The following is a 45,078-nucleotide window of genomic DNA, read 5'->3' on the forward strand; positions in this document are numbered from 1 at the left end:
GTTTCAATCCGCGCCCCCGCACGGGGAGCGACGATAGAGGCCCGCCTGACGGATAGCCTCGATCATGGTTTCAATCCGCGCCCCCGCACGGGGAGCGACCCTGCGCGACGCGCTTGCCAGCCTCCCGGAGCATGTTTCAATCCGCGCCCCCGCACGGGGAGCGACCGCGATGAAGGCAGAGCTGGTGACCTTCGTCGAGTTTCAATCCGCGCCCCCGCACGGGGAGCGACTTTGCGCCCGGCAGTACGTTGTTGATGTTGCGCGTGTTTCAATCCGCGCCCCCGCACGGGGAGCGACAGGCGGCGCCAAAGCCTGATGCCGGAGCAGAGCAGGTTTCAATCCGCGCCCCCGCACGGGGAGCGACTCCAGATGGCGATGTCGGTTTTCATGACACCCTCAGTTTCAATCCGCGCCCCCGCACGGGGAGCGACATGCATCGAAAGCCCGTTCGGTTCGCCAAGCTTCTCGTTTCAATCCGCGCCCCCGCACGGGGAGCGACCGGTCCGCCAGATCCACTCACCGTCCTTGCCGATGTTTCAATCCGCGCCCCCGCACGGGGAGCGACCGCCTCTTCTTAGCCGATTGCAGGAACAAGCAAAATAGAGCCGGAAGCGCGAACCGCGTCGTGCCGCTGCCCAGGAGAGCGAAGCGTTTTCTGCGTGACGATGATGTTTCAACGATGTCAAGGAGCCAGGGAGTGCGCGAACAGGGCCGGTTTTTTCGGCATGCTTGGGGTTCGCGCTTCCGACGCGCAGTTGGTCGTGCTGCGGTTGCGGGTGGCGTCTCGGCCGGGCCAACGCGGCACTGTCGGCCGGTCATCGGCCCTGCCCCCGCCTGCACCCGACGCAGACGCACGCCATGTTATGATCGCGCAAGCCGCCGGCCGGGGTTGAGATCGGGCGGCCGCCATTCGCGCCGTGGGTTCTATCCGTCCGATCGCGCTGCGGGCTATCGCCGCGTGCCGCCACCGTCAAACAGGTGGGGCAGGGCTGCGATCTGGTGTTCCTGCGCCGGGTCCGAACCCGCCCGCGTTTCCGGCCGCGCCCCCCGCCTCGCCCTCGCATGCCTCACGAGAGCAAGGCCAAGAGCGCTTGTCAGGCCACCGCAGAAGGCGAGGTACATGGCCACGGCTTCGGCGCCCGAGACAGTCGAGGTGAGCCATGCCGCGCAGGCCGCAAGGCCGGCGAGGCCGCTCGTGACGATCCAGGCGGGAGCACAGGTGAAGATACCGGTCAAGAAGCCGCCACAAGCGGCCAGTGCGGCAAGAAGAATGAACATCGGCTATCCTGGCAAGGCAATGAGCAATTAGAAACGATTGATCTCAAAATCCGTCCCCCAACGGGGATGGTCCGGGTGAACATGCCTCCTCGTTTACCTGAGCGGTGGCGCGTACTGGATTCCCCCCAGGCTCCAGAGCTGGTTGATGCCGCGCGGGATGCCGAGCTTCGAGCCGACGCCGACGTTGCGCTCGTAGACCTCACCGTAGTTGCCCACAGCGCGGACGATGCGGACCACCCAGTCGTTGGTGAGGCCGAGCTTCTCACCGAAGCCGCCTTCCGTGCCGACGAGACGCCGCACGTCGGGTTTGCTCGAACGGAGCGCTTCGTCGATGCGCGTCGACGACACGCCAAGCTCCTCGGCGTTGAGCATGGCGAAGCTCACCCATTTCACAATGGTGAACCAGACCATGTCGTCACTGCGGACGGCGGGCGCGAGCGGCTCCTTCGAGATGATGTCCGGCAGGACGGAGTGGTCGGACGGGTTCTCGAGCGCCAGTCGCTCGGCGTGCAGCTGCGACACATCGCTCGAGATGGCCGTGCAGCCCCCCTCGCTGTAGGTCCTCACGGCCTCCTCGGGCGAGGAGACGACCACGGTCTCGAGCGTCATGCCGTTGGCATCGGAAAAGTCGCGCAGGTTGACCTCGCTCGTCGTGCCCGCCTGCACGCAGACCTTCATCCCGTTCATTTCCAGCGCCGAGCCGATGGCGCGCGCCTTGGGCACGAGGAAACCCTGGCCGTCGTAATAATTCACGGCGGTGAAGACGATGCCGTGGTCCACCTCGCGTCCCAGCGTCCAGGTGGAATTGCGCGAGAGAACGTCCACCTTGCCGCTCTTCAGCGCCTCGAAGCGCTCCGCCGCCGAGAGGGGGACGAACTCCACCTTGGCAGGGTCGTCGAAGATCGCCGCCGCGATGGCGCGGCAGAAGTCGACGTCGAAGCCGCTCCATTGCTCCTTGCCGTCCCGGGCGGAGAAACCCATGAGGCCCTGGCTGACGCCGCAGACAAGCTTGCCGCGCTGCTTGACCGTGTCGAGCGTACCGGCTGCCGCCGGTGCCGCGAGCGCTGCTGCCGCCACAAAACCGGCGGCCGCGGCCGCATTTGCGATGACGCGCATTCCCTTCCCCCTGCCCTGCCCCGTCACAGCTTCGCGGCGTGGCGGACGATGACCTTGGTGCCCACCGGCACCCGTTCATAAAGATCGACGATGTCGTTGTTGACGAGACGGAAGCAGCCGGATGACACGGCATGGCCGATCGTCTGCGGCTGGTTGGTGCCGTGGATGCGATAGACGGTGGCGCCGAGATAGAGTGCCCGGGCACCCATGGGATTGCCGGGGCCGCCGGCCATGAAGCGCGGCAGATAGGGCTGGCGCTGGATCATCTCCGGCGGCGGGCGCCAGTCCGGCCATTCCTGCTTGCGCGAGATCTGCAGCAGGCCCGACCACTGGAAGCCCTCGCGGCCGACCCCAATGCCGTAACGCATGGCGCGGTTGTTACCCTCTACGAGATAGAGGAAGCGTTCCGACGTGTGGATGATGATGGTGCCGGGCGCCTCCGTCGTGCGGAAGAAGACGAGCTGGCGCTCGAAGGGCCCGGAGAGGATCTCGTCGGCCTCGTCGGGCACGAAGCCCGGTTGATCCTCAATCTCCATGACGCCCCGTTGCACCTGCGCCACCGCCGGCATCGCGACCATCACCGCCAGGACAAGTCCCGCGAGCACCCCAAACAGCCGCTGGAGGAGAACGTCCGTTTCCGGCATCGCCATCACCTCGCTTGTTCGTGGCGCGCGCAGCCGCGCCGCTGTTGCTCTCACCCCGCCGTCGTTCTTGCGCTCCGCGGCGCGCAATTGACATAGACCATCGTGCCGTAGCGGGACGAGACGTCCGGATCGACCCACTGCACGGTGAAGCTCGTATCGTCGACGGCGATGAGCTCCATGTCCGTCAGGTCACCGGCCGGCCGCTCGCCCGGGCCGATGAAGGTGCGGCCCTCGCGCGTCGTCTTGACGAGGAGTTCGCGCGGCTCCTTCTCGTCGGCGAGGTTCATGATCACGCCGCCGTCGGCCCCCGCCTTGATGACATAGGGATTGCGGCACTGGGCGCGCGCTTCCTTGACCGTGCGGTCGCGGTCGGTGTCGCGGTGATAGGAACCGAGGCCCCAGCGGCCCACCAATTGCTCCGCCGTCACCGGTGGCAGGGCCGGCGTGGTCACGGCGGGCGAGACGACGTCATCGCCCGCGCAGCCGGCAAGCAGCGCCGCGCCGGTAATCCAGAAAGCCGTTGACAGATACGCCCGACGCTCGATCGCAAAACCCATGGCATTCCCCCCTTTGCCAGGTTGCGCAGCCGCGGGCCGAGCCGGCGGCGGCAAGAGCATCACGACGAAAGGACGGTGGGTCAAGCCGCTTTGCGTGCAAGGGGTGGATCAGAACGGCCAGAGATGCGTGAAGAAGGCGACGGCGGCAGCAACGAGCGCCGTCGAGATGGCGGCCAGCACGGCAAGGCTCGCGAGCTTGCCCAGCCAGCCGACGGCGACCGCGATGCCGTCGCGCTCCATGAGCCCGATAGCGAAGGCCGAGATGGCGAAGGCCGGCAGCATGTTGCCGAAGGGGATCGGCAGGAAGAGGATGATCGCGAGGATGAGGCAGGCGCCGCCGATGATGCGGTCGTGCATCGGGTTGAAGAGGCCGGTCAGGCGCGGCTGCAGCATGCGCTCGAACCGCGTCAGATGCGGCAGCAGCTTGTCGGCCATGGCGGCGAAATCGTTGCGCGCCAGCGAGCGCTCCGTGATGAACTGCGGCAGCCACAGCACCGGCCGGCCGAGCATGAGCTGCGCCGCGATGAACAGAAGCGGAGCGCCGAGCACGGACGAGGTGCCGGGCGGCAGCGGCAGCACATTCGGCACCGCGAAGATGAGCATCAATGCGCCAAAGGCCCGGTCGCCGAAGGCATCGAGAATGTCGGCGACGCGGACCCGCTCGGATGGGAAGGCCGCGAGATCCCGCAGCACCTCCGAGAAACGGCGGCGCGGGCGCGCCACCCCAAACACGACCGGCATACGATTCGTATCGTCCAGCATGCGAATTCCGGCAACGAGGCCCGGCATGCGGGCGCTACGAAGGACAGATGGGGTCCACGTCGTCAACGACAACGGCACGCCACATCTGGACGAACATCAAGGACGAATCATGACAGCGTGCGTATCGTGCGGCCTGCGGCTGCGCGCTGCGCCATGCACGCGCCGGGACATTGATGCATCGGCACGGCTCGCCCTATGCTGTCGACCATGAGGCGCGTCACGGCTCGCGCATTCGGAAGGGGGACGCTTCCATGAAGAAGACGGTCCTGGCCGCCGTCGCGGTCATTGCCATGGCAACGGGCACAGCGCGCGCCGACGTCGTCGTCGCATCGAAGATCGACACGGAGGGCAGCTTGCTCGGCGCGATGATCCGCCTCGTGCTGCAGGAGAACGGCATCCCTGTCGTCGACCGGGTCTCGCTCGGGGCGACGCCCGTGGTGCGCGCCGCGATCAGGGCAGGCGAGATCGACATCTACCCGGAGTACACCGGTAATGCCGGCTTCTTCTACAACATGGCCGACAGCGACGTCTGGAAGGACGCAGCCAAGGGCTATGCCGAGGCGAAGAAGCGCGACTATGACGCCGAAAAGATCGTCTGGCTGACGCCGGCCCCGGCCAACAACACCTGGGCGATCGCCGTGCGTGGCGACCTCGCGGCGGCAGAGAAGCTCGCGACGATGTCGGACTTCGGTGCCTATGTGGCGAAGGGCGGCACGGTGAAGCTCGCCGCCTCGGCCGAGTTCGTCAACTCGGCCGCGGCCCTGCCCGCCTTCCAGAAGGCCTATGGCTTTACCCTGAAATCCGACCAGTTGCTGACGCTCGCCGGCGGCGACACGGCCGCCACGATCAAGGCGGCGGCCGAGGGGACGGACGGCACCAATGCCGCCATGGTCTATGGCACGGACGGCGCCATCGCCGAGGTCGGCCTCGTCGTCATGACGGACGACAAGGGCGTGCAGCCGGTCTATCAACCGGCGCCGATCATCCGCGAGGCGGTGCTGAAGCAATATCCGCAGATCGAGGAGTTGCTTGAACCGGTGTTCGCCTCGCTCGACCTCGAGACGCTGCAGAAGCTCAACGGGCGCATCGCCGTCGGCGGCGAGAACGCCGGTGCTGTGGCGAAGGACTACCTGACGAGCAAGGGCCTCCTGAAGTAGCGGGCCGCCCTCGCGTGACGGAAGAGCCGACAGCGCGCCCGGTGCCGACGGGAGCCGCCGCGGAGGGACGCGGCCTTGCGCGGCTGTGCGCCGTCGCGGCGCTCCTCGCCGTCGCGTTTGCGCCCTTCCTCGCGCTGCAGCCCAACCGGATCGTCTCGGGCGAGGGCTTCTCCCTGCCCGCACTGCCAGCCGCATGGCTCGGACTGCCGCTTGCCGCCGTCCTCACGGCCTGCGCCCTCGTCGCGGCGCTCGCGCATCATGCCGCCGTGCAGGCCTTGGCCGGAGCGGCCGGCGCGCTCGCCGCCCTCCTCGGCGCCGGCCTTGCGGCGACGGCCCTGCTGCCGGCGGGCGCGACGCTGGCGCGCGTCTCCCTCGGCTCCGGCTTCTGGCTCACCACCGGCGCCTTCGGACTGATCCTCGCCGATGCGCTCGTCAAGCTGCGCGGCGGGCCGCTGGCGCGCATCACGCTCGCCTTCGCCGCCGTCGGGGCGGTGCTCGCCGTGCTGGCGGCGGGGCTGTGGAACGACCTGTCGATCATGCGCGAATACGCGGCCAACCGCGACAGCTTCTGGCAGCAAGGGGCGCGCCATCTCGTGCTCGTTGGCGGCAGCCTCGCGCCGGCGCTGCTGCTCGGCATCCCGCTCGGCTATCTATGCCATCGCCTTGCCGCGGCGCGGGGAGCCGTGCTCGCGGTGCTGTCGGTCATCCAGACCGTGCCGAGCATCGCCATGTTCGGCCTGATGATGGCCCCGCTCGCCGCGCTCGCCGCCGCCTATCCCGCGCTCGGCGCTGCCGGCATCCGCGGCATCGGCCTGACGCCCGCCCTCCTTGCGCTGTTCCTCTATTCGCTGCTGCCTGTCGTCGCCAATACGGTGGCGGGCTTCGCGGCCGTTCCGCCGGCGGTGGTGGAAGCGGCGCGCGGCATGGGCATGGGGCCCTTGCGGCGCCTCGCCGGCGTCGAATGGCCGCTCGCCTTCCCCGTCATCGTCACGGGCGTGCGCATCGTGCTGGTGCAGAACATCGGCCTTGCGGCGGTCGCGGCGCTGATCGGCGCCGGCGGCTTCGGCACCTTCGTCTTCCGCGGCATGGGGCAGACCGCCATGGACCTCGTGCTGCTCGGCGCTGTGCCCATCGTCATTCTCGCCTTCCTTGCCGCCGTCGTGCTCGATGCGGTCGCGGGCCGTGCGCGAGGGAGGGCGGCATGATCACGGTCGAGGGACTGACGAAGAGCTTCGGGCCGGTCCGAGCGGTTGACGGCATCTCCTTCGAGCTCGCCGAGGGCGAGGCGCTGGCGCTCATCGGCCCGTCCGGCTGCGGCAAGTCGACGACGCTGCGCATGATCAATCGCCTCATCGAGCCGAGCGCCGGGCGTGTCCTGATCGATGGCGTCGACACGACGGGCATTCCACCGGCGACGCTCAGGCTGCGCATGGGCTACGCCATCCAGGGCATCGGCCTCTTCCCCCACCGTACCGTCGCCCAGAACATTGCCACCGTGCCGCGTCTGCTCGGCTGGCCGCGCCCACGCATCGCGGCCCGCGTCGCGGAACTGCTCGAGCTCTTCGGCCTACCGCCTGCCATCTTCGCACGCAAATATCCGCACGAACTGTCGGGCGGCCAGCAGCAGCGCGTCGGCGTGGCACGGGCCATGGCGGGCAAGCCCGCCGTGCTGCTGATGGATGAGCCCTTCGGCGCGCTCGATCCCATCACCCGCACGCGCCTGCAGGACGAGTTCCTCGCCATCCGCCGGCGCATGGGCACGACCGTGCTGCTCGTCACACACGACATGGATGAGGCCTTCAAACTCGCCGACCGGCTGGCGGTGATGGAGAGGGGGCGCATCGTGCAGCTCGACGCGCCGGAGAGCCTTCTGCGCCGGCCGGCGAGCGCCTTCGTCGAGTCGCTGATCGGTAGCGAGGATCGTGGGCTGAAGCTGCTCTCCCTCGCCGGCGTCACCGCTTTGATGGGGCCTGCGATGGACTGGATGCCGATAGGCGACGGCACCTTCCGCAAGGCGGGCGCAAACGTATCCCTCGCCCCCCTCTCCGCCTCGGCGAGCCTGCGCGAGGCGGCGTCGCGCCTCGTCTTCGCCGGCGTCGACGAGTTGCCCGTCATCGACGAGGGCGGAGCGATCGTCGGCGTGATCGACATGGAGCGGATCATCGCCTTCGGCGGAGGCAGCCGGTGATGGCGCAGCGGCGGGGCCTCCTGCGGATCGTGGCGGCCGGGATCGCCGTCGCGCTCTTTTCCATCATGGTACTCGTCCCGCGGGCCTTCGAGCGGCCGCTCGCGGCGCTGGCGAAATTCGGCCAGCCGGCGATCTACGACCGCGACAGCATCCTGGCGCTGACCCTCTCGCATATCGGCCTCGTCATCGCGGCGAGCCTTGCGGCGCTCGTCATCGCGCTCGCCATCGGCATCTTCGTGACCCGCCCGGCCGGCGCGCAATATCTGCCGCTCGCCCGCGCCGTCGCCAATCTCGGGCAGACCTTTCCGCCCATCGCCATGCTCGCGGTCGCCGTGCCGCTTACCGGCTTCGGCGCGCGGCCGACGCTCGTCGCGCTCTTCGCCTACGGGCTCCTGCCGATCTTCGAGAATACCATCGCCGGGCTGAAGGGCGTCTCGCCGCAGGTGGTCGAGGCGGCGCGCGGCATGGGCATGACGGGCCGGCGCATCCTCAGGGAGATCGAGCTGCCGCTGGCGCTGCCGGTGATCATCGCGGGCTTCCGCGTCTCGATCATCGTCAGCATCGGCACGGCGACGATCGGCTCCACGGTCGGCGCACGGGGCCTCGGCGAGATCATCATCGCCGGGCTGCAGGCGGACAACCTCGCCTATGTGCTGCAGGGCGGCGTGCTCGTCGCCATGCTCGCCATCCTCGTCGACCTCGGCCTCGGCTTCCTCGAGCGGCGGGCGCGTCAGCCGAGGAGCGCGTAGGGATAGACGTCGACCCTGTCGCCTTCGGCAAGGTCTGTCATGTCCTCGGGCAGTGCCGCGAGGCCGTCCGTCTTGGTGAGCGAGGTCAGGACGCCGGCACCGTCGCGCGGGTATTTCACCGCCTCGTATGTGCCGTCTCCTCCCCGCCGCAGGCTGACGCGCACGAACTCGCGCCGCCCGGCCTTCTTGCGATAGGCGAAGGCGGCCCGTGCCGGGATGGCGAGCGGGCGCGGTAGCTCCGCGCCCATCAGCCGGGCGAGAAGCGGGCACACCACGAAGGTGAAGGTGACATAGACGGCAACGGGATTGCCCGGCAGGCCGACGAAGGGCGTGCCGGCGATGACGCCCATGGCGACCGGCCGGCCCGGCTTGATGGCGAGGCGCCAGAAGACGAGCCGGCCCGCCGCCTCCACCGCCGCCCGGACATGGTCCTCCTCCCCCGTCGAGACACCGCCCGAGGTGAGGATCAGGTCATGCTCCCCGCTCGCAGCCGCGAGCGCCTCGCGCAGGCGCTCCGGCTCGTCGCGCAGCACGCCGAGGTCCGACACCGCGACGCCCAGCCGGCCGAGCAAGGCGATGAGGGCGAAGCGGTTCGAATCGTAGATGCCGGCCGTGGGCAGCGGCTCGCCCGGTTCCACCAACTCGTTGCCCGTGGAGAAGACGGCAACCCGCAGCGGCCGACGTACCGGCAGGCTCGCATGGCCGACGGCCGCCGCGAGCGCGAGGTCCTGCGGCCTGAGGAGCCGGCCCGCCGCCAGCGCCACCGCGCCGCGCGCAATGTCCTCGCCCGCCTTCCGGCAATTGGCGCCGCGCTTCAGCCCCGACGGCAGGACGACCGTCCCGCCATCGAGCGTCACGTCCTCCTGCATGAAGACGGTGTCTGCCCCGGCGGGCATCGGCGCGCCCGTGAAGATGCGCACGGCATGGCCGGGGGGTATGGCGGCCGCGGCACTGCCGGCGATCACCCGCCCGGCGGCCGGCAGGCGCGTCTCGCCCTCGCGCGCAAGGTCGTCATAGCGCACGGCCCAGCCGTCGACGGCGGAATTGTCGAAAGGTGGTAGATCGACGAGCGCCGGCACATCGCGCGCCAGCACGCGGCCCTCGGCGCTGCGCACCAGCACATCCTCGATGCCGTCGACGGGCGCGATGCGCTCGCCGATCAGCGCCAGCGCCTCCTCGACGGACATCAGCGGCCCGCCGAAGGCGAAGCAGTCGTCACTCAGCTGGGCCATGCGCGGAAAGCCTCTCCATCAGCCGCTCCACGGGCTCGGCATGGGCCAAGACGACATCGGCGATCGTTTCGATGTCGTCGATGTCGATGACCGGGCGCCCTGCATCGGGCAGGGCAACGTCGCTCGCCACGGCGACGATGCGGCCGTCGTCGGGATGGAGCGGCGGCTTGCCGTTGGCCTTGCGGTAGACCTCCACCTTGACGTGCTCCTCGCGCTTGAAGCCCTCGACGAGGAGGATATCGCAATCGTCGATCAGCGCCACGAGCTCGGCGAGCCGCGGCTCGCGCTCGTCCCTCAATTCGCGCATCAGTGCCCAGCGCCGGCGCGAGGCCACCAGCACCTCGCGCGCGCCGGCCTGCCGGTGCAGGAAGGAATCCTTGCCCGGCCTGTCGACATCGAAGGCGTGATGCGCATGTTTGATGGTCGAGACGCTGAGCCCGCGGGCGACGAGAACCGGGATGAGGCGGGTGAGAAGGGTCGTCTTGCCGGAGCCGCTCCAGCCGGCGAGGCCAATGACACGCATTGAGAAATCGATCCGGACACGAGAAAGCCGGATGCCCCTTGCGAAGCATCCGGCCCGACTGTGCACAAGGCGACGGGGTGCGTCGAGCCCTTCTTCCCCCTCCCCGCCACCCCGTGGGGGAGGGAGAGAGGCCTCGGTCGTTAGCCCTATTCCGCCGGCACGGCCGTCGGCGGCACGCCGTGCTTGCCGTCGGCCGTGGCCTTGCGCTCCTCCTCGGCGACCCAGAGGCTGTGATGCTGACGCGCCCAGTTGAGGTCGACCTCGCCGTTGCCCATGGCGTCAAAGGCGCCCTCCATGCCGAGCGTGCCGATATAGATGTGGCCAAGAATTACGGCCGTAAGGAGCACGCCAAGGAGGCCGTGCACCACCTGCGCCGTCTGCATGCCGGCGATCGTCGTGCCGTAGAACGGGAACAGCAGGATATAGCCGCTGACCGCGATGGCGGCGCCGACGAGGATGACGAGCCAGAACAGCATCTTCTGGCCGGCGTTGAACTTGCCGGCCGGCGGATGCGCCTTGCCGACGATGCCGCCGCCCTGCGCGAACCACGTCACGTCGACGCGGCTCGGGATATTGCGCAGCGCCCAGATGAAGAACATCAGCACCAGCCCCAGCGTGAAGGGGAAGCTGAGATAGTTGTGGGCGTATTTCGCGGCCATCGAGAAGGTGGAGAAGGCCTCCGGCCCGATGAGCGGCAGCAGCAGCGACTTGCCGAAGGCGACGTTGAGGCCGGACAGCGCGAGGATGACGAAGCAGCTCGCCGTCAGCCAGTGCACGAAGCGCTCGAACCACCTGAAGCGCACGATGGTGCGGCCTGACGGCCCGGCCTCCGTGCGGATGCGCCCGCGCACCAGAAAGAAGACCGCGAGCACCGCGAGCATGCCGAGGATGGCGATGCCGCCGATCCAGGCCAGCGTGCGCTCGTGATAGGCCCGCCATTCCTGCCCCTCGACCTGGATCAGCGTCGCCGCCTTCCGGTCGGGGATCGACACGCGGCCGGTGACCCGGTCGAGTGCCTGCATGAGCTGCTCTTCCCTCACCGCCTCGGTCGTCGGATTGACCTGGGCGAAAGCGGAGCCCGTCGCCGCGGGCAGCGCGAGGAGCAGCGCCAGCAGCATCGTCAGTGCGGCGGCGATGCCGCGGGCCGACCAGCGCCGATCGTGTCCTGTGCGGGTCATGGCTCGTTCCTCCCCTCCCGTCGGCCGCTCGGCCCGATCAAACGTCGATCGTCTCGCGATAGGCCGTCTTCCAGCCCCACGCACCGGAGCCGTAGCCGCGCTTGAGCACGCGTTCCTTGTAGATGGCGGCGATGATCTCGCCGTCGCCGGCGAGCAGCGACTTCGTCGAGCACATCTCGGCGCAGAGCGGCAGCTTGCCTTCGGCGATGCGGTTCGCGCCATATTTCTGGTACTCGGCGGCGGTCAGGTCCGGCTCGGGCCCGCCGGCGCAGTAGGTGCACTTGTCCATCTTGCCGCGCGAGCCGAAATTGCCGACGCGCGGATATTGCGGCGCGCCGAACGGGCAGGCGTAGAAGCAATAACCGCAGCCGATGCACAGATCCTTCGAATGCAGCACGATGCCGTCGGCCGTGTTGTAGAAGCAGTCGACCGGACAGACGGCCTTGCAGGGCGCGTCCGTGCAATGCATGCAGGCCATGGAGATCGACCTCTCGCCCGGCTTGCCATCGTTGATGGTGACGACGCGCCGGCGGTTGATGCCCCAGGGCACCTCGTTCTCGTTCTTGCAGGCGGTCACGCAGGCGTTGCACTCGATGCAACGGTCGGCGTCGCAGAGGAATTTCAAACGGGCCATTTCATCCTCCCTCAGGCCGCCCTGATCTGGCACAGCGTCACCTTGCCCTCGTGCATGCCCGTCACCGGGTCATAGCCATAGGTGGTGATGGTATTGGCGCTTTCGCCGAGGACGATGGGATCCGCGCCCGGCGGGTAGTTCTTGCGCTGGTCCTCGCCCATGAACCAGCCGGAGAAGTGGAAGGGCATGAAGGCGACGCCCTTGCCGACACGCTCCGTGACGAGCGCCTTGACACGGGCCTTGGACTGGTTCTCCGGCCCCGTCACCCACACCCAGCCGCCGTCGCTGATGCCGCGCTCGGCCGCGTCCGCCGGATTGATCTCGACGAACATGTCCTGCTGCAGCTCGGCGAGCCACTTGTTGGAGCGCGTCTCCTCGCCGCCGCCCTCGTATTCGACGAGGCGTCCGGAGGTCAGGATGATGGGGAAGTCCTTCGCGATGCCCTTGTCCACCGCCGCCTTCTGGACGGTGAAGCCGATGTTGGGCACGCGGAAGCTCTTGAAATCCTCCCGCGTCGGATATTTCGCCACAAGGTCGGCGCGCGGCGAATAGATCGGCTCGCGGTGCACCGGCACCGGATCGGGCAGGTTCCACGCCACCGCGCGGGCCTTGCCGTTGCCGTAGGGGATGCAGCCGTGCTCCAGCGCCACGCGCTGGATGCCGCCGGACAGGTCTGTCGACCAGGAGACGGCGTCGGGATTGTTGCCGCCGATGCCCTCGATGGTGGCGCGCTCCGCCTCCGTGAGGTCGGCATCCCAGCCGAGCTTCTTGAGGACGCCATAAGTGAATTCGGGATAGCCGTCCGTGATCTCGGAACCCTGCGAGTAGGAGCCCTCCGACAGAAGCGTCACGCCCTCGCGCTCCACGCCGAAACGGGCGCGGAAGGTGCCGCCGCCGTCCTTCACGTGGATGTTGGTGTTGTAGAGCGTATGCGTGCCCGGATGCCGGTATTCGGGCGTGCCCCAGCACGGCCAGGGCAGGCCGTAGTAGTCGCCGCCGACCTCCGGCACGTCCTTCGCCGCGCGCAACGTGACGATGTCGAACTTGTCCTGGTTCGCCATATGCGCCTTGAGGCGCTCGGGCGACTGGCCGCAATAGCCGGTGGACCAGCCGCCGCGGTTGATCTCGCGCAGGATGTCCTCAGGCTCGGGCCTGCCGTTCTCGACCTTGATGTTCTTGAACATCTCGTCGGCGAAGCCGAGCTTCGTCGCCAAGCGATACATGACCTCGTAATCGTCTTTCGATTCGAAGATCGGCTTGACGATCTGCTCGCCCCACTGGAGCGAGCGGTTGGAGGCCGTGCGCGAGCCCGACGTCTCGAGCTGTGTACAGATGGGCAGGAGATAGGTGCCGTCCTTGCGCTGCGAGATTGCGGCGTAGGTCGTCGGATGCGGATCGCCGACGACGAGGAGGTCGAGCTTCTCGAGGCCCTTCACCATTTCCGGCATGCGGGGAATGGTGTTGCCGCCGTGGCCGAAGACCATCATGGCGCGGACATTGTCCGGTTGATCCACTTGGTCCTTGGGCAGGAGCACGGCATCAAACCACCGCGTCGAGGGGATGCCGGGCGCCTCCATCATCTTCTTGTCGACGAAGCGCGAGAGCATCCAGTCGTAATCGACCTCCCACACCCGGCACCAGTGCTTCCACGCGCCTTCGGTGAGGCCGTAGTAGAGCGGCAGCGACGTGATATCGAGGCCGAGGTCGGTCGCTCCCTGCACGTTGCAATGGCCGCGGAAGATGTTGGCGCCGTTGCCGAAGCCGCCGACGTTGCCGGTGGCGAGCAGCAGGTTGCAATAGGCGCGCACGTTGGCCGTGCCGACCGAGTGCTGCGTACCGCCCATGCACCAGATAAAGGTGGACGGCCGCTCCTTGGCGAAGGTTTCGGCGACGCGCTTCAACTGCTCTCCGGGCACGCCCGTCACGTCTTCGACGGTGGCGGGATCCCACTTCTTCACCTCGGCGCGCACCTGATCCATGCCGTAGACGCGCTGGGCGATGAACTGCTTGTCCTCCCAGCCGTTCTCGAAGATGTGCCAGAGCATGCCCCAGATCACGGCAATGTCGGTGCCGGAACGGATGCGCACATATTCCGTCGAATGCGCCGCCGTGCGGGTGAAGCGCGGATCGATGACGAAGACGTTGGCGCGGTTGATCTCCTTGCCTGTCAGGATGTGCTGCAGCGACACCGGGTGGGCCTCGGCCGCATTGGAACCCATGAAGACAATCGTCTTCGAGTTGCGGATGTCGTTGTAGCTATTCGTCATGGCGCCATAGCCCCACGTGTTCGCGACGCCCGCGACCGTGGTGGAATGGCAAATGCGTGCCTGGTGGTCGACCGAGTTGGTGCCCCAGAAGGCGGCGAACTTGCGCAGGAGATAGGCGCCTTCGTTGGAATATTTGGCCGAACCAAGCCAGTAGACGGACTCCGGGCCCGACGTGTTGCGGATCTCCATGAGCTTGTCGCCGATCTCGTTGATGGCGTCGTCCCAGGAGATGCGCTGCCAGGCGCCGTTCACCAGCTTCATCGGATATTTCAGGCGCCGGTCGCCATGCACCAGCTCGCGGATGGCCGCGCCCTTGGCGCAATGGGAGCCCCGGTTGATCGGGCTGTCCCATGACGGTTCCTGGCCCACCCACACGCCGTTCTGCACCTCGGCGGTCACCGTGCAGCCGACGGAGCAGTGGGTGCAGATGTTCTTCTTGCGCTCGACGGGCTGCTGGAAATCGGTGGGGCCGGCTTGCGCGCGGCGCACGGCGCCCACCTCGATCGTGCCGACCGCGGCGAGGGCACCGGCCGCGAAGCCGGCCCGCTTCAGGAAGGCGCGCCGGTCGACAAGGGATGCGCCCCCGAAGCCGGCGGCGACGGCCTGCAGCCGTCCCTGCGCGGCCGCAGCGAACTTGCGCTTGATGAGCATGTCGGCCTCCCCCTCAGTACCGGTTGACCCGGTAGAAGTCCTGGACGTGTTCGGTTTCGCGATAGCGCGTCTGGTCGTTGCCGGGAGGCTCGGCCATGGCTTCGGCCTTGTCGGCGACGACCGGTGCGAGCGCTGTCATGGCGGCGCCCGCACCGGCAGCGCCGAGGAAGCTGCGTCGATCGAGGACCTTTTTCTTCTTGTCGTCCTGCATGGCTTCCTCCCCTCGTTCCTTCATGTCAGGCGGGCAGCGCGAAGGCTTCCGCCTCGATCTCCATCATGACGCGCCCGAGCGTGCCCACAGCCCGGTAGAACCGGCCGGCGCGCGAGGTCTCGAGATCCGCGAAGAAGCGCCCGGCCCACGGTTCCACGTGGCGGGCGAAGAACTCCCGTTCGCCGAGGCCGGCGATACCGAAATCGCAGCGGATGAGCCCGGCCATCGTCTCGCAGAGGATGGCGATGTGGTCCTCCGGCTCGGCCACCCGCTCGGCACGCTCGATGCCAAGCCGCGCGAGGTCGCCGCGTAGCACGGCGAGCGGACGCTCGTGCAGGAAGCCGGTGAGGTAATAGGAGGCGTAGGGCAGGATCTCGCCGCGGCCGAGACCGATGAAAAGGTCGAAGAACTCGCGGCTCACGGCTTCGGCGTCCATGCCGGCGGCGGCATCGGCGAGCGCCAGATGCGCCATGCCGATCTCGCTCGCGTCGCCGCGCAGTTGCGCCAGCCGGTCGATGAGGTCCTGCCCCGGCGCGCGCCAGAGCAGCGCCGCGAGCAGCGCATATTCCTCGGCACGGGCCAGATCGATGGGATCGACGTCGGCTGCGGCGGCAGCATCCCGCGGCGGATACATGTCCGGGCGGAGCACGGCACGGTCAACGCCGGTCAGCGCTTCGACGGCAAGGACCCGGTCGGCGGGCACGCGGCGCCAGCCTGAAATTGTCGGCTGGGACACCCCGAGCTGACGGGCGAGCGCACGCACACCCCCCGCTGCTTCGATGGCCTGACTGAGCCCCGCCTCGCGCATTCCCGACCCGTTGCCTCCGTGTCTGAAACGGCAATAGGGCGAGCCTATCACCCCGTTTCCACATTGCAACCATTCCAATGAAATGCTGCAGTGCACCCGCTATGGCTGTAACGGCAGGCGTACGGCGGCGCGTGCCGTCCCCCGCCGCCGAGTCCGCGAAACCCTTGTGACGCCTCGCTCAGACCGGCGTCGCCGAACCCGAACGGCGGCGGGCAGAGGGTGACGGTTTCCCTAAATCTCTATTCAAATCTGTGTGATCTTTGCCCGTCGGCGCGATGGTGGACGGTGCTGGCGAAGGTCCGGGGGGCAACCGGACGGCAGCCGGCGCCTCATCCGGTTCCGGCGCCGGGCCGGGCGCCCGCTCGTCGGCCGGAGGTTCGATTGAGGCGCCGTTCTGCTGCACCCTCTCATCGGCGGGCGGCGGGGCCCCCTCGACGGCGGCGAGGAGGCGCTTGCGCACGGCCTCGCCAATCTCGAGCGGCCCGTAGCCCGGCATGCCGTCGGGAGTGTTCCAGTCCCAGTCGTAGTCCGCGAGACCGACGAAATCGCGGATGCCGGGGTCGCTCACCCACAGGCGGCGCAGCGCCGCCTGGCGCCAAGCCGGCGGCACGTTGCGCTTCAGCCATGGCGTCAGATCCGTCTCCGGGCCGATGCTCTCGATCGGCGGCAGTTCCTCGAGCGGGACAGGCGCATCGTCTACCGGGGAAGCGCTGACCTGCGCCCCTGCCTCGGCCGTCGGTGCGGCAATCTCGTCCGGCGCCTCGGCGGGCACATTCACGGGCACCGTTGCGTCTTCGCTCCGCCGCGCGGCCTCCTTGCGGCGCGACCAGCGGGTGAGGAAGCCTTCGTCGCTGCTCACGGCTCGCCTCCCTCCTTGTCGCGGCCCGGCCGCAGGGCCAAGGCGTCGGGATCGGCCCGATCGCGGCGGCGCTTGATGAAGGCGCGCTCCACATGGTGGTCGGCGACGAAGCGGGCGACGACGCCGGCAACCTCGTCCGGCATCGGCACCACTTCGACAATGTTGTCGCCCGCCTCCGTATAGGCGGCCCCCTCGTTGGGGTCGGCCGTAACGACGAGGATGTCGAGCGGCGGCGTGACGCCTGTGGCATGGGCGGCGATCCACAGCTTCGGCGCCCCGCTTTCGAGATTGTCGCGGTACCCGGCCGTCTCCGCACGATAGAGATCGACGTCGAAGGCGCCGGCGTAGAAGCGCTGCACGCCGGCTTCCTCGCCGAGCAAGGTCCACGGGGCCGCCTCCGGCACGCCGGCGATGACGGCGACCGGCAGCCAGGCATGATCCACCCAGCGGCTCTTCAACGGGCGGCGTTCGACGACGACGCCGACGCTGAATCTCTCATGCGCCATGATCCGGCCTCCTCAATGCACCGGCTGGTCCGCCACGAGCGGCAGGCCGGCAATGAGGTTCTGCGGCTTGAAGCGTAGCAGATTGCTCCGGTCCATCGCCATGATGAGATAGACGGGATGGCCGCGCACTTCCGGCCGCACCGGCACGGACGGGTCGACCGTCAGGCGGAAGAGGGCGAGAACGCGCGACGAAGCCTCCCCCTCCACCGCCTCTCCCCGCCACAGGGCGTTGCCGATGGCGGTGGCCTCGGCATCGAGCCCGATGAACCAGCGCCAGTCTCTGTCCTCGATGCGCTGCACAGGCTCGACCGCTACCGCGTGCCCCAGCGTCTCGCGCAGGAAGGCTTCGATGCAGCGGGCGATGGCCGCGCGGCCCCCGGCTTCGCCGCCAAGGTCGAGCACCATGTCGAAGGCATCGCTACGCTCCTGGTAGCCCGTCTCGCCCGGCTGCAGCACGTCAAGCTCGGTCACCGCCGGCCCGCCGAGCATGGCGAGCAGCGGCGAGGCCTGGCGGTTCTCCTCATGCATCGCGATGGTCTCGGCATCGGCGAGGAGGAGGTGGCCCTCGTGCACGGTCACCTTCTGCGGGCGGAAGAAGATCTCGCCCGCGCGCAGCACCTCGGCATCCTCGCAGCCGTCGAGCGCGGCACGCATCAGCACGTGGACGAGCTGGTTGAGGAAGAGCGGCGGAATGCCGGCGACGCCCTCCCCGATCATGCGCACATAGGCCGCCTGCAGCGTCGGCGCGGCCAGAAGCCGGTCGCGGAAGGAGAGAAACGCCCGCCAGTTGTCGCGCGCATCGGCATCGGCAAGCTGCGCCAGCGTCACGGGCGAGATGGCGGCGAAGGGATCGTCCATCAGCAGGGCATGAAGCGCCCGCTCGGCGGGGCAGGCCTCCTCCGGCGGCATGAGCTCCGGCCGGGCGAGATAGGCCTTCAGGAAGGCATCCGTCACCACGAGGCCGCCGTCCTCGCGCCGGTCGAGCAGCACGTGGCCGCTCGACAGCCAGAAGTCGCGGGTGGCGGCGTCGGTCATGGCTTGTCCTTCATCAGGGCGAGGAGGTCGACCTCCTCTGTCGGCTCGTCGTCGGTCTCGAAGAAGTCGAAGGCGCGGAAGCCCGCGCGCGGCCGGTCGCCACGCGGGGTGAGCGTGCGGTAGCGCTCGCGGATCTCGCCGTTCTCCATCACGCGCTGCAGGGCAAGGAGCGTGCCGACGGCATGGTCGCAGAGCGAGGCGGCGAAGGCGATCTCCTCCCGCGCTGCCGGCAGGGCGGTGGCGACGTCGGGGGCGCCGAGCCGCTCGACGAAGCGTTGTGCCAGAAGTGCCGTGGCCGCCTCGATCTCGTCTTCGCTCGCCTCGCTCACCACCGTGAGGGTGGAAAAGCCGAAGCTGTCGATGCCGAGAAAGCCGGAGCGGAAGGCGACACGCTCCTTCGTCGGCAGCGAGGCGACATCGCTATCGGTGAAGAGAAAGGTGCCGGTCACCGCCCATTCGCCCGGTGCAGCGGCACGGGCGAAGACGAAGGTGTCGGAGGCGTCGAGCCGGATGGTACGCGGCAGCTTCATGACGGACGCCTCCCCTCGGCATCGCGCTCGCCAAGACGCGCGAGCGCTTCGACGAAGAGACGCCGGCGGCGGCCGCGGCCCGTCGTGACGAGCAGATCGCCGTTCACGTCGATGGCAAAAGACGAATCGCCGGAATCGCTTGGCGCCAGACGTTCAACATAATGTAAAATCTGAGAAGCGCCGTGGTCGTCCGAGAAGCCATGCAGATTCGCCATCAAGTGGCGCGCGAAGCTCTCGACGAGGCTTTCGGCATCCCCCTCGAGCCCGCCGACCATATCGATGCCGAGGCTCCCGCTGGTCGCTTCCGGACCGTCGAGCGTCGCGATACGCAGTCGCGCGCCGAAGACGAGCCAGTCCGGCACCGCCGCATCGCGCGCGCCCGCCGGCCAGGCAAGTTGCCCGTCGCCGACGAGCACGCCGTCGAGGCGGATGCCGCCCGGCCAGTCGAAGGTCAGCGGATGCTCCGGCGCGCAATGGGCCGCGACGGCATCGGCGAGCGCATTTATCGCCGGGTAGAAGGCGAGGCGTGCGAGAGCGAGCGGCTCGGCCGGCTCCAGCACCACGGCGCAGTCGACGAGATCGAAGCGGCGCGCCCACACGAGTGTGCCCGCCCCTGCCTCGCTCGCGATCGCCCGGGCGTGGGCGAATGCATCCCTTGCCTCGCGCAGGGTGATGAGCGTGAACGGGGGCGGCAGCACGAGCTCGCGGCGGCCGATTGACGTGATCTTGACCGGAATGGCTTCCTCCCCTTCGCCATTCGATTGGAATTCATCCAATTCGATATAAGCTGACGCGAAATGGTGCGAATGCAAGCGCTGTCGGTATCGGTATCGCGGAGGTGAACGCAATGGCTGAAGGCCCCGGTCGCGGCAAGCGCCCCATCGCCAACGGCCCGGTGGTCGAGGCAAGGCCCGTCGCCTTCGTCTGCTCCTGCGAGGGCACGATGCCGCTGGACGAAAAGCTGCTGACGCGGGCCTGCCCGGGCCATGACATGCGCTTCGCCGACCAGCTGTGCCGGCGCGAGCTGGAGCGGCTCAAGGCCGCGCTCGGCCCGGAGGCGGACATCCTCGTCGGCTGCACCCAGGAGGCGCCGCTTTTCGAGGAGGTAGCGGGCGAGAACGCCCCGGAAGCTAATCTCACCTTCGTCAATCTGCGCGAGAACGCCGGCTGGTCGGCCGAGGCGGATGCGGCAGGCCCCAAGATGGCGGCGCTGATCGCCGCGGCGCGGATCGCGCCGTCGCAGGCGCCGCTGGTGCCCCTGAAGAGCGAGGGCGTCGCCCTCGTCTATGGCCGCGACGAGACGGCGATCGCCCTCGCCGAGCGGCTCAAGGACGTGCTGGACGTCACCGTGCTGCTGACGCGCCCCGGTGATGTGCCGGCGCCGCGCCGGAGCGACTTTCCCGTGCTCAAGGGCACTATCGCCCAGGCGACCGGCTGGCTCGGCGCCTTCGAGCTGACGGTCAACGACTTCGCGCATCCGGCCCCGTCCTCGCGCGCCAGGCTCGCCTTCGGCGCGCCACGCGACGGCGCCCTGTCGCGCTGCGACATCGTCCTCGATGTCAGCGGTGGCGTGCCGCTCTTCCCGGCGGGGGAACTGCGCGCCGGCTACCTGCGCGCCGACCCCGGCGACCCGGCGGCCGTGGCGCGCCTTGCCTTCGAGGCGTCGCAGCTCGTCGGCGAGTTCGACAAGCCGCGCTACGTCACCTTCGATGCGGCGCTGTGCGCCCACTCGCGCTCGAAGAAGACCGGCTGCACGCGCTGCCTCGACCTGTGCCCCACCGGCGCCATCACGCCGGACGGCGACCATGTCGCCATCTCGGCCGAGATCTGCGCCGGTTGCGGCGCCTGCGCCGCCGTCTGCCCGACCGGCGCGGCGACCTATGCCCTGCCGGCGAGCGACACCTTGATGGCACGGCTGCGCGCCCTGCTCCACACCTATGCCGAGGCCGGCGGCGAGCGGGCGGTGGTGCTCTTCCACGACGAGACCCATGGAGCGGAGCTGATCGATGCGCTTGCCCGTTACGGCGAGGGCCTGCCAGCCCATGTCCTGCCGGTTGCCGTAAACGAGGCGACGCAACTCGGGCTCGATGCCTTCGCTGCGGCCCTCGCCTATGGCGCGACGGCGATCCGCGTGCTGACGCGCGCCAAGCCCAAGCACGACACGGGCGGCCTCGTGCGCAACCTTGCCTATATGGACGCCATCGCGGCGCCGCTTGGCTTCGGCGAAGGCTGCGTGGCGACGATCGAGACGGACGACCCCGACCAGCTCGCGGCGGCACTCGCCGGTGTGCCGGTGGCGGGCGTGCCGGAGCGGCGGGCGGCGAAGTTCCTGCCGCTCGGCCAGGGGCGCGAGCTCACCGTGATGGCGCTCAAGGAACTGCGCAATGTCGCGCCGCTTGCCGTCGACGTCCTGCCCCTGCCCGAGCGCGCGCCCTTCGGTACCGTGCATGTCGAGACGGAGGGCTGCACGCTGTGTCATGCCTGTGTCGCCGCCTGTCCGACGGGGGCGCTCGGCGACAATCCCGACAAGCCGATGCTGACCTTCGCCGAGGACCGCTGCGTGCAGTGCGGGCTATGCGCCGCCACCTGCCCGGAGAAGGTCATCACGCTCGAGCCGCGCATCGACTTCGCCGCCTGGGCCGCCCCGCCGGTGACGAAGAAGGAGGAGGAGCCCTTCCACTGCGTCGCCTGCGGCAAGCCCTTCGGCACCCGCTCCACCATCGAGCGGATCGTCTCGCGGCTCGAGGGCCGGCACTGGATGTTCTCGGGCGAGCACGCCCGGCGCATCGCCGTCATCAAGATGTGCGAGGACTGCCGCGTCGAGGCCGTGGTCAACGAGAGCTTCGACCCGCACGATGCTCCCGCCCGGCCGGCGCCGCGCACGAGCGAGGACTACCTGCGCGCGCGGGAGAAGAAGCACCACTGACCGGCGTCAGCGCGGGTCCTGCGCCGCGGCGGCGATGAGCTCGAAGGACCTGAGCCGCGCCGCATGGTCGTAGACGTCGGAGACGACGATCAGTTCGTCGGCGGCGGTCTCGGCGACGAGCGCCGCAATGCCCTCGCGGACGGTCTGCGGCGAGCCGACGATCGAGCGGGCCAGCATGCGCATGGCCTGCGCCTTCTCCATGGGCGTCCAGTAGGTCTCGATGTCGTCGATCGGCGGGCGACTCAGCCCGCGCGCGCCGCGGAAGATGTTGGCGAAGGACATCTGCTGGGTGGTGGCGAGGCGGCGGGCCTCCACATCGCTCGGCGCGGCGATGATGTTGACGCCCACCATGGCATGGGGCCGCGCGAGCTGGGCGGAGGGCTTGAAGCGGGAGCGATAGGCCTCGAGCGCCGGCAGCAGCATCTCGGGCGCGAAATGCGAGGCGAAGGCATAGGGCAGGCCGAGTTCGGCAGCGAGCATCGCGCCGAACATGCTGGAGCCGAGGATCCAGATCGGCACGTTCGATCCCGCCCCCGGCACGGCGCGGATCATCTGGTCCGGCGCGGGCGGACCGAGAAGCGCCTGCAGTTCCACGACATCCTGCGGGAAGGTATCGGCGCTGGCCGGGGAACGGCGCAAGGCGCGCAGGGTGCGCTGGTCAGTGCCCGGCGCCCGGCCGACGCCGAGGTCGATGCGGCCGGGGAACAGGGCCTCGAGCGTGCCGAACTGCTCGGCGATGACGAGCGGCGAATGGTTGGGCAGCATGATGCCGCCTGCACCGACGCGGATGGTGCTGGTGCCGGCGGCGATATGGGCGATGACGACGGAGGTCGCCGCGCTCGCGATGCCCGGCATGTTGTGGTGCTCCGCCACCCAGATGCGGCGGTAGCCGAAGCCCTCCGCGTGGCGCGCAAGGTCGCGGGCGTTGTCGAGCGCGCCGCGCGCATCCGTCTCCTCCGTGATGCGGACGAGATCGAGAATCGAAAGTGCAACCATGTCGTCATCCCCGTCGAGCCGTTGTGCGGGCCAGATGGGGAGCCCGCGGACGAGGCGGAACCGCCAGACGCGCCCGGCCCCGGCGCCGAGCCATGCGCCCGGCGCACCTTTCGGAAGAATAGCGGCGGCAGGTTGCAGCGATGCAACGGGCGTTCAGCGCGGCGCAGTGGCCTTCCTCAGGAAGTCCACCAGCGCCTGTCGGTCTGCCTCGCTCGTCACCCGCTGCTCCGGCATCTTGGTGCCGGGCAGATAGGCATTGGGGCCGATCTCGAAGAGGCGGGCGATGGTCTGGCCCGACCAGACGATGCTCAGGGCCCTGAGTGCCGGCGAATAGTCGTAGCCGGGCGCGGAGGCGATGCGCCGGCCGAAGATGCCGTAGAGCGTCGGGCCGGCCCGGTTGCCGCCGTCCGGGGTCAGCGTGTGGCAGGCGGCGCAGGCGCGGAAGACCTCGGCCCCGCGCTCGCCGGAGAAAGCCGCGAGCGGATCCTCTCCCGCCTGCGGAATGACGGCACCGATATGCTCGCCCGTGCGCGCGTCCCAGCGGCGGACCATCCGGTCGCCGCCGCCCGAAAAGATCTCGCCGCCGTCGGGCGAGAAGGCGAGCGACCACACCGGCAGCCCCGGCCCGACGAGCGTCGCGACCACCGCCCGGGTGCTGCGCTCGATGATGGCGACGTCACCGCGGATGCCACCGGCGGCGACGCGCTTACCGTCCGGCGACAAGGCGAGGGCGATGAGGGGCGTCGGGCCCACCTCGCGCTCGCCGAGCACCTCCCCCGTCGCCGAGACGAAATGCAGCTTGCCGTCGGCCCCCGCGACGACGATCTCGCCATCGGGGGCGACGACGACGCCGTTGAGCGGCGTCGGCAAGGTCACGACGACGGGCGGCCGCGCGGGATCCTGCGGCCACAGGCGCAGCGTCGCGTCATAGCCGGAGGTGACGAGCCCGCCCGCGGGCACGAAGGCGACGCCGTTGACGTTGCCCTGATGGCCCCGGAGGCGCCGCCGCTCCTCGCCCTGCGGCGACCACAGCGCCGCCGTGCCGTCCCAGGCCGCCGACGCGAAGGTGCCGTCCGGGCCGGCCGTGAGCGCGACGATCGGCGCCTCGTGTGCCACGATCACGCGCTCGGGCGTGCGGCCTGCAGCCGGCCAGATCGCGATGCGCCCGTCCTCGCCGCCCGTGGCGAAGCGTCCCTCTCCAAGCGCCACGGCTGCGTTGACCGAGCCGTCGTGGGCGCGCAGCACCGCTTCCGCCACGCCGGAGGCCAGCCGCCAGCGGATGGCCGAGGTATCGAAGCTCCCGGTCAGCGCCACCTCTCCTGCGGGATCGACAGCGATCGCCCGCACCGGGCCGCCGTGGCCGCGCAGTTCCTGCGCCTCGGGGGCACCGGTCAGGGAGAGCGTGAGGAACAGCGCGGCGAGGCCCCGCATTGCCCGGGCGAAGCGGCGCGGTGCATGATCCGGGCGAATCATCGAAGGGACGCCTCCCCATGAGCGACGAGACCAGCCATGATGCAACCGCCGGACAAACGCTCGACCTGCGCGGCCTCAAATGCCCCCTGCCCGCCCTTCACACCCGCAAGGCCCTGCGCAGCCTCAAGGCGGGCATGCTCCTCATCGTCGAATGCACGGATCCGATGGCCGCCATCGACATCCCGAACCTGGTGCGCGAGACGGGAGACATGCTCGAGGCGCAGGAAAGGCGCGGCGACAACCTCCTCTTCTCCATCCGCAAGGCCTAAGAAGCGCGTCCCGCTCAGTGAATGTCACCGAGGCGCACGCCGCTCGTCGTGAAGGCCACGTCCACGGGCTTCTGCAGATCGGACAGGACGAAATCGGCACCCACCGCGACGACGATGGCGACGACCACGGCAACGATGAATGCGCGCATTGCTCCCTCCCCCAATGTCTCCACCCAATCTTCCTGTTCCCTGCATCGCCTGAGGAGGGTGCGTGCGAAAGCGCGCCCCGTCAACTCAGGCGTGCGTGAACGAGGATCGCCTCGGCGGCTTCTAGATCTGCCGGCGCGTTGGCGTTGAAGAAAACGTCGAAGGGCTCCGTCGGCCATTCGGCGACGGCGAGCGGGAAGCGGGCCGTGAAGCGGTCGATCTTGCGCTCGCCCTCGCCAACGAGCGCCCGGCGCAGATCCTCGCGGATGCCGACCGGCCAAAGCCCGACGACCGGATGGGTGCGCCCGCCGGAGGCGGCGCAGGCGAGCATCGCCCCCTCTTCCTGGCGCGCGGCATGGAGGCGCGCGACGAGATCCGGCGGCAGGAACGGCGTGTCCGCGGCGACGCTGACGATCCATTCCACGTCGCGCCGGCGCACCGCCACGTGGTCGAGCACGGCGAGAATACCGGCGAGCGGGCCGGCGAAGCCGGGCACGTCGTCGGGAACGACCGGCAGGCCATAGGGCGCAAAGCGCGCCGGATCGCCATTGGCGTTGATGACCAGCCCGGCGCATTGCGGCGCCATGCGCTCGACGACATGGTCGAGGATCGGACGGCCGCCGACATGGCGCAGCGGCTTGTCGCCCCCGCCCATGCGCCGGGCGAGCCCGCCGGCGAGCAGCGCGCCGATGGTTGGCGGGCAGGTTTCAATCATCTGCGCCTTCCTTGTCGCTTGCTCCCTTGCGCCGATGCTTCGCCGATTCCTCCGCCACATAGGCAAGATCCTGATCGAAGACGATACGCTCGGCACCCGAGAGGACGATGAAACGCTTGCCCCGCGCGCGGCCAACGAGCGTCAGCCCCGCCTTGCGGGCGAGTTCGACGCCCCAGGCGGTGAAGCCGGAGCGCGAGACGAGGACGGGAATGCCCATGCGCACCGTCTTGATGACCATCTCGGAGGTGAGGCGCCCCGTTGTGTAGAAGATCTTGTCCGCCGGATCGATGCCGTGCCGGTGCATGTAGCCGGCAACCTTGTCCACCGCATTGTGGCGGCCGACGTCTTCCATATAGACGAGCGGCCGGTCGCGCTCGCACAGAACGCAGCCGTGTATGGCGCCCGCCGCAAGATAGAGCGAGGGTGTCCGGTTGATCTTGTGGGTGAGCGCGTAGAGCCAGGACGTGCGCAACTCCGCATGCGGCAGGCGGGCCTCGTCGATCACGTCCATCAGGTCGCCGAAGGCGGTGCCCTGGGCGCAGCCGGACGTCAGGGTGCGCTTGCGCAGCTTGTCCTCGTAGTTGGTCTTGCGCTCGGTGCGCACCACGACGACGTCAAGTTCGGCGTCGTAGTCGACATCGGTGACGACGTCGTCCGGCTTCAGCATGTTCTGGTTGAGCAGGTAGCCGACGGCGAGATGCTGCGGATGGTCGCCGATCGTCATCATGGTGACGATCTCCTGCGCGTTGAGATAGAGCGTCAGGGCCCGCTCGGTGACGACGCGGGTCTCGACCGGGACGCCACCCTGGTCGATGCCGGCCACGATGATGCCGAGACGCGGGTCGAGCGGATCGGGCCGCACGAGGTAATCAGCAAGGAAGGCGAGGTCCTCGCTCTCGTCAGCGCGTGACGGCGACGCCAGGCTGCCCGGATGACCGTTTACCATGTGATCCCCCCGGTGATCCTCTCGGCGGCGCGAGCCTCGTCCGCGACCTGCGCGAGGCACCACGCTTCGAGCGCCTCGAGCGACGGCTCGAGAACCTGCCAGTCCTCGCCGGCGAAAGATCGCCAGGCCGGCAGCAGCGCCTCGCCGACCGCCGTGAGCGTCGGCAGGCCGCGACCGACGGCGAGTCCGAATTCGTCGCGCAGACCCCTGCCCTCGGCTTCCGCCTTGCCGAACTTGTTGAGGATGACGAGGTCGACGCGGTCCGACCCGATGGCCGCCGCGGCAAGGCCGGCCGAGGTCGCAAGACCCTGCGCGTCGAGCCGGCAGCCGCGTGCGCCCCGTCCGCGCTGCTCGCTGATGGGGACGAGGCGGCCGGTGGCGAGGTCCTCGAGCGCCATGTGTCCGCAAGCGGTGCAGGCATCGTCCTCGTTGTGCTGCACGAGACCGGCGAGGCGCAGGTCGCGTTGCCGGAGGCGCCGGCTCAGCGCGACGAGCAGGCCGTCGACGAGGTGCTGCGATTGATAGACGACGACGCCGATGGCCGGTTGCATTGGCATACTCCACGGCACCATTCTATTGTGCCGCCCGCCCCGACAATCTAGGCAGTCGGGCGAGGGGAGAAAAGGCTGCCCGTGCCAGCCAGCCGGCCGCGGTCTCATCTCGGTCACAGTTGCATGGTGAAGCAACTGCGCCGATTGATTGCAGGAACCAACGGAAAATGATCGATCTTCGTCGTACCGTCCTCGTCGCCGCCCTTGTCGCGACCGCCGCCACCTCGGCCCCCGCGGCTGAGACGGCTGCCGAGCGCGCGCCAGGACGCATCACCATCGTCGGCGAAGGAACCGTCAATGCGGTCCCCAACATGGCGACGCTCACATCCGGCGTCGTCACTTCGGCGTCGACCGCTCGTGAAGCGCTCGACGCCAATACCGAGGCGATGGCGGGCGTCATCGAGGCCTTCAAGAAGGCCGGCATCGCCGCCAAGGACATCATGACCGACGGCTTCTCGGTGCAGCCGCGCTACGTCTATCCCGAGCCGAAGGACGGTTCGACCCAGCCGCCGCGCATCGATGGCTACGAGGTGCGCAACCAGGTGATCGTGCGTGTGCGCGAGCTCGCCAAGCTCGGCACGGTGCTCGACGCCGCCGTCACCACCGGCGCCAACCAGATGGGCGGGCTCTCCTTCGACGTCGCCGAGCCGGCGGTCCTTATCGACAAGGCGCGTGCCGCCGCCGTGGAGGACGCCAAGCGCAAGGCCGCGCTGTACGTGCAGGCCGCTGGCGCCAAGCTTGGCCGCCTCATCGAGATTGACGAAACCAGCATGCAGATGCCGCCCCGGCCGATGATGATGGCAAGATCGATGGATTTTGCCGAAGCCAAGGCCGTGCCCGTGGAAGCAGGCGAGCAGACGCTGCGCGCCCAGGTGCGGCTTACCTGGGAACTGGCGGATTAAGGGAAGGACACCGATCTTCCGCCATCGCGCCTGCGGATCATGAATGAGGAAGCGGCCGGCCGCCCAGCCGCTTTCTTCATGCGCTGCCGGGCACGCAATCGGCCGGCGCGGCCGCTGGCCGACCAGCATCGAAGGCGAGGAGCCCGAGTCTTTCGCGCCGCAGCCAGCGGACCAGCATGAGAGCGGCCACGACGGCGAGGCCGGCGGCAAGGCCGATCCAGATGCCGACACCGTCGAGGCCGCCGCGGAAGGCGAGCGCGGCGCCGAGCGGCAGGCCTATGCCCCAATAGCCGAGCGCCGCATAGACCATGGGCACGCGGGTGTCCTGCAGGCCGCGCAGCATGCCCGCGCCCACGGCCTGTGCCCCGTCGAAGATCTGGAAGAGACCGGCCAAGGCCAGGAACGAGACGGCCAGCGCGACCACCTCTGTATTCTCCGGCGCCCGGACATCGAGGAAGGCGCTGACGAGCAGCTGCGGCGTCACCAGCATGAAGAAGGCCATCGTCGCCATGAAGGCGATGGCCATGACGAAGCCCGTCCAGCCGGCGACCCGCACGCCCTGCCTGTCCTCGGCGCCGAAGGCGCGGCCGACCCTGACCGTCACCGCCTGCCCGATGCCGAGCGGCACCATGAAGGTGAGCGAGGCAATCTGGATGGCGATGGAATGGGCGGCGAGCGAGGCCGTGCCGATGAGCCCCATGAGGAACACGGCGGCGTTGAAGATGGTGACCTCGAAGGCGAAGGTGGCGCCGATGGGCAGGCCGATGCGCCATATCTCCGTGAAGCGCGACCAGTCCGGCCGCCAGAAGCGGCCGAAGAGGGCATAGCGCCTCAGCCGGCGGTCGAGCGCGATGGCGATGACGAGCCCGGCAAAGAGGAAGAGGCTCGACGCCGTCGTGGCCACGCCGGCGCCCGTCAGCCCCAGAGCGGGGAAGCCGAGATTGCCGAAGATGAGGCACCAGTTGGCGAGGATGTTGAAGAGATTGGCCGCGATGCTGACCGCGAGCGCCCACATGGGCCGCTGCAGCGCCGACAGGAACGAGCGCAGCACGACATAGCCGCAGAACGGCAGCACTGCCCATTGCAGGGCGTGCAGATAGGTGCCGGCGGCCGCCGCAAGGTCCGGCTTCTGCCCCATGGCGAGAAGGATGGCCTCCCCCTGCCAGAGCAGAAGCCAGATCGGCAGAGCGATGGCGGCCGACACCCACAGCCCCTGCCGCACGGTGCGGCGCACCTGCCGCACCTCGTAGGATCGCCGGCCGATCTCGCGCGCGATCATCGGCGCGGTCGCCGTGACGATGCCGATGGCGAAGATGAGCATGGCGAAATAGAGGTTGAAGCCGAGCGCCCCGGCTGCGAGCGACTCGGCCCCCAGCCAGCCGAGCATGATCACGTCCGTCGTGCCCATCGCGGTCTGGGCGAGATTGGTGAGCACGAGCGGCCAAGCCAGCGCCAAGGTGGCGCGCCACTCCTTCGCCCACGCGCTCGGCGCGGCGTTCTCCGCGGTGTCGTTCTGCGTCATGGCGGGCAATCTATAGGTAAAATGCCCGTTCGCCCATGCTGTTGCCGCAAAAGTAGGCAGCGAAAATGGGGGATGGCTTTGATCTTGCTGCAAGGACCCGTGCGTGCCGTCCTCTCCCTCCACGACCTGGTGGGCAAGGCTGGAATGGGGGGCAGTGCCGCCGGCCGGCGGTTCGATCGTGTTTGGCGACTGCGACTGGACGCATCGGGCCAGCGGCATCGCCCCCCACCCTAAACCCCTCCCACCGCAAGCGGGGAAAGGGGAATGGCGCTCCACCACGCTCTCATGCGTTCGCGTGTTCTCAACCGGCTGAAGCCACCGCCGGCCGGTCCTCGCCCAAGGCGGCCGTCCTCGCCTCGGCGAAGACCGCGCCAATCCCGATGACGAGCGGCTGCCTTTCATCCCGCTCGGCCATGCGCGCCGGCAGGTCGGCGAGGCGGCAGCGGCTGAGCACCTCCTCCGGGCGGCCGAGCGCCTCGGCAATCGCCACGGGCGTATCCGCCGCCATGCGATGATCCATGAGCCGGGCCGCAATCTGCGCGGCCGTGCGGCCGCCCATGTAGAAGACGGTGGTGGCGGAAGGATCGGCGATGGCGTGCCAGTCGACGTCCTCCGGCAGGCCGCCGTGGCGCGAATGGCCGGTGACGAAGCGGACGGACTTGGCGTGATCGCGGTGCGTCAGCGACACGCCGAGCGCGGCGGCCATGGCGATGCCGGCGGTGATGCCGGGCACGACGTCGAAGGCGATGCCTTCCCGGCGCAAACTGTCGATCTCCTCCCCCGCCCGGCCGAAGATCATCGGGTCGCCGGACTTGAGGCGCACCACGTGCTTTCCGGCGCGGGCAAGCGTCAGCATCATGGCGTTGATCTCGTCCTGCCTGCAGCTCGGCCGGCCGCCGCGCTTGCCGACGAGGATGCGCTTGGCCTCGCGGCGGGCGAGTTCCAGCACGTCCTCGGAGACGAGATCGTCGAAGAGGATGACGTCGGCCGCCTGCAGGGCGCGCACGGCCTTGATGGTCAGAAGCTCGGCATCGCCGGGGCCCGCACCGACGAAGGTGACGTGACCGCAGCCATGGCGTTCGCCCCGCGCGATGCGGCCCGCCTCGGCCTCCAGCGCGCCGGCGTCGTCGCCTCCGGGTGCCGCGCGGAAGGCACGGTCGACGAAGGCCTCCCAGAAGGCGCGGCGCCGGGCGCCGGGGCCGAGGCGCGCCATCACGCGCTCGCGCATGTCCGCGGCAAGGCGCGCCCAGTCGGCGAGCCAGGCGGGCAGCAGCGCCTCGATGCGCCGGCGCACGGCCTGCCCCAGCACGGGTGCGGCGCCGCTTGTCGAGATACCGACGACAAGCGGGGAGCGGTTGACGATGGTGCCGAACTGGAAGGTGCAGAAGGCCGGCTTGTCGATGACGTTGCACGGCACGCCGGCCCCGAGCGAGGCAGCCCGGAAGGCGGCCGCCTCCGCGTCCCCCTCCGCGTCGGCGACGGCGACCGCGGCGCCGGAGAAGGCCGCCGCCTCCCAACGGGCGTCGTGGTGGACAAGCCGTCCAGGCAGGTCCGCCGTGGCGAGAAGGCGAGAGAACTCCCCGCTCAGCTCTTCGCGCGGAGCATAGACATGCACCTCGGCGCCGGCGGCGACCAGCAGCTCCGTCTTCCAGGCCGCAGCGTCGCCGCCGCCAGCGACGATCGCGCGCTTGCCGGCGAGGTCGAGGAAGACCGGCAGGACGCTGAGCGGTGCGATCCGCGCGGGAGCGCGCTCGCCCGGTGCCCGCTCACTCGGCTGCCTGGAGACGATGCGCATGGATGATGCTCCTGATCTCCGCGCGGCAAGAGCCGCAATTGGTGCCCGCTAGCAGGGCATCGCCCACGGCCTCCACCGTGTGGCAGCCGGCGACGACGGCGCCCGCGATCTGCCTCACGCCGACGCCGAAGCACGAGCAGACGATGGCCCCCTTGTCCTCACCGCCCTTGCCCGGCCGGCCGGCGAGAACGGCGAGGCGCGCCCGCTGGTCGGCATGGGCCTGCGACAGCTGCTCGACGACCCAGTCGCGCGGCACGGCGACCGGCTCGGCTGCGAGATAAAGCGCGCCGATGAGGCGCTCGCCGACGAAGCGCGCAAAACGTCGGCGGGCGGCGACCGCATCCTGGAAGGACAGGGTGTCGGCATCAGGTACCCCGGGCAGGATGGCGTCCGCCACCGCCGGCCAGTCCGCCACAGCGTTGGCGAAGGCGAGTTCAACGCGCCAGCCCCCTTCGCAGCGGGCGATGGCCCAGTAATCGGCGGCAATGCGCTTGGGCTTCCCGGTGAGCACGGCGAAGCCGTAGGCCGCGGCGGTGAAGCGTGCGATGCGGACGGCGACGTGCTTCAGCGCCGGCTGGCCGGAGGTCGAATCGATTATGGGCGGCACGAGGCGATCAACACGGCCGTCGGCGGCGAACTGGTCGGTCCAGTGCATGGGCACGAAGATCGAGCCCTCGCGCTGGCGGCTCGTCAGCAGCGCCCTGACGACGATGGCGCCGCGGGCAGAGGTGACGCGCACGAGATCGGCATCGGCAATGCCGTATGTCGCCGCATCGGTAGGGTGGATCTCGACGAAGGGCTCGGCGAGATGCTGCGAGAGGCGCTGGCTCTTGCCGGTTCGCGTCATCGTGTGCCACTGGTCGCGCACGCGGCCGGTGTTGAGCACGAGGGGGAAGCCTTCGCTCGTCCGCGCGGGCGCCATCGTGGTGACGGGCACGAGCCGGGCCTTGCGATCCGGCGTGAAGAAGCCGCCCTCGGCGAAGAAACGGATGTCATCGGCCGGCGTCTCGCCGGCCCGCGCCGGCCACTGGAACGGCGCGAGCGCATCGAACCCGGCGGCATCGATGCCGGCATGGGCGCCGATGTCGAAGTCGCGCGCGCCATGGTTCTCGAAGGCGGAGAGCGCCGCGTGCTCGGCGAAGATCTCGGCCGGCGAGGCATAGGGAAAGGCCTCGGCAAAACCCATGCGGCGTGCCACTTCCGTGACGATCCACCAGTCGGGCTTCGCCTCCCCCGGCAGCGGCAGGAACGGGCGCTGGCGCGACATGCGGCGCTCGGAATTGGTCACCGTGCCGTCCTTCTCGCCCCAGGCGGCGGCCGGCAGCTTCACATGGGCGTGGCGCAACGTGTCGGTTTCGCCGACCACGTCGGAAACGACGACAAAGGGGCAGGCCCGGATCGCGGTTTCGACCATGTCACCGTCCGGCATGGAATCGACCGGGTTGGTGGCCATGATCCACAGCGCCTTGATGCGCCCGTCAGCGACGGCGCGGAACATGTCGACGGCCTTGAGGCCCGGCGCAGAGGTGATGACCGGCGCCCTCCAGAAGCGCTGCACACGCTCGCGATCGGCCGCATTGTCGATGTCCATATGGGCCGCCAGCATGTTGGCGAGCCCGCCGACCTCACGCCCGCCCATGGCGTTGGGCTGGCCGGTCACGGAGAAGGGCCCCATGCCGGGCCGGCCGATGCGGCCGGTGGCGAGGTGGCAGTTGATGATGGCGCTCACCTTGTCGGTGCCAACCGACGACTGGTTGACGCCCTGGCTGTAGACGGTGACGACCTTCTCCGTCGCCGCGAAGAGCCGGTAGAATTCCGCGATGCTCGCCCGGTCGAGGCCCGTCTCGGCGGCGATGCCGTCCATGTCGAGGCGCCAGGCGGCGGCCAGCGCTTCGGCGAAGCCGGTCGTGTGTTCGGCGATGTAGTTCTCGTCGAGCGCACCCGCCTCGGCGAGATGGGCGAGAAGACCGTTGAAGAGCGCGACATCGCCGTCGGGCGCAATGGCGAGGTGCTGGTCGGCGATATCGGCCGTCATGGTGCGGCGCGGATCGACGACAATGACCTTCATCTCAGGCCGCTCGGCCTTGGCGGCGGCGAGGCGCTGGTACAGCACCGGGTGGCACCAGGCGAGGTTGGAGCCGACGAGGACGACGAGGTCGGCAAGCTCGAGGTCCCGGTAGCTGCCCGGCACCGTGTCGGCGCCGAAGGCGCGGCGGTGGCCCGCGACCGAGGAGGCCATGCACAGGCGCGAGTTGGTGTCGATGTTGGCCGTGCCGATGAAGCCCTTCATCAGCTTGTTGACGACGTAGTAATCCTCGTTCAGGAGCTGGCCCGAGACGTAGAAGGCGACGGAATCCGGTCCGTGCTCGGCGATGGTGCGCGAGAAGGTCTCGGCCACCCGGTCGAGCGCCTCGTCCCACCCGGCCCTGCGGCCGTCGATTTCGGGAAAGAGCAGGCGGCCTTCGAGGTCGACGGTCTCGGCAAGCGCCGAACCCTTGGAGCACAGCCGGCCGAAATTGGCGGGGTGGTCGGGATCGCCGCGGACGGCAAGGGTACCGTCCGCACCGACCGTGGCGAGGATGCCGCAGCCCACCCCGCAATAGGGGCAGGTCGTCTTCGTGATGGTCGGGACGGTTTCCTCCATCGCCGCCTGCCCTATTCGGCCGCGATGCGGGCGGAGGCCGCCGCCAGGATGGCCGAAGCGTCCATCAGGATGCGCTCGCCGTCGCGCTTCAGCGGGAAGGTCCGCACGGCGCCCTCGTCGGCGCCCTGAGCGAGGCCGGTCTCGAGCGAAAATACCCAGTTGTGCAGCGGGCAGGTGACCTGCGCCCCGTGGACGATGCCCTGGCTCAGGGGGCCGCCCTTGTGCGGACACCGATCCTCGATGGCATAGACCTCGTCCGCCGCCGTGCGGAAGACCGCGATGCGGCCGATCGGCGTATCGACGCAGCGCGCGCCGCGCCGCGGAATGTCGGACAGCCGGCCGATTTCAACCCAGTCGCTCATCGCCTTTCACTCCGCGGCTTCTGCAAAGCCGACGCTCGCCATCGGCTTGAACTCGTGCTTGTCCTTGCCGGAGACGCGCTCCGACCACGGGTCGACCTGGGCGAACTTCTGGGAGAAGACGAAACGGTCGAAATAGGCCTTGCGCCTGTCCTTGTCGTCGAGGATCTGGCGTCGGACCTCGTCGTAGCCGACGCGCTTGGCCCACTTGTAGATACGCTCGAGATAGCGCGCCTGCTCGCGGTACATCTGGGTGAGGGCCACGATGACCTCGAGCGCCTCGTCCTCGGTGGCGACGAGGCCGAGCTTCTCGGTGCCCTTGATGTCGAGCCCTGCGGCGCCGGCGAAGTGGATCTCGAAGCCTGAGTCGACGCAGATGACGCCGACGTCCTTGCAGGTTGCCTCGGCGCAATTCCTCGGGCAGCCGGAGACGGCCATCTTGACCTTGGCCGGCGTCCACGAGCCCCACATGAACTTCTCGATGCGGATGCCGAGACCGGTCGAATCCTGCGTGCCGAAGCGGCACCAGTCGGAGCCGACGCAGGTCTTCACCGTCCTCAGGCCCTTGGCATAGGCGTGGCCGGAGACGAAGCCGGCCTTGCCGAGCTCGGCCCAGACCGCCGGCAGGTCTTCCTTCCGCACTCCCAGCATGTCGATGCGCTGGCCGCCGGTGACCTTCACCGCCGGGATGTTGAACTTTTCCACCACATCGGCGATGGCCCTGAGCTCCGCGGCATTGGTCACGCCGCCCCACATGCGCGGCACGACCGAATAGGTGCCGTCCTTCTGGATGTTGGCGTGGACGCGCTCGTTGATGAAGCGCGACTGATAGTCGTCGGCATATTCATCCGGCCAGTCGCAGACGAGATAGTAGTTGAGCGCCGGCCGGCACTTGGCGCAGCCGCAGGAGGTCTTCCATTCGAGCTCCTGCATCACGGCGGGGATGGTCTTGAGCGCTTTCGCCTTGATGAGGCGGCGCACGTCGTCATGACCGAGATCGGTGCAGGTGCACATGGGCTGCACGGCGGCCGGATTGTAGCTGTCGCCGAGCGTCAGCTTCATCACCTGCTCGACGAGGCCGGTGCAGGAGCCGCAGGAGGCGGAGGCCTTGGTGTGGGCGCGGACGTCGTCGAGCGACGTCAGGCCCTTGCTGGTGATCGCCGAGACGATCTTGCCCTTGCACACGCCGTTGCAGCCGCAGATCTCCGCATCATCCGGCAAGGCTGCAACGGCCGCCGTAGGGTCCAGCGGAGACCCTCCCTGGTAGGCCTGGCCGAAGATGAGCGTCTCGCGCATCTCGGCGATGTCCGTCCCCTTGCGCAGCATGTCGAAGAACCACGCCCCGTCGGACGTTTCACCATACATCACTGCGCCGATGATGCGGTTCTGCTTCAGGACGAGGCGCTTGTAGACGCCGGCCGAGGCGTCGCGCAGCACGATCTCCTCGCGGTCGTCGCCGTCCGCGAAGTCGCCGGCCGAATAGAGGTTGATGCCGGTGACCTTGAGCTGTGTCGCCGTCTCGACGGGGCGGAACGCGGCATCCTCCTTGACCAGCGTCTTGGCGACGACGCGGGCCATGTCATACAGCGGTGCGACGAGGCCGTAGCAGACGCCCTCATGCTCGACACATTCGCCGACAGCGAGGATGTCCGGGTCCGAGGTGACCATCTGGTCGCTGACAACGATGCCCCGCTCCACATGGAGGCCGGCATCGACGGCGATGCGCGTCTCGGGACGTATGCCGACGGCCATGACCACAATGTCGGCGGGGTAGACGGTTCCGTCCTCCAGAAGCACGGCCTCCACTTTCTCCTCACCAAGGATCGCCTTGGTCTGCGCCTTGACGTGGACCTTGATGCCGCGACCCTCCAGTTCCTTCTTCAGGAGATAGCCGGCGGCGGGGTCGAGCTGCCGCTCCATGAGATGGCCCATGAGGTGCAGCACCGTGACCTCCATGCCGCGCAGCCTGAGCGCCGCTGCAGCCTCAAGGCCGAGCAGGCCGCCGCCGATGACGACCGCCCTGGCGCCGGGCTTGCGCGCGGCCTCCACCATGGCGTTGACGTCGTCGAGGTCGCGGAAGGCCATGACGCCGGGCAGATCCTTGCCGGCCACGGGAATGATGAAGGGCGCCGAGCCGGTGGCGATGAGCAGCTTGTCGTAAGGCGTCTCGCCGCCCTTGGAGACGACGACCTTGCGCTTGCGGTCGATCTTCGTGACCGTCTCGCCGAAGCGGCAGGTGACGCCGTTCGCGGCATACCAGGCGGCGTCGTGAGTGACGATGTCGCCGTAGGTCTTCTCTCCCGCCAGAACGGGCGAGAGCATGATGCGGTTGTAGTTGCCGCGCGGCTCGGCGCCGAACAGCGTGACGTCGAAGGCTTCGGGAGCTGCTTCGAAGAGATGTTCCAGCGCACGGCCCGAGGCCATGCCGGCGCCGACGACGACGAGTTTCTGGGTCATGTCCGTCAATCCGTTGTTCATTGGGCGGCGTAGCCGAGGCCGCCGGCGGCGCGGCGTTCCATGCGGCGGATGGCAACGTGCATCCACACGAAGGAGACGGCGACGATGGCGAAGAGCAGCATGAAGCAGCTCGACCACAGGCCGGTGAGATCATTGAGCGCGCCGAAGGCGATCGGCAGGACGAAGCCGCCGAGCCCGCCGATCATGCCGACGAGACCGCCGACCGCGCCGACGTTCTGCGGGTAGTAGACCGGGATGTGCTTGTAGACCGCCGCCTTGCCGAGGCTCATGACGAAGCCGAGGACGAAGGCGACGGCGATGAAGAGCACGGGCCCGACCTCGACATGGAGCGCGACCGGCCCGTTGATGCCGCGCAGCACGTAGTCGCCCGTCGGCAGCGACAGGACGAGCGTGGCGAGCGCCGAGACGGCGAAGGTGCGGTACATGACGGCGCGGGCGCCGATGCGGTCGGACAGGGCGCCGCCATAGGCGCGGAAGATGCTGGCTGGGATCGAATAAGCGGCGCCGACGATGCCGGCCGTCTTGATGTCGAAGCCGTAGACGCCGATGAGGTAGCGCGGCAGCCACAGGGCGAGCGCGACGAAGGCGCCGAAGACGAAGAAGTAGTAGAGGGCGAAGCGCCACACCTGCACGTTCTTCAGCGGCGCGAACTCCGACCAGAAGCTCTTCGGGGCAGGGGCGAGGCCGGCGCGGCGCGCCTTGATGACGGGATCGTCCTCGGTGGTGAACCAGAAGACGAGTGCCATGACGACGAGCACCGCCGCCCAGATGAGCGCCACCGCCTGCCAGCCCCAGGCGATGAGGATGAGGGGCGCGACGAACTTGGTGACCGCGGCGCCGACATTGCCGACGCCGAAGATGCCGAGCGCCGTGCCCTGCCGCTCCGCCGGGTAGAAACGCGCCACATAGGCGACACCGACTGCGAAAGCTCCACTCGCGAGGCCGACGCCCAGTGCCGCGGCCAGCATCTGCGGATAGGTCTGGGCGAAGGCAAGGAGGACGGTGGCGATGGCCGCCGCCAGCATGGTGGCGGTGTAGACGAGGCGGCCGCCGTAGCGGTCCGTCCATACGCCGAGCGCCACGCGCACAAGCGAGCCGGTGAGGATGGGCGTGCCCACGAGCAGCCCGAACTGGGTTTCGGAGAGGCCGAGCTCGTCCTTGATGCGCACGGCGATGATGGAAAAGATCGTCCACACCGCAAAGCAGATGGTGAAGGCGATGGTGGACATGGCGAGAGCCCGCGTCGCTTCGTCCTTGCCGGGCGCAGCTTGGTGGGGTGCGGTCATCATCGGCTCCGTTGGCGGCTCGCGGCCGCGATGGGAAAAGCAAAACAAAAAAGCCGCCGGCCGGGGCCGCACGCACCTCCTCCGGCGGAAGCGCGGGTTCACCCGATCGGCAGCTTTGCCTGCGGCGCCCGCCCTTGGACGCCCTATGTCGGCCGTTACGGCCTTCGCCCTCTTTCTTGCACGAGGCGTGCCAACTCAACGGAAGGAGGCGAATTTTTAGTTGTTACAATGCGTTGGAGCGCCTTGCCGGCGCTTTGGCAGCCTCTGCCCTGCCCTGCCGAATTGCTGAGCGGCGCAGCAATCCGCCCATTTCTTGTGCAGCGCACAACGCGTCCGGCCCGGCGCGTGCCTTGCTACAAGGAGCGCGATTACTTCCCTCCCCCTCGCGGGGAGGGGTTGGGGGTGGGGGGCAGGACGCAAGGACACGGCCTCCTGCATGCTGACCACCCAAACCCCTACCCTCCCTTGCAGAAGGCGGAGATTGGAGACGTCCCGCTGCTCCTACGCCGCCGCCTCCACGAAGCGATGGCGCTCGTAGAGGAACTTCAGCACCGCTTCGCGGCAGCGCAGGTAGGTGCGGTCGGAGGCGAGCGCCAGCCGCTCGCGCGGGCGCGGCAGCGGCACGGTGAGCACCTCGCCGATGGTGGCGGCCGGCCCGTTGGTCATCATCACGATGCGATCGGAGAGCAGCACGGCCTCGTCAACATCGTGCGTGATCATGATCATCGTGTTGCCGAGCCGGGCGTGGATCTCCATCATCTGGTCCTGCAGATGGGCGCGGGTCAGCGCGTCGAGCGCGCCGAAGGGCTCGTCGAGCAGCAGGATCTTCGGCTCCATGGCGAGCGCCCGGGCGATGCCCACGCGCTGCTTCATGCCGCCGGAGATCTCGCCCGGCCGCTTGTCGGCCGCATGGGCCATCTGCACGAGGTCGAGGTTCTCCATGATCCACGCGTGCCGCTCGGCCTTGCTCTTCCGGCCGCGGAAGACCTTCGTGACGGCGAGCGCCACGTTGTCGTAGACGCTGAGCCACGGCAGCAGCGAGTGGTTCTGGAAGACGACGGCGCGGTCCGGCCCCGGCGCGTTGACCTCCCTGTTCTCCAGAAGCACGGCGCCGGAGGAGACCGGCGTCAGGCCGGCGACGAGGTTGAGCAGGGTCGACTTGCCGCAGCCGGAATGGCCGATGATGGAGACGAACTCGCCTTCGTCGATGGTGAGGCGGATGTCGCGCAGGACCTCGCTCACCTTGCCGCCGCGCGAGAAGCTCTTGCCGATGTAGTCGAGCTTGAGATAGCCGCTCATGGGTCTTCTCCCTCAGCTGGCCGCGGGGCCGCGGGTGACGATGACGCCGACGAAACCGACCAGCCGGTCGAGCAGGAAGCCGACGAGGCCGATGTAGACGAGCGCCACGATGATGTCGGTGAGGCGCGAGGAATTCCATGCATCCCAGATGAAGAAGCCGATGCCGACGCCGCCGGTCAGCATCTCGGCCGCGACGATGGCGAGCCAAGAGAGGCCGACGCCGATCCGGAGCCCCGAGAAGATGTAGGGCGCGGCCGCCGGCACCATGATCTTGAAGAAGAACTCCACCTGGTTGAGGCGCAGCACGCGAGCGACGTTGCGATAGTCCTCGGGGATGTTGCGCACGCCGGCGGCGGTGTTGATGATCACCGGCCAGATGGCCGTGATGAAGATGACGAAGATCGCCGATGGCCGCGAATCCATGAAAGCGGCGAGCGAGATCGGCAGCCAAGCAAGCGGCGGCACCGTGCGCAGTACCTGGAAGATCGGATCGAGCCCGCGCATCATCCACACCGACTGTCCGACGAGCGCGCCGAGCAGCACGCCCGCCACCGCGGCGAGGCCGAAGCCGATGGCGACCCGCTCCAGCGAGACGATGACGCGCCAGCCGAGGCCGATGTCCTGCGTGCCGTTGACGAAGAACGGGTCCAGGATCAGGTCGCTGCTCTCGTTCCAGATCTCGCTCGGCGGCGGCAGCGACGACCCGGGGCCCGAGAAGGCCACCTGCCACACGGCAAGGAGAACGAGGAGGACGACGAGGGGCGGTACGATGGATTGTGCGAGCCGCGTGGCAAGAGCGATGATATCGAACCTGCGGGGCACGGCGGGCGGAAGCGTCACCACCGTCGCCTTCTGGCGCTCGGCGGGAAATGCGGCGATCGCATCGCCCTTGATGGACGGCAATGTCATGGGGCTTGCCCTCGTTTTGGCGGAAGGGGCCGGCGCGGGCCGCCGGCCGGCTTTCACGAGACGGCCTTGATGGCGAGGCTGTCGAGATAGGCGGAGGGGTTCTCGGGATCGAAGGTCTTGCCGTCGAAGAACTTTTCCACGCCGCGACTGTCGCCGGCCGGCAGGTCGGCGAGGCCGAGGCCCTTGGCGGCCGCGAGCCACAGGTCCGAGCGATTGGTGGCGTCGACCATGGCCTTGACGTCGACCGACGCGGGGAACTTGCCCCAGCGGATGTTCTCGATCATGAACCAGGTGTCGAGGCTCTTCCAGGGATAGGACGTCTCGCCCTTCTCGCCCCAGAACTTCATGCGCAGGTCGGACCCGGCGACGGTGCGGCCGTTGCCGTAGTTGATGTCCCCCCTGATGCGGCCAACGATGTCCTTGACGGGCACGTTGTACCATTGCCGACGGCCGATGATCTCGGCCATCTCCTGCTTGTTCTCCTGTTTCTCGCACCACTGCTGGGCTTCCATCACCGCCATCAGGATGGCAAGGGTCGCCTTGGGATGCTTGTCCACCCAGTCGGCGCGCATGCCGAGCACCTTTTCGGGGTGCCGGAACCAGATCTCGCCCGTGGTCGCCGCGGTGAAGCCGATCTTCTGGTTGACGAGCTGCTCGTTCCACGGCTCGCCGACGCAGAAACAGTCCATGTTGCCCACCTTCATGTTGGCCACCATCTGCGGCGGCGGCACGACGATGAGGTTGAGGTCCTTGTCCGGGTCGATGCCGCCGGCGGCGAGCCAGTAGCGGATCCACAGGTCGTGCGTGCCGCCGGGGAAGGTCATGGCGGCCGTCACGTCCTTGCCGGACGCCTTCTTCCTGGCGAAAGCCTCCTTCAAGGCGCCGGAATCGAGCTTCACGCCCGTCTCGGCATATTCCTGCGCGACGGAGATGCCCTGACAGTCCTCGTTGAGGTTGAGGAGCGTGTACATCGGCAGCTTCTGGCCGTTCTGCATCACGGCGCCGGAGGAATAGAGGTGGACCTTCGGCCTCAGGATGTGGCCGCCGTCGATGCCGCCTGCGCCGCCGCCGAGCGCCATGTTGTCGCGCGTCGCGCCCCAGGAGGCCTGTTTCTCGATGGCGACGTCCGGCACCTCGTATTTGGCGAAGAGGCCCTTCTCCTTGGCGATGATGAGCGGGGCGGAATCGGTGAGCGCAATGTAGCCGAGGCGCGCGCCGGTGACCTCGGGACCCGAGCCGGCGGCATGGGCGCCGGCCGGCAGCAGCGCCTTGGCGGCGAGGAAGGTCGCGGTGGCGCCAGCCCCCTTCAGGAAGGCGCGGCGCCCGGGAGCCATGGAAAGGGTGGTCGTCTGCGTCCGTTTCATGTCGTCCCCCTCTGGAGCAGGCGGCATCCGCGATCGGTGTGCTGTGCAACAAAAAAGCCGCCGGCCAGGAACAGGCGCCCTCCTCCCGGACGCGCGCTTTCCCTGATCGGCAGCCTTGCCAGCAGCGCCCGACGCTGGACGCCCTATGTGGGCCCTATGGCCTCACGGAAAGGCAACGCAGGAAGCGTGCCAAGTTCCCAATGCGCCAGAATTACGTTGTTTCACAATAGATTATGTCTCGGAAGCGCGAACAGAGACCTGTGGACAAGCGACCAAGGCTTGATCAGATCGCGGCAGCATACCGCACCTTTATTGTGCAGCGCACAAGGATGCTGAAAATGCAGTCAGCTTGCCTTCCGACGCATGCAATCCGTCATGGCCGGGCTCGTCCCGGCCATCCACGCCTTTGATCTTGCTCACCGTGCAAGGCGTGGATGCCCGAGACAAGCGCGGGCATGACGGTCGCGATCAGGGCAACTGGTATCATAGCCGCCCCTCACACCGCCTCGGCCGCCCCCTGCGCTGCGATATAGGCATCGAGATCGTCAGGATCGAACAGGCTGCCGTCGAAAAAACCGTCGGGGCCGAGGATCAGGCTGGCGCCGGCCGAGCCGACGGCGGTTGGCCGCGTCAGCGCGCCCTCCACCTTGGCGTTGGCGCCGGGCAGCGCGACGCCGAGCGGCTTCAGCGCGGCGCGGTAGAGATCGGGCCGGTAGGTCTCGCGCGCAAGGGCGGCATTCGCCGGCGTGTGAAGCACCTGCCCCCAGCGCGCCATCTGGCTGTAGAACCACAGCGCGTGGCTCTTCCACGGGAAGGTGGCACCCCGCGCCTGCGGCACGAAGAAGTCCTCGACCTCCATTGCCGCATCGGGTCCGATGGCGAGGTGCCCCGTGAGCGCCGGCATCAGCCATTCGGCCGGCCGGCCGACATAGGCGGGTGCGGACAGAATGGCGGCGAGTTCCTGCCCGTTGGCCGGATCGGCGCACCACTCGGCCGCGCGATAGAGCGCGCGCAGCAGCGCCGCCAGCGCCTCGGGCGCGGCCTCGGCCCAGCGCGCGTCGGCGGCGAGCACCTTTTCGGGGCTGGAGCGCCAGATCTTCGCCTTCACGGTCGCGATACGACCCGTGCCCAGCATCACGGCCGCCGTGTTCCACGGCTCGCCGACGCAATAGCCGTCGACGACGCCAGAGCCGAGCGCATCCGCCATCAAGGGCGGCGGCAGGATGACGATCTCCACCGACCGGTCGGGATCGATGCCGCAGGCGGCGAGCCAGTAACGCAGGTCGTAGTTGTGGCCGGAGTGCGGGTGGACGACGGCGAAGCGCAGCGGCGGCAGGCCTTGCCGGCCCCGCGCCACGACCACGGCGCGCAGCGCCTTCCCCGCCGCGCGCGGGCTGAGGTCCAGCACGGCGCCGTGCCCGGCCATCGCCTGCCACAGGGCATTGGAGACGGTGACGGCATTGCCGCCGAGGCCGAGCGCCATCGGCACCACGGAGCGCGCCGCGAGCGGCGTCAGGCCGAGGTTGCAGGCGATCGGCATCGGCGCGAGCACATGCGCGACCTGGAAATGGCCGACCGCGAGCCTGTCGCGGATATTGGCCCAGGAGGTCTCGCGCACCAGCTTGAGCGCGACGCCCTCGGCCTCGGCGAAGCCCTTCTCGTGCGCCGCCACGACGAGCGCACTGTCGAGCAGCGGCATGAAACCGGCGGCGATCTCGTGCGGCGCCTCGCTCATCCCTCGTCTCCCGGTTCGAGCAGCCCCGCGGCGGTGACGAGGCTCTGGGCGATCTCGGCGATCTTGCGGTTCTGGTTCATCGCCGTCTTGCGCAGGAGCGCATAGGCCGCCTCCTCCGTCATGCCGCGCGACTTCATGAGGATGCCCTTGGCGCGCTCGACCAGCTTTCGGTCGGCGAGTTCGCTGCGCGCTTCCTCCAGCTCCCGCGACAGGCGGGCAAAGGCGTTGAAGCGGCTGATGGCCATGTCGAGGATGGGCTTGACCCGCTCCTGCTTCAGCCCGTCGACGACATAGGCCGATACGCCGGCCTCGACCGCCGCCTCGATGGAGGCCTGGTCGGAGCGGTCGACGAACATGGCGATGGGGCGCTTCACGGCCCGCGAGAGCTGGAACATGTTCTCCAGCATGTCGCGGTTGGGGTTCTCGAGGTCGATGACGATGACGTCGGGGTTGATCTCGGCGATGCGGCGGGCAATGCCGGTCACGTCGTGCACCAGGGTGACGTTGTCATGGCCGGCCTCGCGCAGCCCCGCCTCGATGATGGAGGCGCGAATGCGGTTTTCATCGATCACGAGAATGGCGAGCGACGCACGGGGCATGCCCGCATCATGCTCATGCCGCCGTTTTGTGCAACGCGGCATGCTGCAAAAAGATCGGGCACGGGCTGCCACTCGCGTAGCCGTTCGGCGCCCCCGAAAACGGCCGTGGCGGTGCAGCGCGAAGGCGCTTAAGAATACGCTCGAGGCACGCGAGCGATCGCGGCATGCCGGGAGAACGTCGATGTACCAGCCGCCCCATTTCCGCGAGGAGAGGCTCGAGGTCCAGCACGCGCTGATCCGCGCCCATCCCCTCGGCCTGCTGATCTCCTCGGGCGAGGATGGCCCCCTCGCCAATCCGGTGCCGTTCCTGCTCGATGCGGCAGCGGCCCCGAAGGGCGTGGTCAGGGCGCATCTGGCCCGCGCCAACCGGCAATGGCAGGCGCTCGCGGCCGGTGAGCCCGCCCTCGCCGTCTTCCAGGGCGTCGATACCTATGTGACGCCCTCCTGGTACGAGACGAAAAAGGAGACAGGCAAGGTCGTGCCGACGTGGAACTATGCGATCGTGCAGGTGCGCGGCCCGGTGCGCGTCATCGAAGACCGGGAATGGCTGCGGCGCCAGATCACGGCGCTGACCGCGCAGCACGAGGAGGGCCGCACGCAACCCTGGGCCGTGACGGACGCGCCGGAGGATTTCGTGGCGGCGCAGCTCAAGGGCATCGTCGGCATCGAGATGACGATCGAGAGCATCGAGGGCAAGTGGAAGGTGAGCCAGAACCGCCCCGCCCCCGACCGCATCGGCGTCGCCGAAGGCCTCGCCGCCGAGACCGACCCGCAGGCTGCCCGGATGGAGCGGCTGGTGCGAGACTATGGTGGGGTGTGAGGTGTGATGGCTGCCAGCGAATGAAGCACCATATGCTCCATTTCCCTCTAGACCGTAAACCCATAAACGGCTCTGGGTTCCCTGACGGTGGCAATTGTGATTCAAGCTCCTTTTCGGGAGCTTTGCGAGATCGTGTCCATCCGCATCTGGCTACGCGGTTATGAGTCTACGGCCTAGGCCGTAAACCCATAAACGGCTCTGGGTTCCCTGACGGTGGCGATTGTGATTCAAGCTCCTTTTCGGGAGCTTTGCGATGGGCCGCTACGATCTGACGGATTTCGAATGGGAGGCGATCCGGCCTCACCTTCCCAACAAGTCGCGGGGCGTGCCTCGCGTGGATGACCGGCGGGTTCTCAATGGCATCTTCTGGTGCCTGCGCTCGGGCGCGCCGTGGGCGGACATGCCGGCGCGCTACGGGCCGCCGACCACGATCTACAACCGCTTCAACCGATGGCGGA

At 68.7% G+C, this 45,078-nt stretch carries 43 protein-coding genes and 1 CRISPR repeat array; of the genes, 9 read left to right on the forward strand and 34 right to left on the reverse strand.

Features of this window, described 5'->3' with window-relative positions:
* A CRISPR array of direct repeats spans nucleotides 1–565; the repeat unit is 32 nt; unit sequence GTTTCAATCCGCGCCCCCGCACGGGGAGCGAC.
* A 383-nt stretch (nucleotides 566–948) separates the two neighbouring features.
* The 5 genes from ASC46_RS14690 to ASC46_RS14710 all read right to left on the reverse strand — a co-directional run bounded on the left by ASC46_RS14690 (nucleotide 949) and on the right by ASC46_RS14710 (nucleotide 4,357).
* Complete coding sequence (locus ASC46_RS14690) at nucleotides 949–1,278, reverse strand: hypothetical protein (protein ID WP_055460047.1); 330 nt, start codon at nucleotides 1,276–1,278, stop codon at nucleotides 949–951.
* A gap of 93 nt (nucleotides 1,279–1,371) precedes the next feature.
* Nucleotides 1,372–2,394, reverse strand: coding sequence for an amino acid ABC transporter substrate-binding protein (locus ASC46_RS14695; protein ID WP_055460048.1), 1,023 nt, complete (start codon nucleotides 2,392–2,394; stop codon nucleotides 1,372–1,374).
* A 23-nt stretch (nucleotides 2,395–2,417) separates the two neighbouring features.
* Nucleotides 2,418–3,044: a L,D-transpeptidase gene (locus ASC46_RS14700; protein ID WP_082464849.1), complete on the reverse strand. Its 627-nt coding sequence runs from the start codon at nucleotides 3,042–3,044 to the stop codon at nucleotides 2,418–2,420.
* Between the two features lie 44 nt (nucleotides 3,045–3,088).
* Nucleotides 3,089–3,595 (reverse strand): hypothetical protein, encoded by a 507-nt coding sequence (locus tag ASC46_RS14705; RefSeq protein WP_055460049.1) that lies wholly within the window; start codon nucleotides 3,593–3,595, stop codon nucleotides 3,089–3,091.
* A 108-nt stretch (nucleotides 3,596–3,703) separates the two neighbouring features.
* Entirely contained in the window at nucleotides 3,704–4,357 is a 654-nt protein-coding gene (locus tag ASC46_RS14710) for an exopolysaccharide biosynthesis protein (protein ID WP_055460096.1), read from the reverse strand.
* A 251-nt stretch (nucleotides 4,358–4,608) separates the two neighbouring features.
* Here ASC46_RS14710 and osmF point away from each other — a divergent pair, with 251 nt between their 5' ends.
* The 4 genes from osmF to ASC46_RS14730 are packed head-to-tail and all read left to right on the forward strand — an operon-like array spanning nucleotide 4,609 to nucleotide 8,451.
* Nucleotides 4,609–5,514 (forward strand): glycine betaine ABC transporter substrate-binding protein OsmF, encoded by a 906-nt coding sequence (gene osmF / locus ASC46_RS14715; RefSeq protein WP_055460050.1) that lies wholly within the window; start codon nucleotides 4,609–4,611, stop codon nucleotides 5,512–5,514.
* Between the two features lie 14 nt (nucleotides 5,515–5,528).
* A complete protein-coding gene (locus ASC46_RS14720) occupies nucleotides 5,529–6,719 on the forward strand; it encodes an ABC transporter permease (protein ID WP_055460051.1) in 1,191 nt (396 codons plus the stop codon).
* Entirely contained in the window at nucleotides 6,716–7,702 is a 987-nt protein-coding gene (locus ASC46_RS14725; protein ID WP_055460052.1) for an ABC transporter ATP-binding protein, read from the forward strand. The genes ASC46_RS14720 and ASC46_RS14725 overlap by 4 nt, the downstream gene beginning before the upstream one ends.
* Nucleotides 7,702–8,451 (forward strand): ABC transporter permease, encoded by a 750-nt coding sequence (locus tag ASC46_RS14730; RefSeq protein ID WP_055460053.1) that lies wholly within the window; start codon nucleotides 7,702–7,704, stop codon nucleotides 8,449–8,451. The genes ASC46_RS14725 and ASC46_RS14730 overlap by 1 nt, the downstream gene beginning before the upstream one ends.
* Here the strand turns inward: ASC46_RS14730 and ASC46_RS14735 are convergent.
* The 12 genes from ASC46_RS14735 to ASC46_RS14790 form a co-directional block, all read right to left on the reverse strand.
* On the reverse strand, nucleotides 8,433–9,683 hold the full coding sequence (locus tag ASC46_RS14735) for a molybdopterin molybdotransferase MoeA (RefSeq protein WP_055460054.1): 1,251 nt from the start codon (nucleotides 9,681–9,683) through the stop codon (nucleotides 8,433–8,435). The genes ASC46_RS14730 and ASC46_RS14735 overlap by 19 nt on opposite strands.
* Nucleotides 9,667–10,206 carry a molybdopterin-guanine dinucleotide biosynthesis protein B gene (gene mobB / locus ASC46_RS14740; protein ID WP_055460055.1) on the reverse strand — a complete coding sequence of 180 codons (540 nt, stop codon included), beginning with the start codon at nucleotides 10,204–10,206 and terminating at the stop codon, nucleotides 9,667–9,669. The genes ASC46_RS14735 and mobB overlap by 17 nt, the downstream gene beginning before the upstream one ends.
* Before the next feature lie 146 nt (nucleotides 10,207–10,352).
* A complete protein-coding gene (locus ASC46_RS14745) occupies nucleotides 10,353–11,384 on the reverse strand; it encodes a formate dehydrogenase subunit gamma (protein ID WP_055460056.1) in 1,032 nt (343 codons plus the stop codon).
* A gap of 37 nt (nucleotides 11,385–11,421) precedes the next feature.
* Nucleotides 11,422–12,018, reverse strand: a complete 597-nt coding sequence (gene fdh3B / locus ASC46_RS14750; protein ID WP_019400967.1) for a formate dehydrogenase FDH3 subunit beta — start codon at nucleotides 12,016–12,018, stop codon at nucleotides 11,422–11,424.
* A gap of 11 nt (nucleotides 12,019–12,029) precedes the next feature.
* Complete coding sequence (locus tag ASC46_RS14755; RefSeq protein WP_055460057.1) at nucleotides 12,030–14,936, reverse strand: formate dehydrogenase subunit alpha; 2,907 nt, start codon at nucleotides 14,934–14,936, stop codon at nucleotides 12,030–12,032.
* Between the two features lie 13 nt (nucleotides 14,937–14,949).
* Entirely contained in the window at nucleotides 14,950–15,147 is a 198-nt protein-coding gene (locus ASC46_RS14760) for a twin-arginine translocation signal domain-containing protein (RefSeq protein WP_071923622.1), read from the reverse strand.
* Nucleotides 15,148–15,172: 25 nt separating this feature from the next.
* Nucleotides 15,173–15,955: a molecular chaperone TorD family protein gene (locus tag ASC46_RS14765; protein WP_055460059.1), complete on the reverse strand. Its 783-nt coding sequence runs from the start codon at nucleotides 15,953–15,955 to the stop codon at nucleotides 15,173–15,175.
* A gap of 178 nt (nucleotides 15,956–16,133) precedes the next feature.
* The gene (locus ASC46_RS14770) at nucleotides 16,134–16,814 is read right to left on the reverse strand and encodes a DUF3306 domain-containing protein (RefSeq protein ID WP_055460060.1); all 681 of its coding nucleotides are present in this window, start codon (nucleotides 16,812–16,814) and stop codon (nucleotides 16,134–16,136) included.
* The gene (locus tag ASC46_RS14775) at nucleotides 16,811–17,320 is read right to left on the reverse strand and encodes a DUF3305 domain-containing protein (protein ID WP_055460061.1); all 510 of its coding nucleotides are present in this window, start codon (nucleotides 17,318–17,320) and stop codon (nucleotides 16,811–16,813) included. Before ASC46_RS14775 ends, ASC46_RS14770 begins: the two co-directional genes overlap by 4 nt.
* Nucleotides 17,321–17,332: 12 nt before the next feature.
* A complete protein-coding gene (locus ASC46_RS14780; RefSeq protein WP_055460062.1) occupies nucleotides 17,333–18,355 on the reverse strand; it encodes a DUF6352 family protein in 1,023 nt (340 codons plus the stop codon).
* A complete protein-coding gene (locus ASC46_RS14785) occupies nucleotides 18,352–18,885 on the reverse strand; it encodes a DUF6505 family protein (protein WP_055460063.1) in 534 nt (177 codons plus the stop codon). The genes ASC46_RS14780 and ASC46_RS14785 overlap by 4 nt, the downstream gene beginning before the upstream one ends.
* Nucleotides 18,882–19,661: a biotin/lipoate--protein ligase family protein gene (locus ASC46_RS14790; protein ID WP_245280566.1), complete on the reverse strand. Its 780-nt coding sequence runs from the start codon at nucleotides 19,659–19,661 to the stop codon at nucleotides 18,882–18,884. The genes ASC46_RS14785 and ASC46_RS14790 overlap by 4 nt, the downstream gene beginning before the upstream one ends.
* A 71-nt stretch (nucleotides 19,662–19,732) precedes the next feature.
* Between ASC46_RS14790 and ASC46_RS14795 the strand changes: the two genes are divergently transcribed.
* Nucleotides 19,733–21,811: a 4Fe-4S dicluster domain-containing protein gene (locus tag ASC46_RS14795; RefSeq protein WP_245280567.1), complete on the forward strand. Its 2,079-nt coding sequence runs from the start codon at nucleotides 19,733–19,735 to the stop codon at nucleotides 21,809–21,811.
* 6 nt (nucleotides 21,812–21,817) lie between these two features.
* On the opposite strand, the gene ASC46_RS14800 is transcribed toward ASC46_RS14795, so the two are convergent.
* Together ASC46_RS14800 and ASC46_RS14805 are read right to left on the reverse strand one after the other, a co-directional pair.
* Nucleotides 21,818–22,807 carry an LLM class flavin-dependent oxidoreductase gene (locus ASC46_RS14800; RefSeq protein WP_055460065.1) on the reverse strand — a complete coding sequence of 330 codons (990 nt, stop codon included), beginning with the start codon at nucleotides 22,805–22,807 and terminating at the stop codon, nucleotides 21,818–21,820.
* 153 nt (nucleotides 22,808–22,960) lie between these two features.
* Complete coding sequence (locus ASC46_RS14805; protein ID WP_245280568.1) at nucleotides 22,961–24,280, reverse strand: c-type cytochrome; 1,320 nt, start codon at nucleotides 24,278–24,280, stop codon at nucleotides 22,961–22,963.
* Between the two features lie 17 nt (nucleotides 24,281–24,297).
* Here ASC46_RS14805 and ASC46_RS14810 point away from each other — a divergent pair, with 17 nt between their 5' ends.
* Complete coding sequence (locus ASC46_RS14810) at nucleotides 24,298–24,549, forward strand: sulfurtransferase TusA family protein (RefSeq protein WP_055460066.1); 252 nt, start codon at nucleotides 24,298–24,300, stop codon at nucleotides 24,547–24,549.
* Nucleotides 24,550–24,563: 14 nt separating this feature from the next.
* Here ASC46_RS14810 and ASC46_RS21870 read toward each other — a convergent pair whose 3' ends face one another.
* The 4 genes from ASC46_RS21870 to ASC46_RS14825 all read right to left on the reverse strand — a co-directional run bounded on the left by ASC46_RS21870 (nucleotide 24,564) and on the right by ASC46_RS14825 (nucleotide 26,908).
* Nucleotides 24,564–24,698, reverse strand: a complete 135-nt coding sequence (locus tag ASC46_RS21870) for a hypothetical protein (protein WP_276200029.1) — start codon at nucleotides 24,696–24,698, stop codon at nucleotides 24,564–24,566.
* A gap of 80 nt (nucleotides 24,699–24,778) precedes the next feature.
* Nucleotides 24,779–25,411 (reverse strand): molybdenum cofactor guanylyltransferase MobA, encoded by a 633-nt coding sequence (gene mobA / locus ASC46_RS14815; protein WP_055460067.1) that lies wholly within the window; start codon nucleotides 25,409–25,411, stop codon nucleotides 24,779–24,781.
* Complete coding sequence (locus ASC46_RS14820; RefSeq protein ID WP_245280569.1) at nucleotides 25,404–26,357, reverse strand: formate dehydrogenase accessory sulfurtransferase FdhD; 954 nt, start codon at nucleotides 26,355–26,357, stop codon at nucleotides 25,404–25,406. Before ASC46_RS14820 ends, mobA begins: the two co-directional genes overlap by 8 nt.
* A complete protein-coding gene (locus ASC46_RS14825) occupies nucleotides 26,351–26,908 on the reverse strand; it encodes a DUF2478 domain-containing protein (protein WP_055460068.1) in 558 nt (185 codons plus the stop codon). The genes ASC46_RS14820 and ASC46_RS14825 overlap by 7 nt, the downstream gene beginning before the upstream one ends.
* A 167-nt stretch (nucleotides 26,909–27,075) precedes the next feature.
* Between ASC46_RS14825 and ASC46_RS14830 the strand changes: the two genes are divergently transcribed.
* Complete coding sequence (locus ASC46_RS14830) at nucleotides 27,076–27,810, forward strand: SIMPL domain-containing protein (RefSeq protein WP_055460069.1); 735 nt, start codon at nucleotides 27,076–27,078, stop codon at nucleotides 27,808–27,810.
* Nucleotides 27,811–27,886: 76 nt separating this feature from the next.
* Here the strand turns inward: ASC46_RS14830 and ASC46_RS14835 are convergent, their stop codons facing one another.
* The 11 genes from ASC46_RS14835 to ASC46_RS14885 all read right to left on the reverse strand — a co-directional run bounded on the left by ASC46_RS14835 (nucleotide 27,887) and on the right by ASC46_RS14885 (nucleotide 43,800).
* A complete protein-coding gene (locus ASC46_RS14835) occupies nucleotides 27,887–29,332 on the reverse strand; it encodes an MATE family efflux transporter (RefSeq protein ID WP_055460070.1) in 1,446 nt (481 codons plus the stop codon).
* Nucleotides 29,333–29,633: 301 nt separating this feature from the next.
* On the reverse strand, nucleotides 29,634–31,127 hold the full coding sequence (cysG, locus tag ASC46_RS14840) for a siroheme synthase CysG (RefSeq protein WP_055460071.1): 1,494 nt from the start codon (nucleotides 31,125–31,127) through the stop codon (nucleotides 29,634–29,636).
* The gene (locus ASC46_RS14845) at nucleotides 31,099–33,771 is read right to left on the reverse strand and encodes a nitrate reductase (RefSeq protein ID WP_055460072.1); all 2,673 of its coding nucleotides are present in this window, start codon (nucleotides 33,769–33,771) and stop codon (nucleotides 31,099–31,101) included. Before ASC46_RS14845 ends, cysG begins: the two co-directional genes overlap by 29 nt.
* Before the next feature lie 11 nt (nucleotides 33,772–33,782).
* On the reverse strand, nucleotides 33,783–34,133 hold the full coding sequence (nirD, locus tag ASC46_RS14850) for a nitrite reductase small subunit NirD (RefSeq protein ID WP_055460073.1): 351 nt from the start codon (nucleotides 34,131–34,133) through the stop codon (nucleotides 33,783–33,785).
* A gap of 6 nt (nucleotides 34,134–34,139) precedes the next feature.
* Nucleotides 34,140–36,587 carry a nitrite reductase large subunit NirB gene (gene nirB, locus ASC46_RS14855; protein ID WP_055460100.1) on the reverse strand — a complete coding sequence of 816 codons (2,448 nt, stop codon included), beginning with the start codon at nucleotides 36,585–36,587 and terminating at the stop codon, nucleotides 34,140–34,142.
* A gap of 17 nt (nucleotides 36,588–36,604) precedes the next feature.
* Nucleotides 36,605–37,894: an MFS transporter gene (locus tag ASC46_RS14860; protein ID WP_055460101.1), complete on the reverse strand. Its 1,290-nt coding sequence runs from the start codon at nucleotides 37,892–37,894 to the stop codon at nucleotides 36,605–36,607.
* A gap of 501 nt (nucleotides 37,895–38,395) precedes the next feature.
* Complete coding sequence (locus tag ASC46_RS14865) at nucleotides 38,396–39,193, reverse strand: ABC transporter ATP-binding protein (RefSeq protein ID WP_055460074.1); 798 nt, start codon at nucleotides 39,191–39,193, stop codon at nucleotides 38,396–38,398.
* Nucleotides 39,194–39,205: 12 nt separating this feature from the next.
* The gene (gene ntrB, locus ASC46_RS14870) at nucleotides 39,206–40,102 is read right to left on the reverse strand and encodes a nitrate ABC transporter permease (protein WP_055460075.1); all 897 of its coding nucleotides are present in this window, start codon (nucleotides 40,100–40,102) and stop codon (nucleotides 39,206–39,208) included.
* A 53-nt stretch (nucleotides 40,103–40,155) separates the two neighbouring features.
* Entirely contained in the window at nucleotides 40,156–41,466 is a 1,311-nt protein-coding gene (locus tag ASC46_RS14875; RefSeq protein ID WP_055460076.1) for a CmpA/NrtA family ABC transporter substrate-binding protein, read from the reverse strand.
* A gap of 496 nt (nucleotides 41,467–41,962) precedes the next feature.
* The gene (locus ASC46_RS14880) at nucleotides 41,963–43,201 is read right to left on the reverse strand and encodes an ABC transporter substrate-binding protein (protein ID WP_055460077.1); all 1,239 of its coding nucleotides are present in this window, start codon (nucleotides 43,199–43,201) and stop codon (nucleotides 41,963–41,965) included.
* Nucleotides 43,198–43,800, reverse strand: coding sequence for an ANTAR domain-containing response regulator (locus ASC46_RS14885; protein WP_055460078.1), 603 nt, complete (start codon nucleotides 43,798–43,800; stop codon nucleotides 43,198–43,200). The genes ASC46_RS14880 and ASC46_RS14885 overlap by 4 nt, the downstream gene beginning before the upstream one ends.
* Nucleotides 43,801–43,981: 181 nt before the next feature.
* Between ASC46_RS14885 and ASC46_RS14890 the strand changes: the two genes are divergently transcribed.
* Complete coding sequence (locus ASC46_RS14890; protein WP_055460079.1) at nucleotides 43,982–44,620, forward strand: FMN-binding negative transcriptional regulator; 639 nt, start codon at nucleotides 43,982–43,984, stop codon at nucleotides 44,618–44,620.
* Nucleotides 44,621–44,873: 253 nt separating this feature from the next.
* A partial coding sequence (locus ASC46_RS14895; RefSeq protein ID WP_141659693.1) for a transposase occupies nucleotides 44,874–45,078 on the forward strand: 205 nt, incomplete at its 3' end.

Origin of the sequence: Chelatococcus sambhunathii (assembly GCF_001418005.1) — a bacterium.
GTDB lineage: Bacteria > Pseudomonadota > Alphaproteobacteria > Rhizobiales > Beijerinckiaceae > Chelatococcus_A > Chelatococcus_A sambhunathii.

Coding starts and splice junctions, on each gene's coding strand:
- ASC46_RS14690 (WP_055460047.1), bottom strand. CDS start 1,278: ATGTTCATTCTTCTTGCCGCACTGGCCGCTTGTGGCGGCTTCTTGACC.
- ASC46_RS14695 (WP_055460048.1), bottom strand. CDS start 2,394: ATGCGCGTCATCGCAAATGCGGCCGCGGCCGCCGGTTTTGTGGCGGCA.
- ASC46_RS14700 (WP_082464849.1), bottom strand. CDS start 3,044: ATGGCGATGCCGGAAACGGACGTTCTCCTCCAGCGGCTGTTTGGGGTG.
- ASC46_RS14705 (WP_055460049.1), bottom strand. CDS start 3,595: ATGGGTTTTGCGATCGAGCGTCGGGCGTATCTGTCAACGGCTTTCTGG.
- ASC46_RS14710 (WP_055460096.1), bottom strand. CDS start 4,357: ATGCTGGACGATACGAATCGTATGCCGGTCGTGTTTGGGGTGGCGCGC.
- osmF (WP_055460050.1), top strand. CDS start 4,609: ATGAAGAAGACGGTCCTGGCCGCCGTCGCGGTCATTGCCATGGCAACG.
- ASC46_RS14725 (WP_055460052.1), top strand. CDS start 6,716: ATGATCACGGTCGAGGGACTGACGAAGAGCTTCGGGCCGGTCCGAGCG.
- ASC46_RS14730 (WP_055460053.1), top strand. CDS start 7,702: ATGGCGCAGCGGCGGGGCCTCCTGCGGATCGTGGCGGCCGGGATCGCC.
- ASC46_RS14735 (WP_055460054.1), bottom strand. CDS start 9,683: ATGGCCCAGCTGAGTGACGACTGCTTCGCCTTCGGCGGGCCGCTGATG.
- mobB (WP_055460055.1), bottom strand. CDS start 10,206: ATGCGTGTCATTGGCCTCGCCGGCTGGAGCGGCTCCGGCAAGACGACC.
- ASC46_RS14745 (WP_055460056.1), bottom strand. CDS start 11,384: ATGACCCGCACAGGACACGATCGGCGCTGGTCGGCCCGCGGCATCGCC.
- fdh3B (WP_019400967.1), bottom strand. CDS start 12,018: ATGGCCCGTTTGAAATTCCTCTGCGACGCCGACCGTTGCATCGAGTGC.
- ASC46_RS14755 (WP_055460057.1), bottom strand. CDS start 14,936: ATGCTCATCAAGCGCAAGTTCGCTGCGGCCGCGCAGGGACGGCTGCAG.
- ASC46_RS14760 (WP_071923622.1), bottom strand. CDS start 15,147: ATGCAGGACGACAAGAAGAAAAAGGTCCTCGATCGACGCAGCTTCCTC.
- ASC46_RS14765 (WP_055460059.1), bottom strand. CDS start 15,955: ATGCGCGAGGCGGGGCTCAGTCAGGCCATCGAAGCAGCGGGGGGTGTG.
- ASC46_RS14775 (WP_055460061.1), bottom strand. CDS start 17,320: ATGGCGCATGAGAGATTCAGCGTCGGCGTCGTCGTCGAACGCCGCCCG.
- ASC46_RS14780 (WP_055460062.1), bottom strand. CDS start 18,355: ATGACCGACGCCGCCACCCGCGACTTCTGGCTGTCGAGCGGCCACGTG.
- ASC46_RS14785 (WP_055460063.1), bottom strand. CDS start 18,885: ATGAAGCTGCCGCGTACCATCCGGCTCGACGCCTCCGACACCTTCGTC.
- ASC46_RS14795 (WP_245280567.1), top strand. CDS start 19,733: ATGGCTGAAGGCCCCGGTCGCGGCAAGCGCCCCATCGCCAACGGCCCG.
- ASC46_RS14800 (WP_055460065.1), bottom strand. CDS start 22,807: ATGGTTGCACTTTCGATTCTCGATCTCGTCCGCATCACGGAGGAGACG.
- ASC46_RS14805 (WP_245280568.1), bottom strand. CDS start 24,280: ATGATTCGCCCGGATCATGCACCGCGCCGCTTCGCCCGGGCAATGCGG.
- ASC46_RS14810 (WP_055460066.1), top strand. CDS start 24,298: ATGAGCGACGAGACCAGCCATGATGCAACCGCCGGACAAACGCTCGAC.
- ASC46_RS21870 (WP_276200029.1), bottom strand. CDS start 24,698: ATGCGCGCATTCATCGTTGCCGTGGTCGTCGCCATCGTCGTCGCGGTG.
- mobA (WP_055460067.1), bottom strand. CDS start 25,411: ATGATTGAAACCTGCCCGCCAACCATCGGCGCGCTGCTCGCCGGCGGG.
- ASC46_RS14820 (WP_245280569.1), bottom strand. CDS start 26,357: ATGGTAAACGGTCATCCGGGCAGCCTGGCGTCGCCGTCACGCGCTGAC.
- ASC46_RS14825 (WP_055460068.1), bottom strand. CDS start 26,908: ATGCAACCGGCCATCGGCGTCGTCGTCTATCAATCGCAGCACCTCGTC.
- ASC46_RS14830 (WP_055460069.1), top strand. CDS start 27,076: ATGATCGATCTTCGTCGTACCGTCCTCGTCGCCGCCCTTGTCGCGACC.
- ASC46_RS14835 (WP_055460070.1), bottom strand. CDS start 29,332: ATGACGCAGAACGACACCGCGGAGAACGCCGCGCCGAGCGCGTGGGCG.
- cysG (WP_055460071.1), bottom strand. CDS start 31,127: ATGCGCATCGTCTCCAGGCAGCCGAGTGAGCGGGCACCGGGCGAGCGC.
- ASC46_RS14845 (WP_055460072.1), bottom strand. CDS start 33,771: ATGGAGGAAACCGTCCCGACCATCACGAAGACGACCTGCCCCTATTGC.
- nirD (WP_055460073.1), bottom strand. CDS start 34,133: ATGAGCGACTGGGTTGAAATCGGCCGGCTGTCCGACATTCCGCGGCGC.
- nirB (WP_055460100.1), bottom strand. CDS start 36,587: ATGACCCAGAAACTCGTCGTCGTCGGCGCCGGCATGGCCTCGGGCCGT.
- ASC46_RS14860 (WP_055460101.1), bottom strand. CDS start 37,894: ATGACCGCACCCCACCAAGCTGCGCCCGGCAAGGACGAAGCGACGCGG.
- ASC46_RS14865 (WP_055460074.1), bottom strand. CDS start 39,193: ATGAGCGGCTATCTCAAGCTCGACTACATCGGCAAGAGCTTCTCGCGC.
- ntrB (WP_055460075.1), bottom strand. CDS start 40,102: ATGACATTGCCGTCCATCAAGGGCGATGCGATCGCCGCATTTCCCGCC.
- ASC46_RS14875 (WP_055460076.1), bottom strand. CDS start 41,466: ATGAAACGGACGCAGACGACCACCCTTTCCATGGCTCCCGGGCGCCGC.
- ASC46_RS14880 (WP_055460077.1), bottom strand. CDS start 43,201: ATGAGCGAGGCGCCGCACGAGATCGCCGCCGGTTTCATGCCGCTGCTC.
- ASC46_RS14885 (WP_055460078.1), bottom strand. CDS start 43,800: ATGCCCCGTGCGTCGCTCGCCATTCTCGTGATCGATGAAAACCGCATT.
- ASC46_RS14890 (WP_055460079.1), top strand. CDS start 43,982: ATGTACCAGCCGCCCCATTTCCGCGAGGAGAGGCTCGAGGTCCAGCAC.